The sequence below is a fragment of the Herpetosiphon gulosus genome (assembly GCF_039545135.1).
Taxonomy (GTDB): Bacteria; Chloroflexota; Chloroflexia; order Chloroflexales; family Herpetosiphonaceae; genus Herpetosiphon; species Herpetosiphon gulosus.
In genome coordinates, this window is sequence record NZ_BAABRU010000006.1 from 288357 (window position 1) to 346027 (window position 57671).

Consider the following 57671-nt stretch of genomic DNA (forward strand, 5'->3'; position numbering starts at 1 on the left):
ATATTCTTTCAGCCGAGGGGCAAATGGCCTTCTCGCAAGGTGGCTTAACCGCCTATCGCCCCGATATCGCAGCAACTGCGCCGCTGCATCTTTCGCAAGTGAGCCAAGCGGTTGGAGGCGAGCAAAATATCATCTTCTCGCGGCCCGATAAAGCTCTTGCCGATCCTCAACAACGTAGCCAGTTCCTCAATCAATGGAAACAAGCCCTCGGTCGCAACCAATAAGCCCCACTTAACTTAAATGGTGCTGGGTAGAGCGCTGTAGGCCAGTGAGCCGGCTTACAACGCTCTACCCAGCACCATCCAAGGAGTTTGCAGATGGCAGCAACAGCCCAAACTCGCCCAATTAAGGCGATTGCGAAAGCACCCAGATGGCGGCTCGATCGGGTTATTCAATGGTTGATTGCGCTGACAGTCGTTGGCTTGGTATTGTTTCCAACTTGGCCGATTCTCTATCAAAGCCTCTTAGAAAAACCCTTGTACGAAGCCAGTAACACCCTGAGTTTGCAAAACTTTCCCCGGGTTTTGGGCAATCCCAAAATTTGGCAGGTGATCGGCAATACAGCGGTTTTTATGCTGGGCAGTACCATCGTTGGAACCTTGATTGGGATTCTGTTTGCGGTGCTCTTGATCCGTACCGATCTGCCTGGAGCACAATGGCTGCAAAAATTGATTACGATTCCCTACTATGTTTCAGCGCTGATTTTGGCTTTTGGCTGGGCAGTGATGTATGGCCCCCAAGGTTTTATGACGGTGATGGTGCGCGAATGGGGCTTGCCAACCTGGAATCTGTATACGATGCCAGGCTTGATTGTGGTCAGTGCACTCTATTTTATGCCGTTGACCTTTATGTATTGTAGTTCCTCGCTGAGCATGGCCGACCCCCAACTAGAATCAGCCGCGCGGATTGCGGGAGCAAAACCGTTGCGTATTTTGCTGCGAATTACCATCCCCTTGATTCGGCCAGCCATGCTGTATGCGCTTGTATTGACCATGGTCTCTAGCATCGAATTGCTTTCAATTCCCTTGGTGCTTGGTGAAAGCGCCCAAATTGATGTGCTTTCAACCTTTCTCTATCGCACAGCACTGGTGAGTGGGACAACCGATTATGGCACCTTGGCGGTTGTGGCAATTATGGTGGTGCTGTTTATTTCAGTCTTGGTTATGCTGCAAAACCATCTGATGAAGCAAGAACGCCGCTTTGTGTCAGTCAGCGGCAAAATCTCACGAGCGCGAGTCTTACATTTGGGATGGTTGCGCTGGCCCTTGGGATTCGTCGTCTATCTCTTTGCAGGTTTGACGATTTTGGTGCCACTTGGCGGCATTATTCTGCAAGCCTTCACGCCGTTTCTCAGCGCCCTGATCAATCCATTTTCAATTTTGACCATGGATAATTTCAAACAAGCCTTTGAATTTGAAACCTATCGGGTTGCAATTATCAATAGTTTGTTAATTGCCGGCGTTGGCGGAGTCGTAGCAACCCTCTTTATGGCAGCGGTGGCTTTGTTGACCTATCGCTCGAAATTCCCAATGCGCGGCGCAGTCAAATACATTGCCCAATATCCACGGGCTTTTCCGGGCACGATTATCGGTTTAGGCTTTTTATGGGCCTTGCTCTCGTTTCCAGCCTTGGGTGGCTTGCGCAATACAATTTGGATTTTGATTATTGCCTATACCATGCGCTATTTACCATTAGGATTTAGTGCGATGAGTCCCTCGATTTTACAAATCTCCGATGAGCTTGATCGGGCGGCGCGGGTGAGTGGCACAACCTGGCTGGGTGTGATGCGTCATATTATGCTGCCATTGCTGCGGCCAGCGCTACTTACGACCTTCACCCTCTTATTTATCACCTTTTTAAAAGAATACTCGGTAGCGTTGTTTTTGTTCACTCGTGGCTCGCAAGTGATCGGCACAACCATGCTGGAGGTTTGGGCCCAAGGTGGGCCTGGCCCCGCCGCTGCTTTGGCTGTAATTCAATTATTAATTATTGGGGTTGTGCGCTGGCTAAGTAGCTTTATTCCGACGGTCAAAGTTCGCGAATAATTCGTAAGGAGCAACCGATGAGCAACATTCATCACGATTCAGCCGGATTAACCATCGAACATCTCAGTAAAATGTATAATCGCAGTGCCAAAGCGCTTGATGATCTTAGTTTGTCGATTCAAGCAGGTGAATTGGTGAGCTTTTTGGGGCCATCTGGCTGTGGCAAAACCACCACGCTCAATTGTATTGCCGGGCTAGAACATCCCGACACTGGCACAATTCGGGTTGGCGATTTTGTGCTGACCGATAGCGCCAAAAAGCTCTTTTTGCAACCTGAAGATCGCCAGCTTGGCATGGTGTTTCAATCGTATGCACTTTGGCCGCATATGACGGTCGCCGATAATGTTAGTTTTGGCTTACGGGTCGCCAAAATCGCCAGCAGCGAGATCAAACAGCGGGTGGCAACAATTTTAGAGTTGGTAGGATTAGGCCATGTTGCCGAGCGCTATCCCTTCCAACTTTCGGGCGGGCAGCAGCAACGGGTAGCGCTGGCTCGTGCGGTGGTAACTGAACCACGCCTACTTTTGCTTGACGAGCCATTATCCAACCTTGATGCCAAAGTGCGGGAGCAAGCTCGCACATGGCTGCGCGATATTCAAAAACGCCTTGGCATTACCACCGTTTATGTGACCCATGACCAAGCTGAAGCGTTGGCGATGTCTGATAAAATTGCCGTGATGTCGGCAGGCAAGCTTGAGCAATTTGATACGCCGCAAGCAATTTATGAACAACCAGCAACCCGTTTTGTGGCCGAATTTATCGGGGCAACCACCTTTTTACCAGCAACCGTGGTTCAGCATGCGCCAACGTTGAGCCAAGTCAGCCTGAGCGATGGTACATGCCTTGAGGTGCGCACAGCGCTCAAGCTCCAACAACACCAAACAATTGATTTGGGCATTCGCTCCGAACGGGTTCAAGTGGCTACGAGTGATCATCAGACCAACGTGATTGCGGGTGCAATTCGCAGCTCGGATTATTTGGGCGCAAAATGGCATCATCAAGTTGAAACCTCAATTGGCGCATTGATGGTCGAGACGTTGGATTATACCAGTGGCAATGTACGAATTTATTTGCCGCCTGAGTCGTTGATGGTCTTGAAAGCGGCTTAAAGCATACGAGGTCGGTTATGTGGCAACAACGTTGTTGGCTTCAAGGCTTAGCTTATCTGGTGATCATTGGTTTGTTGGGAGGCTGCGTCAGTACCAGTGCCAACGAACAACCGCTGGAGATCACCTTTGGCGCATCGATCTCGATTACTGGAAAAACTGCCAAAGAAGGCGAATATGTGCGTGATGGGTATCAATTTTTTGTTGATACCCTAAATGCCCAAGGTGGCATTCTGATTGGCGGCCAACGCTATCAATTGCGTTTACGCTACTACGATGATGAATCGAACCTTGAACGCACAGCTGAGCTGTATGAAAAATTAATCAATCACGATCAAGTTGATTTTTTATTGGGGCCATATGGCTCGGATGCTACCAGCGTTGCCGTGGCGATCGCCGAAAAATATCATATTCCGCTGGTGTCGGGCCATGGCTCGGCCAGCAGCATTTACGCCAATAACTATCACTATATCTTCAGCGTGCAAACCCCCGCTCGTCATTACTTAAATGGCGTTATTGATGCCTTATTGGCTGCTGACCCAAGCCTCAAAACGCTGGCCCTGTTGAGCGAAACCGATTCGTTTTCGCAGGATGTTGCCCAAGGCGTGCGCGATTATGCCCAACAGCGTGGCTTAAATGTGATCTATCACGGCGATTATCCCAGCGATGCGCGTGATGTCAGCCATCACTTAAACATCATTAAGCAACTTCAGCCCGATATGTTGCTCGGGGCAGGCCATTTGCAAGAGGCGTTGTTAATCGTCAAGCAAGCCAAAAGTCTTGATGTTACGCCTAAGGCAATTGGATTAAGCGTGGGACCGTTATTGCCGCAATTTCGAGCCAATTTACAACATGATGCTGATTATATTCTTGGCCCAACTCAATGGACTCCAGCACTCGACTATCATGGCGATGATGTCTGGCAAACTCCGGCGGCCTTTGCCCAAGCCTTTCGTCAACAATACCCTCAATATAAATCGGTGCCCTATCAGGTTGCTGAGTCAGCAGCCTCATTGATTGTCTTTCAACGGGCCTTTGAGCGGGCAGGAACGATTGATCGCTTAGCGGTGCGCGATACGATTAAAGGCTTAAAGCTTGCTACTTTCTTCGGGCCGATTCAATTTGACGAGCAGGGCGTGAACAGCGCTAAACCCATGGCGGTTGAACAATTGTATCCCGATGGTCAAAAATATACGGTGTTTCCTCAAGCTGTGGCTGAACAATCACTGTTGTATCCAATGCCCGCCTGGAGTCAACGCTAGATAGCAAAAACTTGATCAAAAAAACCGCCCACTTGCAATGAAGTGAGCGGCAAAACTTGGAAAACCCTTAGCAACTAGTGTTGCCAAAACGTCTCGATCAAGGCTTGTTCGGCTTCAGGATTCCAGACATTGCCCTCGCCGAGTTTGGCGGCAACTTCGGGCAAGTTTTTGTGCAATTCATCAATTCCGGTTAGTGGCAAGCCGCTGAGTTGCGGGAAGATCACGACTTTGCCTGCATAGGTTCCGGCCATCATGGCTTTGACCCCATCAAGCGCGGCTTCGATGCCACCAACCGCCGCCACTGAGCGATTGGGCGAGAGCTCACCTGCCACAGTTTTTTGAATCACGGTGGCTTGATCGATAATTCGCGAGCCAGATGTGCCCGTAAATTGAGCATTTGCTAAGTAGACATTGCTCAAGTTCAATGGCGCAAACGTACCATTGGGCACGCCGGCAAACAACACGAGCATGCCGTTGGGAGCCATCAAAGTTGCTGCATCGCCCATCAAGGGGCCACTGGGCACGCTCACAATTACATCATCAGCACCCAAATCGTCGGTTTCAAGCAGCACCGTGGCATGCAACGAATTTTCAACGGTTGGGTTGATTAACAGCAAGCGTTTACCACGAGCCTCAGCCAAACCACGGAATAAGCGATCTAAGGCGCGTAAGCGATCATCATTCACATCGGTAGCGATAATTGTGCGCGGGCCATTCGGCAATTCAATCGCTCGTTGAACATGCATTTGACCCATCGGACCGCCAGCACCGACAAACACGGCTACGCCATTTGGTTGCAAATCGCAGCGATTGCGCGTCTCGCCATAGGCTGCGCTAATGTCTGAGCTGTTTGTACCAACGTAGGCAATATAATCGTAGTGAATTCGGCCAACATCGATCTCGGACAAACCATCGAGCGCTGTTTGGCCAACCAAATTAAATGTGCCACGGCGGGCAACTAAGCGAGCAGCAGCACTGACTTGGCTAGCTGAGCGTGGATCAAGCATAACCACATCATCAAAACCTTGGTTACTGGTCAAATCATTGCGTAACTCAAGATAGTCATCAACGCTCAAACCATCGCGCACGATAATTTGAGCCTTGCTAGTTTGCTGCAACAGTTCCTGCAATTGTTGCGGCACATCGGTCAAAATAATGCGGGCAGGAGCATCAAAGCCGCTGCTAAAACTGTAGCTGCGTTGATCACCAACTTGCCCAATAATCCATAATGTGCCACCTTCTTTGGGGTTGAGCCGACGACGCTGAGTATACGCACCTTCGACACAGGCCCATGGCTCGGTCAAGGCAGTTTCGGCGTAGCCCATGCCCTCGCCAACTGGCAGTACATAGGCTCCATCATCGGCATTCAACACTTCAGCACCAATCAAGTGGAATTGGGTCAGGCCACCAGGAATCGTATAGCCATAGGCGGTGCTCATGCCATCCTGGTAAATATCGGGCTGAATCGCCAAACGCTGGCCTGGTTGATACTGAGCTTGCAAATCCTTGCCAACTTTGAGCACCGTCAAGGCCGCTTCATGACCCAACCGCGTTGGCTCGGTCGCCAAATCACGATTATACAGCTTGGGATGGCGACCGCCCTGCTGAATCAGTTTTACATCGGAGAAACACATGCCAACTGCATCGACCCGCACCAACAGTTGATCGGCGGCAGGCTCGGTGACGGCAAAGGTTTCTGGTTGGGCATTGCGCCCGATATGTTCGACCCCTGCCCCATACATATTCCAAGCAACCGTGGTTGCCGCAATTGGGGCATCAGGGGATTGATAATCATCAAACGTGGTCATTGGTCGAACGCTCCTTGGCGTACTTCGGCGGCAGTGGCACAGGCCAACGCCCGCCGAGCAGATGTTTGGCACTGAGCAAAATTCAGTGCGCGGATTTGGGCTTTGACGGTTGGAATGGCGGGCACGCTAACGCTGAGTTCATCAACCCCAAGGCCCACCAAAATTGGTACAGCTTGCGGATCAGCGCCCAACTCGCCGCAAACTCCCACCCATTTGCCAGCAGCATGAGCCGCCTCAACCGTCCGCGCAATCAGGCGCAATACCGCTGGATGCAAACCATCAGCTTGGGCCGCCAGCGTCGGATGGGTGCGATCCATGGCTAAGGTGTATTGGGTCAGGTCGTTGGTGCCAATTGAGAAAAAATCAACTTCAGCCGCCAAAATATCGGTCATTAAAGCTGCTGAAGGCACTTCGATCATAATTCCGATTTCAATTGGCGCTAATTGCAATTCATTGCGAATCCGTTCAATTTCAGCTTTGGCAGCGCGTAACTCTCCTGCATCGGCAATCATCGGGAACATAATTCGCAAGCGGCCAAAGCTGGCAGCGCGTAAAATTGCCCGTAATTGAGTTTGCAGCAATTCGGGGTGGGCCAAGCACAAGCGAATGCCGCGCTCGCCCAAAAATGGGTTTTCTTCAGCAGGCAAGGCCAGATAGGGCAGTGGCTTGTCGCCGCCAATATCGAGAGTGCGCACAATCACTGGGGCATCGCCCATGGCTTGAGCAATCTCGCGGTAGGTCACGAACTGCTCATCTTCGGTTGGGGCTTGCGTGCGTTCCAAAAATAAAAATTCGGTACGTAACAGGCCCACCCCATCAGCGCCTAAAGTTGTGGCTTGCTGAGCTTCGCTCAGGCCACCGATGTTGGCAACCACTTCGATATGCTGACCATCAAGGGTTGTGGCTGGCTGATTGGCGCTGCGCATGGCCAATGCTTGATGCTCACGCTCTTGCTGCTGGGCAGTTTTAGCCGCAGCAATGGCTTCAGCCGCTGGGCTAATCAACAAGGTACCAGCCGTACCATCGAGAATAACTTCGGTTCCGGTGGCAAGTTCGAGGACGCTTGGGCCAGCACTAATAACCGCTGGCAAGCCCAAGGCGCGGGCCAAAATCGCGGTATGAGCATTCGGGCCACCCACCGCTGTGCAAAAACCCAGCACTTTGGCTGGATCAAAAGCAGCGGTTTCTGAAGGTGTCAGATCATAAGCCACTACAATCATCGGCTGCTTGACCTTGGCCCAGTGGGCTTCAAGCGTCGAGGCTTCGGCTCCTACCAAGAGGCGCAGCACCCGATCACCCACATCGCGAATATCGCTGGAACGCTCGGCGAGTAAAGCATCGTCAAGTTGGGCAATCGCGTTGGCCTGTTGATTGATCACATTCTGCCAAGCAACCTCGGCTCCTTGACCAGCAGCAATGGCCGAATGAACCGCATCGAGCAAAGCGGGATCAGCCAAAATATCGCGGTGAACATCAAAAATTGCGGCTTCGCTGGCATCAGCCCGTAGCAATACTTGTTCGCGTAGCGCCACCAATTGCTGCTGGGCCGTGGTCAAGGCCGCTTGCAAACGCTGAAGTTCGTTATCCACTCCGCTAAATCGGTGGGTAATTTCGATCCGCGCACGTTCGTAGCGCAAAATTGTGCCAACTGCAATGCCAGGTGCGCCCGCAATCCCTTGGATGGTCGCCCCAGCTTTGAGTGGCTCGGCACGGGTTGGCGCAGGCGGCGGATCGGCCACGGCGACGTTGGTTTCAAGCTTGGCATGGCCATTGAGATTGGCATGGCCATTGCGAGCCGCAGCCAAAGCATCGTTAACGCTATTGGCGGCAGGTGTGCCATGACCTTCGCCCAAGCCTTCGTGGACGGCAGTTACGATCGCTTCGGCAGCGGCGGTTTCATCTTCGCCGTTAATCTCGATTTGGATCGCCTGACCACAGACTACACCGAGGGTCAACAACGCGATCATGCTTTTAGCGTTGACCCGTTTGCTGCCAGCACGAATCGAAATCGTCGATTTGAATTGTTTTGCAAGGTCAACCAAGACTCGGGCAGGCCGCGCATGCAGGCCTGCCGAGTTATGAATCACCAGATCAAGCTCCTGCATGATGCCTTTCCTCGTCGTAGGCTTCTTCCTCACGCACTCGCCCTAATTGCTCAAGAATCTGTAAAGGATCGCTGGTTTGAGCCAATTGCTGCACAATTGCTTCATCTTCGATCACTTCGGCCAAATTTGCTAACACACCCACATGCTCATCGGCGTTGGCGGCAATTCCAATTACCAAATAGGCCAATTCGCCTGGCTCCCACTCAACGCCAGCGGGAAACTGCACCACAGCAATGCCAGTGCGAATCACATCGGCCATATTTTCGTGCTGACCATGGGGAATCGCGACCCCATTGCCTAGATAGGTTGAGATCACTTGTTCGCGCTTCAACATCCCATCAACATAGTTGGCAGCAACACAACCGCTGGAAACTAACAACGCTCCAGCTTGCTGAATCGCCTCTTGTTTGCTAGCAGCGCTGGCTCCTAGCCGAATGGTTTCGCTCGATAAGATTGCCATTTTAGGCCTCCACAAGATCAGTGCCATCCTGCAAGCTTTGAACAACTTGATCAAACACAGGATCATTGAGGAATTGGGTAAAGGCAATCACGACGGCATTTGGTGCTTGCTTCCGCGCAAAATCAGCCAAGCCTTTGTGCACCAATACTAGTTTGGCATCGGTTGGCAACGAGCGCACCGATTTATGCACCACCGTGATGCTCAAATTGGCTTGTTTGAGTTTCTTTTTGAGCGCCGTAACACCCATAAAACTTGAACCAATGCCTGCTTCACAGGCAAACACAATCGTTGTAACATCGGCAGCGGCAATTGATTGAGCCATGACAAACCTCCTTCAGTTGGGTCAAAATCTATTAGTGCGCGGTTGCGGCTGTGCCCGTCATTTCTGAACTGGTTTGCTCATCTTCGACTGCTTCTGTGCCAGGGAAGAGTTTGAGCAACATCGAGCCAACCACAAACGAGCCGACAATCCCGACGAAAACACCGCCCAAGACCGCAAAGTGACCGCCACGTGGAATAACTGCCAAGTAGGCAAAGATCGAGCCAGGTGATGGTGTAGCAACCAAACCTGCATCAAAAATTACAAACCACAGGTCGGCTAAGATCCCGCCAGCCCACATTGCCACAATCATCACAGGGCGAGCCAAAATGTAGGGGAAATAGATTTCGTGAATCCCACCGAGGAAGTGAATTACCGCAGCACCTGGGGCTGATTCTTTGAGGTTGCCTTTGCCAGCAAACCAGAAGGCCAAGAGCAAGCCTAAGCCTGGGCCGGGGTTACTTTCGAGCAAAAAGTGAATCGCTTTGCCACTTTCGCCAACTTCAGCCACACCTAAGGGGCCAAGAATCCCGTGGTTGATGGCGTTATTGAGGAAGAGCACTTTAGCTGGTTCAATAATAATATCGGCCAAAGGCAACAAACGCCAGTCAATCAAGAATTGAACGCCAGCACCCAAACCATCGCTCAAGCCTTCGACGACTGGGCCAATCGCCACATTCGCCAACAGCACCAAGCCCATCACGAGGAAGCCAGCCGAGAAGTTATTGACCAACATTTCAAAGCCAGTTGGCACGCGATCTTCGAGGAACTCGTCGATTTTCTTCATCAGGTAGCCGCCAAGTGGCCCCATGACCATGGCTCCGATAAACATTGGAATATCGGCCCCGACAATCACACCCATGGTTGCGGCGGCCCCAACCACCCCGCCACGGGTATCGTGAATCATCTTACCGCCAGTATAGCCAATCAAGGTTGGCAACAGGTAGGTAATCATTGGGCCAACCAGCTTGGCAAAGGTTTCGTTGGGAATCCAACCAGTTGGGATGAACAGAGCGGTGATTAAGCCCCAAGCGATGAACGCACCGATATTGGGAACAACCATTGCAGCCAAGAAGCTGCCGAAGCGCTGAATATGCTGTCGCATGATGGGCGTTTCTCCTTTGAAGTCATTGTTAATCGTCGTTGATTGCCCCGTGGATTCAGAATGGTGGTTCGTCAGCTAACGCCCGGGTTGTTATCTGCGCAACAGTCAGCCACGGTATCGCACACACCGCTAAGCAGAGGTTCGCCGTGGTGTTTTGGCAGTGCCCTACACCAGCCCGACGATCCTGTCGTAGGTTGTCAATCGAGGGAGATAGCTCCGGATGGACAGAGGTTTCGATGTGTTTGTGTACTATTAACGGTACAGGCGTTTTAGGCCATTGTCAAGCCATAAAACCCATTTTATTGATCTGTTTTTTGGTTGCGCTATTACGACAAAATGCGATGATTTAGCAAGCTAAACCATCCACTGGGTCAGCGCCGCAATATCTTCTGGGTGCAACATCGGATGCACTTGGATCACATCGATTGGTACGCTGGCCAGTGCTAAGGGCGCAGTCGTAATTACCAAGTCGGCATTGGCCAAACGTTCTGCCGAAAGCTCACGCATCGAGAGTACTTCAAAAATACCTAGTTTGGGAAACCGTGCTTTGAGCCGCGCCACCAAAAGTTGAGTTGTGGCCATCCCGCTTGGGCAAACCACCAGAATATTGCGAGTTTGCACAGGCCGTGCCCGCACTACCGCCGCTCGCAGCAACAAAATCAATTCATCCCGCGCATCAATCGGCAAAGCCACACCAATCGTTGCTAGCAGCTTACGATCAATTAAATCGGCTACCCGCCGCTCAGTTGCATAACGTTCGCTCTGGGTTTCACTGGATTGATGGGTTGGAACCCACAGACCAAAGCGCTGGCGATTGCAGGCTGGCGGAATTAAGGCGGCCAAACCATCGCGCAAAAGCTGATCGTTGGCAAGCTCGGCTACATCGTAGCTGGTGGCAATCACATCAATCAACCCATTGATCAAACGAACGGTTACGTGATCGGTCTCATGCTGATTGGGCCATGGCCGTTCGCGGGCAGCACACACCAATTGCAAAGCGACACCAGCAATTTCGGCAAGATTGATCGTGGCACTGGCTTGCAAACCATAATGTTGCTCAAATTGCTTAGCAACTGGCCAAATCAACTGCTGTTCAAGCCAATGTAACGTTTCAGGATGCCAATGCAGATACTGTTGGGCGTTAATACGTTGCTGTTGCAACGCCAAGGCCAAAGCCAACAAACTAATCGCCTGATCGCTAAACCGCGCATTCAAGGCAGCTTCGGCCCAAATCACCTGCTGTTGAGCTTTAGGCAGATCAAGTTCCTGCAAAAAGCTATTAACCCGTTGAATGATCGGCAGCAGGGCTGCATCTTGTTGCAACACAAAATCAAAGCCAAGGCCTGCTTGGACGCTAATAATTGGCAAACTAAAGGGCACATCGCCCCATAACAACGCGGCTAAAGCTTGGCGTTTCGCCAACTCAGCGCCCTCGATCCAGCAACCGCGATGTTGCCGCCGCACCACTTGCAAGCCAAAACTGGCCAGCCAAATCTCCATTACATCGAGATCTTTGAGCACCGTCGTGCGAGCAACTGCGAGATCTTGTTGGAGTTGGTTGAGGGTCAAGGGTTCGGGGGTAATCAACAGCACTAAGGCCAAAAGCTGACCACGTTGTTCGGGCGTGAGAATTAATTGAAATTTAGCATGGGATTCTAATTCAGCGTAGAGCCGTTCACGTTGCTGGGCCGAGCAGATCAGCTGAATGCCAACCCCAGGCACTTGGCGCAAACTGGCATGGCGACGAGCCAGCCATAGCTTAATACTCCGTAAACTATAGGAAACTTGACGTGGTGTGAGATGGAGAGACTGACCGAGCGCCGCAGCCCCAATCGGAGTCTCAGTGGTAAGCAACAGATACAACAGATCACGTTGAGCAGTCGTCAGCGACAGCATACGTTTACCCCATAGTTGTGGAGCGAAATAGGTTCCCTACAATCAGAGAGTTAATGTATGCTAGCTGCGTTTTAGCCCATTGTCAAGCGCTAAATCATGTTTTATTAATACATTTTTTATTACTTTAATTAATACAAAAGTGGATGATTTGACTTAACCAGTTTGAAATTAAAATCCTCATTCGTGTCATTTGTAGCCCCAAAAAACCTGCGCGTTCTGCGGGTCTTGCGTGGTTAAACCTAGTCCCTGAACCCTAGTTGCTCAATATTGCTTGTAATACTTTAGCAGGTTGCGTGTAGTTTAAGTGCGTCAGATAAGTGAGGCCAACGATGATTCAAATTCAACAACCAACACGTGAAGCAAGCACTCAGCAGATTGATTTTGCTGAACTCTATGCCCAACAGTATGCACCAATCTATCGCTATATTGCTTACCGCGTGCGCGATCCTGCTTGTGCCGACGATTTGGTAGCCCATACATTTGAGCGAGCCATGAGCCGCAGCGAAACCTATCGCGCCGACCGTGGCAGCCTTGGAGCATGGATTTTTGGGATTGCCCGCCATTGTGTTGATAGCCATTTTCAACGCCAACGACGACAACGCTGGCTCTCATTAGATTTTATTCGTGAACATGCTGCTGATAATGCCGACCCAATTGCTGACACTCTGCGCAGCGAGACCAATCAACAGCTTTATCAGGCACTGCATAAACTCAAAGCTCATGAGCGCGATGTGATTGCCCTGAAATTTGGAGCAGGTTTGAACAATCGCCAAATTGCCGAAATTACTGGCCATAGCGAAAGCAATGTTGGGGTACTGCTCTACCGCAGCCTGCAACGGCTCCGTCAATGGCTCCCAAATAGAGGATACGAACAATGATCGAGCAACAAATCCAGCAATTTAATGCTGATGTTGACCACTTGCTTGAAACTGGTCAACTACCATCGTCCGCCGATCCGAATCATCAAGCCTTACTGCATCTGGCCCAACAGTTGGAACAATTGCGTTTGCAGCCGAGCAGCATCCAACAGGCAGCTACTGCCCAACGGATTCAACAATTCGGCACTCGCAAACAACATTCTGGAGGTTTTATGTTGAAATCGAACATGCGCATGGCCTTAGCCGTTGTTATGGCCTTAGTTGTCGCAACCGTTGCTGTACCACCATTGCGCAGCTATGCTAGCCAAATTTTGCGCCAAATTGGCTGGTTGAGCGTGACCAACGAGCCAACCAAAGCTGAACAGTTGCTCACCGCAACCGAGGTACCACCAATCCCAGATCAACCAACCGTAACACCACCAGTGCTCAGCGATGCCAGCCCATTCAATCCAACCTATCTACCAGCAGGTTACGTTGCCAAACCAAGCTACAGCGGTCGCTACTATGCCAACGACAGCACGCCTGATTCGATCTATATCTCGGTGCGGAGCATTGAAGAAGGCAGCACCCTTGGGGTTGGGGCAGCTAGCACCACACCAATCACGCTGCGCAATACCCAAGGCTTGTATATCGAACAAGCACCGTTATATATCAAAGCTAAAGAAGGCAAGATGTATCAAGAAGATCTTGAAACCATCGCGGTTAACTTGGTCTTGTGGGAAGAAAACGGCCAAATTATCATCGTTGAAAGCTACGTGCTCGATCAAACAACCCTCATCCAAATTGCCGAAGGCTTAGAAGTCAACGAATAACCCGAGAGGTCACGATTCAGGGGCTAGTTTTTAACCCAGAGGCGCAGATCAGAAGTCAGGGGCTAGGGGCCAGTAATTAACGCAGAGATTGCAAAAAATATGGGATGAAGTATTGTTAGCTGCATGCCAAGGCATATGGGCCTAGAAGAATAATCATCCAAATCTGTGCCAATCTGTGGTTAAACATCGACACTTTGTGATTAAACTGGCTCCTAGCCCCTGACGGCTAATCCCTTCCTAATAGCCTCGTGCCAATAGCCTATAGCCAAGTTTAGCTCGGGCCACAAAAGTTAACACAACGCTGCTAATTATGATCTTGCAATGCAACAATCGCTGCCGTACCATACGTCATAGCAACGTCAGCAATCAAGGCTCCCTTATTATTATTACAACATCAATCGGAATGTGCATTGCCGAAAGGATCGGGCTATGGAATGTTTTGAGTGTGGTGAAACAGTTAATCCCAATTTACGCTATTGTTTGCATTGTGGGGTCTCGCTTGAGGCTATGTATGCAGCACCACCAACCATGCCCGCCGATAAATTGCCACCCTTACCATTATTTATGCAAACAGCACCGCAGTCAGTAACCGTCGCAGCAGCGCGGGTGCAACCCATCAGCCAACCCGAAATGAATTATCAATTGCCAGTGATTGAGCAATTACGCGCCAATATCAAAGACCCCAACTTTTTGATGCAAGTGATTTATTTTTTGGTGATCGGCTTTTGGAGCAGCCAAATGTGGTTGGTCGCAACCTGGGTTTGCGCCTTGCTCGGCTTGAATATTACCCAACCAATGCTTAATTATTTGCCGACGATCACATTTTTGAGCCTGCCCCATACCGATGGTCTCGTGACCAGCCTGCGCAAAGAGCTACCACGCGGCCTCTGCTTGCTGTATGGCATTTGCGTTGGCTGGTATCTGAGCATGCTTTGGATGCAGGTTATCTGGCTAGCCACGGTTAGCGTTGTTGGCTTGCCTTTAGCGCAAAAAATGGGCCGCTTATTGCCCAGCGTGATGTGGCTCAAACCGCTGCCCAAGCTAGATTAAACGATTCGATCGCCAGATTGTGTTAACCACCTCTAGCACACTTCGCTCACGGGGAAAGCTAATTTGCTCAAGTGCATCGGGCAACAAAAACCATTGGGCATCGTCGATTTCTGAAAGCTGTGGCTTGAGACAGCCGCCGGTACAGCGAAACAGAAAAAATTCGACCCATTTATGCACAAAATGGCTCTCAACCCGAAACCAATATTGAATTGCCGAAAGCGAGCAAACGATTTCGCCGCGTAAGCCAGTTTCTTCGTTGATTTCACGGCGGGCTGCTTGGGCAAAGGTTTCGCGGCCTTCACGATGGCCTTTTGGCAAACCCCAGCGTGTACTGTTATGGGTCGCAATCAGCACCACCTCAGGCACTTCATCCATCCAGCGATAGCAAACACCACCGGCTGAATAAGCAATACGACTTTTGCGAATCTGGCTCATTCATGCCTCCATCAGGTATCAAGATGCGAGCCGACCTAGGGCCGCCCGCATCTGGCGTTCAGCAAGATTAACGATGCTGAACAAGTATTCGATTTTGCTTGCTTCATCATATCATGAGACTGAGTGATCTTCGGCAAGCAAGCTCAAATTCTACTTGATACCCTAGCGATTTAGCGGGCTGAACGCCGTTTGAAGAAATAGGCCAAGCCTGCCAATGCCAACGCTGCTAAGGCACTCTTTTTATGTTTAACCATGCTATTACTCCTTTATTAATTGATAATCCTAAACAGCAACTAAGCAGGATATATGCCATGTTTTTGTTACAATGGTAAGCAGTCTATGTTACTGGAGAACAACCATGGCCCGTGATCGTTTGTTAGCTGGTGGCGCGATTTGGACGCTCGACCCAACTGTGGGTGTGGCTGAAGCAATCGCGTTGCGCGATGGCAAGGTTTTGGCGGTTGGCAGCAATGCCGAGGTTCGGGCAGCCATCAGCGCCGATTATGATTTTATTGATTTAGCCGGGCACAGCGTCATTCCTGGCATTTGCGATGCCCATATTCACTTGCTCTGGAGCGCGTTGCTAGCCGATCAGATTGATCTGCAAGCGGTGGCTTCGTTCGAGCAGGCATTAGAAATTATTCGCCGTCACGCTGAACGCTTGCCTGCCGATGCTTGGGTGCTTGGCTCAGGCTGGGATCATAGTTTGTGGCAGCGTGATTGGCCCACCGCCAGCGAGCTTGATCAGGTCACTGGTGGTCGCCCAGCCTTTATTACCCGCAAAGATTTGCACTCGGCTTGGGTTAATAACGCTGCCCTTCAACGCGCCAATATCAGCAAATTCAGCAACGACCCCGATGGTGGGAGCATTGGCCGCGATAGCGCAGGCGAACCCAACGGCATGTTGTTTGAAAATGGTCAATTAGCGGTCAAAGCTTGTATTCCCGAGCCAAGCGCTGCGCAAAAAGAGGCCAGCATTCAAACCTTCATCAAACACATGCATCGACGTGGCATCACCAGTTTGCACGTGCCCGAAGGCCCAGATTGCTTTGCGGCGGTGCAGGCGCTCTACGGGCGGGGCGCACTCGAAATGCGCATTTTGCACCATTTACGCATGGATTTGCTTGATCATGCAGTGGCGATGGGTCTCAAATCGGGCTTGGGCGACACATGGCTGCGCTTTGGTAATTTGAAAATATTTAGCGATGGCTCGCTTGGCTCGGCTACTGCGCATATGCTTACGCCATTTGATAATCTACCAGCCAATGCCCCGCATCCCTATGGCATTCCGATGTTGGATCGCGAAGATCTATTTGCGACAATCGATCGCGCAATCGCCAATGATATTAGTGTGATTGTGCATGCCATCGGCGATGCAGCCAATCGCACAGTGCTCGATGCAATTGAAGCGGCGATCAAGGCCAATCCTGAAACCCTGCAACCAAGCCTTGGTACTGGCCCCGTTGCAGCGCGAATTCCCAACCGCATCGAACATGCCCAAGTTTTGCATTCTGATGATATTCGGCGCTTCGGCCAGCTTGGAGTGATTGCCTCGATGCAGCCAATTCATGCCACCAGCGATATTACCTTGGCTGATCGGCTGTGGGGCCAGCGTTCGCAATATGCCTATGCGTGGCGTAGTTTGCAGGCCAGCGGCGCGATTTTGGCCTTTGGTTCCGATGCGCCAGTTGAATCGTGGGACCCATGGGCTGGGTTGCAAGCAGCGGTCACCCGTCAACGCCCCGATGCCACTCCAGCAGGTGGTTGGTATCCCGAACAATGCTTGAGTTTGAATGAAGCGCTGTGGGCCTACACGGTTGGCCCAGCAATTACCTCGGGCGAACAAGCCATCAAAGGCAGTTTGAGCGTCGGCAAGGTCGCCGATTTGGTAATTCTCGATCAAGATTTAGCCCAAGTTGCCAACGATCAATTAGCCAAAGTCCAGGTTGTCCAAACGATGATTGAGGGACAGACGGTATGCGAAGGTTAATGATGATCATTAGTTTAGGATTGAGTTTGGTTGCCTGTACTGAGCAGCAGACTGCTCCAGCAAGTAATCAAGTAACAACAGCACCAACTATAATCCAAGCCAGCCCAAGCCCTCAAGTTGCGGTGGCACCCTTGGAGCCAACCAGCACGCCCACTACAACCGAGCCAGTTTCGTTGACCTTCACCACCTATCGCGATCCACGTGGAGTATTTGCGATCGATGTGCCCAGCAATTGGCGCACCGAATCGCTGAAAAATGGCATTGGAATCAGCAGTTTTGCCTATAATGCGAGTGTTGTGGTGACAATTTCGTTTAGTTGGCAGGCCGAACAACTTGATTCAACCAAAGCGGCGGAGATTGTCGAAATGGTTAAATCGCAGACCTTCGCCACCTATCTAACCCGCGATGTGCAATTGAATAGTGCTAGCGAAGGCGCGACCTACCGCCTCGAAGGCACGGCAAGTTTGAATGCCCAGCCGATGTATGTACGCTTTGAACTCAGCCAAACCACAGGCGGCAGCATCATGTTGCAATCGTGGCTTGTGCCCCAAGATTTATGGCCCGATGTCGAAACGACGTTTTACACTCCAATGCAAGCCAGCCTCAGCATCGATGATGAAGCGGCAGCGGCATTGGCTCAGGAATAAGGGATCGGCATGAGCAAAATCTGGACTATTGCCCGCCATGAATATTTAACCCATCTACGCCGTCGGGGCTTTTTGATTTCAACCTTTGGCATGCCGCTGATCTTAGTTGGCCTGTTTGTGGTTGTCGTAATCGTGTTGCTGCTCTCATCGCAGGTCAAAGCGATTGGCTATGTTGATCAAAGTGGCTTAACCAACGGCTTGCAGCCCGAAATTGCTTGGAATAGTAATTTGGGCACTGTTCAAATTCGTCAATATGCCAGCTTAGATGCGGCGAAAGCTGCCTTACAAGCTGAAACGATTGATGCGGCATTTGTTGTGCCCGCCGATTTTCTCAGCAACGCGACGATTGAAGGCTACGCACTTGAGGCCTTGCCGCAACTTGCCGAAAGCCAATTTGGCGGGTTTTTACGGGCAGTTTTGGCCGCGCAGTTGCTCGATGAACCAGATGTGGTGTTTCAGCCAATTCGCAAGCTTGATAGCATTGTGCTTGATGCACCGCCCGAAGAGGCTCGCCGTTCGGGGTTATCGATTGCTGTACCAATTTTCTTTGGCATTTTGCTGCTTGGCTCGACCTTCGGCAGTGGCTCGTACTTGATGATGGCCTTGATCGAAGAAAAAGAGCAGCGGATTATGGAGATTTTGGCTAGCTCGCTCTCAACCTACCAAATTATGACTGGCAAAATTTTAGGTTTGGGCGCGTTGGCCTTGACTCAGCTGAGCATCTGGGCCAGCGGTGGCTTAGTATTATTGGGATTTGCAGCAGCTCAATTTGATTTAATCGGCGAGCAAGGCATCAGCATTGGGGTGATTGTGCTGGGGTTTATGCTGTTTTTTCCCAGTTACTTTATTATTGCAGCCACGCTCAGCGCCATCGGTGCAGCCGTAACCAGCGCCCAACAAGGCCAGCAACTGACAGGGATTGTAACCCTGTTGTGTACCATGCCGCTCTGGTTTATCGCGGTTTTGAGCAATAATCCCAATGGCGCATTGGCGATTAGCTTTAATATATTTCCGTATACCGCCCCCGTGACCTTGCTGCAACGAGTGATGAGCGGCAGCGTGCCAGTCTGGCAGCAAACCGCTACGGTGGTTTGGCTGTGGCTTGCCGCAGGTTTAATCACCCGTTTTGCAGGGCGGATTGTCCGAATTGGCTTGTTGCGTTATCGCCAAAGTTTGCGTTTACGCGATTTGTTGCAGCTTGGCAAACTTTAAAGCGTAGCGGCCAGTTGCAAAGCTGCATACGGTGTTGGGGCGGTGCTCACCATGCTCAAATCGATGCGTTGACGCACCAAGGTTGTAGCCAAATCAGGGCTAATGCCACTTAAAATCACTGAACTGCCCAATAAACGAATTGCGCTGGCAAGGCGCAGCAATTGTTGGGCAGTTTGGGCATTAACATCGCTGAGGCTGGTAATATCCAAAATAATCGCATTGGCACGGCGCTGATTCACCGCCGCCAAAATTCGATCAGTCAATTGAGCTGCTCGTTGATCATCAACATAACCAATGATTGGCGCTAGCAGCACTTGCTCGGCAACTTCAACAATCGGCGTTTCCAAGGCGGCGACGGTTGCCAACAAACGTTGTTGCTCCTCGGATTGCGTCTGCAAACTGCTGGCGCGGTCTTCGGCCTCTTGGGCATAGCGTTGAGCCATGCCGCGCTCAGTTTGAGCCAAATCAAGTGCTTCGGTATTGGCGCGTTGAGTTTGCTCCAAAATCAAACGCCCCAACCACAAACAGCCAGCAATAAAGGCATAACAAATCGCATAATCTACTTTAAGATAGGGCGTATCGCCATCAGCCCGCAACCATGTCACCACAATTGCCACCAAAGCCGTGATGATCGTGGTGCGTGAATCAGTGACCACAAAGGCCACCGCCATCGGAGCCAACAACACTGGCGAGAAGTAAATATCTTTGGCGGGATCGATGAGCAATAACACGGTGATTGCAGTTGCCACCACCACGCTGGCAACTGGCACCCAACGCCAATTACGCCACGCCCCATAAGCCAAACCTAGCGTCAAAATTGGCAAGATACCAAGGCCAACTAAAACTTCAGCTGCACCATCATTGAATGCTAAGAAGAGTAAGCCCAAAATGCTCATAACCGATTCAAAAAGCAACAAGCTTAACAAGGCGAAACGTTGACTCAGACGCATGATGGCGGTTCCTTTATCGTGTGCAGGGCGATGCCTTGTCTATTCTAACAGGAATGTAAGCGTTCTCAGGGTGATTTTTCGACCCCCGCAAGGTGAACATTGCTATACCTGTAGGTTAGGATAGGCTGTAAGCCAAATATCTGCCCCAACTTGTTCACTCGCGCTCAATTGCCAAAGCTGAGCTTCGCTCATACGGGCGATGCCAACTCCGCCAACTGGACTTGGTGCAACCCCACCAATAATTTTGGGGGCAATTACCACTTGAACTTTTTGCACCGCTTGGGCCGCCAAAAATGCCGCAATCGTTTCGCCCCCACCCTCAACCATTAACGAACTAATCCCTCGTTGACCAAGCTCGTTCAACAACGCTGGGATGGAAACCCGACCCTCAAGATTACTCGGCAACTCAAGAATTTCAGCATTGTTGAGGCTTGCTCGCCATTCAGCACTAGCTGCGGCAGTTGTGGCAATAATCGTTGAGCCAGGCACAGCTTGCGCCAACATCGCCGCGCTAGCAGGCATGCGCCCACGCGCATCGAGCACCACGCGCACGGGGTGTTGGACTGGTCGCCAATGCTGCTCAAGCCGCGTGGTCAATAATGGATCGTCGGCCAGCACGGTATTGATGCCTACCAAAATCGCATCTGTTTGGTTGCGCAGTTCATGCACTTTTTGGCGTGAAGCTGCCCCGCTAATCCAACGGGCATCACCGGTGCGAGTAGCAATTTTCCCATCAAGGCTCATGGCATATTTGACCGTCACAAACGGCTGTTTGGTGACAATCCAATGGCGAAAAGCCTCGGTTTGGCCAATTGCCGCAGTTTCAAATTCAGGTGCAAAGCTCACCCGAATGCCTGCCGCTTGCAACACTGTCGCTGCATCGTACTCGAAGCGCGGGTTGGGATCACGGGAAGCAATGATCACCTCGGCAATTCCTGCGGCGATAATCGCATCGGTGCAAGGCGGGGTGCGCCCCCAAATCGTACAAGGCTCTAGCGTGACATATAAGCTTGCGCCACGAGCTTGTGCGCCAGCCTCACGCAAGGCCATCACTTCGGCATGGGCTTGGCCTACTGGCTGAGTATGGCCGCGCCCAACAATTTGACCAGCCTGCACAACCACTGCCCCCACCGCCGGATTTGGGCTGGTCCGACCAAGCGCGAGCGCGGCTTGCTCAAGTGCTGACTGCATATATTTCGCATTCATCGATATGCTCATTTCAATTAGCAATTCAGCCGTATAATACAGGCGGTCTGGTGATTGTGCCAAACAGCCTGCATGAGACCGATTTCAAACATTGCACTCATTCATGTCAAAGGAGACCATATGACCACTGTTGAGCAGCATTTTCCTGCTGATTTTATTTGGGGCACAGCCACCTCATCGTACCAAATTGAAGGCGCGGTGCATGAAGATGGCCGTGGCGAATCAATTTGGGATCGATTTAGCCATACGCCAGGCAAGACCAAATTTGGCCAAACTGGCGATATTGCCTGCGATCACTATCATCGTTACCCTGAAGATTTAGATTTGATGCGTGAGCTTGGCTTGGGCAGCTATCGTTTTTCGCTTGCATGGCCACGGCTTTTTCCCGAAGGCAAGGGCAAAATCAACCAAGCTGGGCTAGATTTTTACAAACGGATTATCGAGGGCTTGCATCAGCGCCATCTTACGCCGATGGCTACGCTCTATCACTGGGATTTGCCCCAAGCCTTGCAAGACAAGGGCGGCTGGATGAATCGCGATACAGCCTTGCGCTTTGCTGAATATGCCGAGGCCATGTATCGCCAATTAGGCGAGAGTGTGCCATTTTGGATCACCCATAACGAGCCTTGGGTTGCAGCTTTTGTTGGGCATTTCCAAGGTCGCCACGCTCCAGGCATCAAAGATTTGCCAAGCGCGGTTAAGGCCTCGCACCATCTACTCTACTCGCATGGCTTGGCAACCCAATTGTTCCGCGAGAGCAAATTGGCGGGCCAAATTGGCATCACGCTAAATTTAACCCCAGCCTACCCAACCCATGATACACCCGACGATCAGGCGGCAGCATGGCGCAACGATGGCTATGGCAATCGCTGGTTTCTCGACCCAATTTTCCGTGGCAGCTATCCCGCTGATACGGTTGAGTGGTTCCAACAACACCATCAAATTGAAATGGATTATGTGCAAACTGGCGATTTAGCAGTAATTCAACAACCGATTGATTTCTTAGGCATCAACTATTATTTCCCGAATCGGATTTCGGCTGCTGACGAAAGCAAATTTTTGGCCTGCATCAACAGCCCAGCAATTGGCGAAACTAGTTTTCGCGGCTGGGAAGTTGTGCCAGCGGCGTTTGCCGATTTATTGAAGCGGGTGCAACGCGATTATGGCAATACGCCAATTTATATCACCGAAAATGGCAGTGCCTTCGCCGACCTCAAACGCGCCGCAGATGGTTCGGTCAATGATGGTGATCGCATGAGCTATTTGCACACCCATTTGGAAGCAGTGGCTGATGCGATTGCGGCTGGTGTGCCAGTCAAAGGCTACTATGCTTGGTCGATGCTCGATAACTATGAGTGGGCCGAAGGCTACGACGAGCGCTTTGGGATTATCGAAGTCGATTTTGCCACCCAAAAGCGCACACCCAAACGCACCGCCCGTTGGTATCAGCAAATCGTGGCGAATAATGGCTTGCCAAGCTTGCCCGCTGATGTGCAAGCGCTAGCCGAACGCTACCGTAATTGCCCAATTGGCCCACAAGATTAAGCATGTGCTAGATTATCATGCCCTCACCCCAACCCCTCTCCCACTGCGGCGGGCGCGGGGCGTTCCAATCTTCATGATCGGATGATTTCCCCTCGCTCGCTTTGCGGGAGAGGGGGCTAGGGGGTAAGGGCATGGCAATACGCAAAATCAGCCATATTTGGGCAAACACCGCAACGATATTGGTTGGTAGCAAGGCTAAAATGACTAAAATATCTATATTGCTAGCTAGCCTATTTGCTGCTATATTAGAATAACCTTTAGTTAGCATATACTTCGGGGATTCTTCAAAAAACACCACTCGTTGCACGAATCAAACTAGGTTGCTTGGGCTAATGCAGCGCATGGTGTTTGGTAAATCAGCCATGAATTCTACTTCGTCCATGGTCTGATGGATAGGAAACACTATGCGAGCACGTGTTCGTCGTCGAGTTACGTGGATCATAACACTCTCTGCATTGCTGCCATTGCTTAGTGTTTGGGTATTAGTCTTATTTATCAGTTATCGTGCCGAGGAGCAATCGGCTGAACGGCAACAAGTGGCCTTAACTGATTTGGCCGCCGAAGATTTCCGGCGATTTTTATTCAATACCACAATTGAATTGCAAGATGTTGCCGAGAATATTGCCCGCGAAACCGATCCGCAAACAATTACAGCTCAACAACTATCAACCTTGGGGCTATTTCGTTCAAGTTTTGCCGAGGTAGCGATTTATAGCGCCGATGGTCAGCGCCAAGCTGCTAGCTCACGGTTTGGCGACCCAACCTTACCAATGTCATTAACCGGCGCACAATTATTGGCAGATCTTAGCACGCGCCGCGTTTCATTCGCCGACCCACCCTCATTTACGGGCACAATTTCGCGCAAATTAGCGCCGCAGGAAATTCCCCGTTTTCGGGTTGCCACCCAACTACTTAGCTCGAACAATCAAGCGCTCTTTTTGGTAGCCGATGTTAGCATGCAACGAATTTGGACGAGTACCACGCGGATTGAAACTGCCGCTGAAATGCGTGTATTAATTCTGACCGAGCAAGGCGATCTGATTAGCGCTGCCAAAATTGAATCGTTGCTAGAACACCCTGAGATGCGTGGGATACCACTGCTCGGCGCTGAAGCAACTGTGGCAACTTATAAAAGTGTGTTTGGTGAAGAAGTGTTGGGCGTGCGCACCTCAATCGAGCCAGTCGATTGGATTTTAGTGGTTGAACGACCACTAGAAGTCATTTATGGCAATGTTGGCCGCTTAGCCGTCAGTTTGCTGATGATTATTTTTATTGCAACCCCGATTGTGATTGGCGTTGGTTGGTATGTTGGTCGGCGGATCGCTGGCCCAATTCAAACCTTGTATGCAGGCGTAACCCGATTTAGCGAAAACCCCAATAATTTCGAGCCAGTGTTGCTTGATACTCGCGATGAACTGGCAAGCCTTGCTGGAGCGTTCAATACCATGGCCAGTGGCCTAAATGCCTCACAAAAACGTTTGGCCAACCTCAACGAAGAGCTTGAAGCCCAAGTTGTTGGTCGTACCAGTGAATTACACAGTGCCTTGGCCGAAGTTCAAGCTCAAAATTTAGCGCAAGAACACTTGCTTGATACGGTGCGCCGCCTGAGCATGCCCAGTATTCCGATCACCAAACATATGGTGGTGATGCCGTTGGTCGGCGAATTTAGCGCTGATCGTGCTAACGATATTAGCACTACCTTGCTACTGACGATTGAGCAAGAACGTGCCAAAATTGTAATTTTGGATATTACTGGAGTTCCAGTGGTTGATAATATCGTGGCGCGGGCGATTCTTGATGCGGCTCAGGCTGCCCGTTTGTTGGGTGCACAAGTCATTTTGGCAGGCATTCGCCCCGATATGGCCGAAACCTTGGTCAATTTGCACATTAATTTGGGTATGATCGAAAGTGCTGCAACGTTGGAACAAGCCTTCAAACGAGGTATGGAATATTTGCGTGTAAATCGACTTTCCTAAAAACCACAAGCGGCTCAATTGAGCCGCTTGTAGAAGAGAAAGAGTGTGTGTGAGGAGGAAGGATTTGTTCGTAGTATCCAATCAGTAACTTACGAGTATACTAACGATCATGAGCTTAGTTAGTCCTATTGTTTGGTTAGGCCGAGAATCACTAAGAGCAACAGAGATTAAAACTACGAAGAGCACTAAGAACGCGAAAGTTCTTTTTGCCATAAGTTACACCAACTATCCTTGTATCTACGTTAAATTCTGGCCCCTGACAACTAGCCCCTGAACTCTGCTTCCTCTGTTCTATGCTCGATGCTCGTTGTGCTGTTTCCCTTCCCACTCTGAGCGCAACATACCCATTTGAATCACATCGACATATTCGCCATTGTTATAAAAATGTTGGCGCAACCGCCCTTCGTGGATAAAACCACATTTTTCGTAGGCCGCAACCGCGCGTGGGTTATTGCTGCCAGTCGTCAGCCAAATTCGGCGATAATTTTGAATGCGGAAAGCCCAGCTTAATAACACTTGAATTGCATCACTGCCATAACCTTTGCCAACATAATCGGGATGATAAATACCAATCCCAAATTCGCTGCATTGGGCAACCCGATCTTGATGATGCAACCCAATTGTGCCAATCACCACACCTTCAACTTCAATGATAAACCACGACTTTTCAGGATGCTCAAGGTGTTTCTCGAAGCGCTTTTCGATGCTGGCCAACGGCGTTGGCGACCAGGTACCATCACCAAGCAACACCAATTCAACATTTTTTTCAAGTTCATGCAAGGTTTTGCTATCTTCACGCTCGATTGATCGCAGAGTAACTAATTTGCCCGTTAACACGCTAATCGCTCCTTATCAAACTGAATCTAGCGCTAGTATAGCCCCGATTATTGAGCAACTCATCCATCAGAAGGTTGATTAAACGCTCAGCTGCACTAGTAAATAAATGAGAATCATAAATAAATTTTAATAAATCTCTTGACTTTAGCACTTGCTCTATGCTAGATTCGTTACTAAGTTCATTGGAATAACTTTCCAGCAACTTGGAGGAATTTTAGATGTCTGAACAATCACGCTCTTTTTTTGGTTCGCGTTTAATTCAACGAGTTATTTTGATTTTGGCGATCTGCGCGGTGATTGTGCCGTTATTCGCCAGCAAATCATCATATGCTGTTGCCACGCCACGCCGCCCATTTCCCCAACATACCCAATATGCCAGCGGCACGATCAAGCCCAACCATCGCAGCCAAACCCAACTTGATAGCGATGTTAAGGCGTTTTATGATGTTTGGAAAAGCCGTTATGTGGTTCGAGCTGGCACGAGCAGCACTGGCAACCCCTACTATCGGATTAGTTTTGGTAGTAGCGCACCCAACGTAACGGTTTCCGAAGGCCAAGGCTATGGCATGGTCATTATGGCCTTGATGGCGGGCTATGATCCCGAAGCCCAAACAATTTTTGATGGTTTATGGGAGTTTTCGCGCACTAATCCCAGCAATATCGATTCGCGCCTGATGGGCTGGCGCATTCCCAGCGATGGTTCGGGCAATGATAGTGCTTTTGATGGCGATGCTGATATTGCCTATGGCCTGATTTTAGCTGATGCTCAATGGGGTAGTAGCGGGAGAATCAATTATGCCAGCGCTGCCAATACGGTTTTGGCCGGAGTTTTAGCATCAACGATTGGCCCAAACAGCCGCTTGCCAATGTTGGGCGATTGGGTTTCGCCGAATGGCAGCCCACATAGCCAATACACGCCACGGCCCTCAGATTTCATGCCCAGCCATTTCCGCGATTATCGCGCCTTTACTGGCAATGCCACTTGGGATACCGTGCTGAGCAAAACGCAGGGCGTGGTTGAAAGTATTCAAGCCCAATATAGCCCCAATACTGGTTTGATGCCCGATTTTGTGGTGCAAGCCAACACAACGCCCAAACCATCGCCTGCCAACTTTTTGGAAAGCGAAAACGATGGCAATTATTATTACAATTCAGGCCGCGTGCCATGGCGCTTGGGAGCCGATGCCGTGATTTTCGGCGATGCAGCTTCATTACGTCAAGCTCAAAAAATCTCACGCTGGATTGAGCAAGCTACAGGTGGCACGGCTACCAATATTCGCGCTGGCTATACCTTGAATGGCACAGCTTTACCCGATAGTGGCTATTTCAGCACCTTCTTTGCAGCACCATTTGGGGTTGCGGCCATGACCGTACCAACCAGCCAACAATGGCTCAATCGGGTCTACGATGCGGTTCGCGGCAATCATCAAGATTATTTCGAAGATACCGTGACCTTGCAATGTTTGCTCTTGATGTCGGGCAATTATTGGTCGCCAAGTCGTAGCAACACCAGCCCAACCGCAACTCCGCGGCCAGCCACTGCAACTCCAACGGCAACCCCACGGCCTGCGACGGCGACTACGCAACCAGCCACTGCAACCCCACGGCCAGCCACTGCAACCCCACGGCCTGCGACGGCGACACCGATTGGTATTCCGGCTTGGGATGGCAATATGCGAGCCTATAAAGTGGGCGATCGGGTCAACTATAACGGGCGAATTTATCGCTGTTTACAAGCCCATACTTCGTTAGCGACTTGGACTCCTGAGGCAGTCCCCGCCTTGTGGCAGGCTGAATGATAGTGTAAAGGCTTGTTGGCTGAATTCTGAATGGGACACTAATCCAGTGGCGCTTGGGCGGTAAAGACCAAAGAACTATAAAACCACGTACTGCCACTACCTCAGCAGTACGTGGGAGCGACGATACATCAGCACAACGCTCCCACGGTGAGGATCTGATCATTGACCGTTCGTCAATACGTGTCGCAATCGATAGCGTGGATTGTTAGAAGAAGGTTGGACCTGTATTGGGTGTTCCGACACAGTTATTACCAGTCCATACGTTTCGTTCGGTATACCACGGTGAGGTTGGACCAACATTAAAATCATCAGCACAGCCATGCGTTGATCCAAGGACATTATTGTATTGGAACGTGTTTAGTCGAGGAGCCCAATAGGGTTGGGTCTCATCATTACCAATTGCAAGAATACCATACCAGCCTTGCACCACATTACCCGTGATAACATTTCCGATGGTCACAAAGTTATTGGTATCATTGACCTGACAGAGCCAAATACCCGCTGAATGGCCGCCCGAAGGGCCTCCAATACATTGCGAATGAGCGGTATTCTGCGGAACGGTATCATTGGTGGCAGCATGTGTGATTGTGTTGTTCTCAATATGCCAATAACTAGCCCCAAAGAGTGAAACAGCCGCCCAATGCTGATTACCTGAGACGGTGTTGTTACGGAATGTGCCACCCCATGTGCCATTGATATCAAGCGCAGGCCCACCGTTATCACGAATAACGTTATTTTCAATCAGCGGCGCGTAATTATAGTCGGGATACCCATTTGTCCGCTGGGAATAGATAGCACCGCCAGGAATACCTGTTTCCGTACAGTTTGAGCCATTATAGGCAATAAGGCTGTTGCGAATGGTTACGCCAGGGCCACCGATATCGGCACCATCACAGTGTGCATTGAGAATAGCGACGTTATCAACTGTATACTTGTCACCACTGACCCCATTTGTACTGATATTGGCGGCATCAATGGTAAAGCCGATGGCGGTACCGCCAGCAGCGATCTCGACCAGTGGTTCTCGCCACGAGTACCATGGTTCTTGCCAAGGCGTGGTAGCTCGCACGATGGTGGTGCTGCGTTGCCCAGTTTGGCCGCGTATGGTGTGATTGGTAGGGATCTTGAGTAAGGTGGTGCGTAGATACGTGCCAGGAACGAGTTCAACACATGCGTAGGTGTTGACGATCGTCTGCAGATCGCCGATTCCATTCCACACGTGGCACGAAGGTGTTTGGGCAGTTGCGGCTGGCATTACCAAAGGCACCATACTTAGGAGGCAGGTCGCTAGGACACCGCCAAGTTTTTTTAAGAACATAAAAACTCCATTAAACAAGGATCTTCAAGCGATTCCAACAACATATATTCCAACAGGCTGCATCCTATCAAGTCATCGATAACTCCGTTCTCTCACGAAATATGATCGTCGTACATAGACATACACGGTTGTAAGTGCTGAAATTGCCATTCGCGTGTAAGCCACAATACAACGAATTTTCGCCATTCTGATGAAGTTTAGCGAATGTATTATCAGAAAGAGGGTTGCATGAGGGGATGGATCACACTCGTTATGCCTCAGAATTGCCCAATGGGTACGTTCATCCAAGATACAAGGTTGCAACCAGCCAGCCAAACGGCATGCCGACCTGGGATGGCAATATGCGAGCCTATAAAGTGGGCGATCGGGTCAACTATAACGGGCGAATTTATCGCTGTTTACAAGCCCATACTTCGTTAGCGACTTGGACTCCTGAGGCAGTCCCCGCCTTGTGGCAGGCTGAATAATGTTCCCTCACCTCAACCCCTCTCCCACTGCGGCGGGCGCGGGGCTTTTGGTGTGGAGGTTCCCTCTCGCCTCACGTGCAGGCGAGAGGGGCTAGGGGCTGAGGGCATGCCAATCATTCATAAGATCAGCAGAAAGTTACTCGCTTAGAATCGTTTCAATCGTAGCAAGTTCTTCATCGCTAAACGCCAAATTATTAAGCGCCGTAGTTGCATCGTCGATCTGCGAAATGCGGCTAGCCCCGATTAGCACTGAGGTCATGGTTGGGTGGCGCAGCACCCACGCCAAGGCCATTTGGGCTAAAGTTTGGTCACGAGCTTGAGCCAAATCATTTAATTGAGCAACCTTCGCCAAGGCACTATCAGTAATATGGGCGGGCTTGAGAAAGCCATGCGATTTGGCTGCGCGTGAATCGCCTGGAATGCCTTGCAAATAGCGATCAGTTAACAGGCCTTGGGCTAGTGGCGAAAAGGCAATACAGCCAATGCCTTGCTCGGCCAAGGTTGCCAATAAGCCGCCTTCAACCCAGCGATTAAACATATTGTAGGATGGTTGGTGGATCAAACAGGGTGTGCCAAGTTGGCGCAGAATCGCACTCGCAGCAGCGGTTTGTTCAGCAGAATAATTTGAAAGCCCCACATACAGCGCTTTACCACTACGCACAATCTGATCAAGCGCTTGCATAGTTTCTTCGAGCGGCGTTTCAGGGTCGGGGCGATGATGATAGAAAATATCAACATACTCCAAGCCCATGCGTTTTAAGCTTTGATCGAGGCTCGAAACCAAATACTTGCGCGAACCCCAATCGCCATACGGGCCAGCCCACATATAGTAGCCAGCCTTGGTCGAAATCACCAATTCATCACGGTAGGGCTTGAGATCACGCTGGAGCATACGGGCAAAATTTTCTTCGGCTGAGCCTGGCGGTGGGCCATAGTTATTGGCGAGATCAAAGTGGGTAATGCCATGATCAAAGGCGTGCAGCACCATCGACCGTGCATTTTCATAGACATCAACGCCACCAAAATTGTGCCATAGCCCCAATGAAACCGCTGATAATTTTAGGCCACTTTTGCCACTGCGATTGTAGCGCATGCTGGTATAGCGGCTATCCTTGGCTTGATAACTCATATACATCAACCCCATTAGCCAGCTGGTGCAAGCATCAACAGGCAGGATAATCGTTTCGATTATAGCACGCTGGTTTTAGAAAATTTGATTGAACCATCAGCTAAGCATCATTCATCAAAGCCTAAATTCGGCGACGATTAGGCTATCAATTTTCCACTATTTAATTGGAGAGAATGTTATGCGCCAGCGTCGATGGGTAATCAGTCTGTTCACAATTGTGCTTGTCGGATGCAGTAATGTTCAGGCTAGCAACATTACCCCAAGTGTTATTCCGTTACCAACTGCTACGCCTGAACCAAGCGTTAAACCCTTGCCAAGCGTAACACCAGAGCCATCGGTCAAGCCTTTGCCATTGGAGACTACATTGCCGATTGTGCCAACAGCAGTCCCCTTGGCAACCGCAACCCAAATTGAGCCGCCAACCGTAGTGCTACCAACCCTTGAGTTAGCAACTGCCACAACAGCAATGCCATCGGCAGATCAGCTACCGCTCGAAGCATGCCAACAAGCAGTACAAACCGAGGCGACTCAATACAACATATCAAAATTTTCGCCTGATTTAATGCGGGTAACGCCAATTAATCCAAATACATGGGAGCTTGTCTCGACTGCGACGGTAAGCTTCGATAACCCCAACTCAGCTACCTTCGAATTGCTGTGGTTGTGCGAAGTAATGCTAGATGCCAATCAGCAATGGTCGATTAATAAGGTGTATTACACCAGTCAATGGTAGTTGTTTGACAAATTCAAGACCTTTCTCTATACTTATCGGTATAGAGAAAGGTCGTCATGGCTAATCGGGCTACGCTGTTAGAACAGGCCTTACAATTATTTGCTCAACGCGGCTACGACGCGATTGGCGTGCAAGAAATTGTTGAGCAAGCTGGCGTTACCAAGCCCACACTTTATCACTACTTTGGCAGCAAACGTGGCCTACTAGAGGCATTAATCAACGAGCGGCTTCAACCATTAATCGATCAACTTGCCAATGCCACAATCCATGCCAACGATGTTCCAGCTAGTTTAGCGGCAATTTTTCAGCTCTATTTTGATTTTGCTCAAGCAGAGCCATTGCTTTATCGCATGCAATTAGCAATGTGGTTCAGCCTGCCCGATAACGAGGCTTTTCAAATTGTGGCGGTCGCTGCTGCCCAACAACAAGCCTTGATCGAAAGCTTTTTTGTCCGAGCCAGCAGCTTTCATGGCAATATGCGCGGTCGTCAACGGGTCTATGCTGCTACTTTACTAGGCACAATCAACACCTACATTGGGTTAACCTTGAGTGGCTCAATTCAGGCAACGCCGCAAATCATTCACCAAGCGGTTCAGCAATTTTCATATGGTATTTATTCCTAAATTTTTTTAGTCATCACATTATACCGATCGGTATAAAGGAGAATCTATGCATCCATGGGCTAACGACGCACAATGCTATCAGATCTATCCCTTGGGGCTTTGCGGCGCACCAACGGGCAACGATCAGGCTAGCAAACCGATTGCGCGGCTCAATCAATTGCACGCTTGGATTGAGCACTTACAAGATTTAGGCATCAACCTGCTCTACCTTGGGCCAGTGTTTGAATCGAGCGCCCATGGCTACGACACAATTGATTATTTCACGGTTGATCGGCGGCTGGGCAACAACCGCGATTTACAACAGTTGATCGCGGTGTTGCATGCGGCAGGCATTCGCGTGCTGCTTGATGGGGTGTTTAACCACGTTGGCCGTGATTTTTGGGCCTTCCGCGATCTACAAATCCATGGTCAGGCTTCGGCCTATGTCGATTGGTTCGCAGGCTTGGATTTCAATCAGCGCAGCCCATATGGCGATCAGTTTAGCTATCAAGGTTGGCATGGTCACTACGATTTAGTCAAGTTGAACTTATTCAATCCAGCGGTGCGCGAACATCTTTTTCAAGCGGTCAGCCAATGGATTGAGCAATTTGGCATCGATGGCTTACGCCTCGACGCTGCAGATCAGATCGATCATGGATTTTTGGCGGAACTGGCAAGCCATTGCAAAAGACTACGCAACGATTTTCTGTTGCTTGGCGAAGTGGTGCATGGCGATTATCGCCAGTGGGCCAACCCAACGATGCTCGATAGCGTGACCAACTATGAAGCCTACAAAGGCCTGTATTCTAGCCTAAACGATCGGAATTATTTTGAAATTGCTTACAGTCTGAATCGGCAATTTGGCGCTGGTGGTATCTATCGGGCAACACCATTGTATAACTTTGTTGATAATCATGATGTCGATCGAATTGCCAGCAGCTTGCATAATCCAGCCCATCTCTACCCTTTACATCTATTGCTTTACACCATGCCTGGCATGCCCTCGCTTTATTATGGCAGCGAATGGGGCTTGCTTGGCCAGAAAACCGCCACCAGCGACCAAGCCTTGCGGCCAGCCTTGCCTCAACCCAACCAAATTCAGGCCCAACAACCTGATTTATTGCCAGCGATTCGCCAATTGAGCCAGCTGCGCCACGAATATGCCGCCTTACGCGATGGCGAATATGCGCAACTGTATGTGCAGGCCGAACAGCTTGTGTTTGTGCGCTGGACTAAACAGCAAACAGTTGTAGTAGCGTTGAATGCAGCCTCAAGTACCCAAACCATTCAATGTGTTGTACCATTTGGCGAAGGCTCATTGCTCGAAGATCGCTTGAATGGCGGACAAATCAAGGTGCAGCATGGCCAATTGCAGTTGAATATTCCAGCTACTTGGGGGCAAATCTGGCAATTGACCAATTGAATTTGATCCATGAAGAGCACGAAGGAACACGAAGATGTTTTAGCCACGAATTGCACAAATTCCACGAATGATGCTTCTGCTCCTCGTAGTTTATATCATCACCTCAATACTTGGTCTCAATGTTCTATCTTCATGCTCTTCGTGGTTAAAACGGCATTCCTCACTCCTATGGCCTTTTTGAATTGGCGTGTTTCAGTTAAAATGAAAGCCAGTTTACACAAAGGACTGAGTAATGACCAAGATAAAAAAACAACGTTTGGATGTATTATTAGTTGAATTACAGCTTGCGCCGACTCGTGCCAAGGCCCAAGCATTAATTATGGCTGGCGAGGTGATCGTCAATAGCCAAGCCGAAACCAAAGCTGGCACAATGATTGATCCTGCTGCTCAAATCACGCTAAAATCGAGCTTACCCTATGTTGGACGGGGTGGTCTCAAACTTGCCCATGCCCTTGATAGCTTTAATATCGATCCTCAAGGCTGCGTTGCGCTTGATGTTGGCGCTTGCACTGGTGGGTTTAGCGATGTGCTGTTGCAACGTGATGCCGCCCATGTCTATGCAATTGATGTTGGTTATGGCCAGCTTGATTGGAAAATTCGCCAAGATCCACGAGTGACCGTGCTCGAACGCACCAATATTCGCTATTTAGAGCACTTGCCGCATGCCGAGGAACAACCAGCGCCACTAGCCACCTCTGGGGTTGTTGATGTCTCGTTTATCTCGCTGGGCTTGGTGCTACCAGCCATGTTACGGTTGCTGACTGCCGATGCCTGGATTGTCTGCTTGATCAAGCCCCAATTTGAGGCTGGCTCAGAGCATGTTGGCAAAGGTGGAATCGTGCGCGACTCGGCGGTGCATCGCCGCGTGATCGAGCGGGTTGTGCAGCAGGCCAACGATTTGGGCTTAGGTTTGGCTGGATTGACCCGCTCACCAATTACCGGAGCCGAAGGTAATATTGAATTTTTGGGCTATTTTCAACGTAACGCGGTTGCAACAATTGATCTGCCGCAAGCGTTAATTGGCCTAGGCTTATGAGTAACGATTGGCAACTACAACGTCAACGCATGGTTGACGAACAACTCATGCCACGAGGCATTCATGATCAGCGAGTTTTGGCGGCGATGGCCAATGTACCACGTCATTTATTTGTGCCTGAAAACTTGCAAGCCCAAGCCTATAGCGATCAAGCGCTGCCATTGATGTTGGGCCAGACCATCTCGCAGCCCTATATTGTGGCGTTGATGGCCCAGGAATTGTTGCTGAATCCTCATGAACAACTACTTGAAATTGGCGCTGGTTCAGGCTATGCTGCCGCAGTATTCGCTGAATTGGTGCACAAGGTCGTGACGATCGAGCGCCATCAAGCCTTAGCCGAACAAACTCAGGCTCGGCTCAACAAGCTTGGTTATGTCAATGTTGAGGTAATTTGGGGTGACGGCTCATTGGGCTATCCGACAGCAGCACCCTATCATGCCATCAGCATTCCGGCGGCCACGCCCCAACTAGCTCAAACGCTGCTCGGCCAGTTGCACGCTGGCGGGCGCTTGGTTGCCCCAGTTGGCGACGCGCAGGACCAACAATTGATTCGATTACAACGGCAAGGCCAAAATTGGCAAAAAACCACGATTAGCAATGTTCGCTTTGTGCCGCTGATTGGCGCTGGTGGCTGGGAGCACGCACCAGAAACCACGGCGGAAGGAGAGTAGGCTCAATGTTTAATCCACAGGCTGGCTATCCATTTCGCTCAGATAACAAACCTCGCAATGAACTATTCGAATTTGCCAAGGCTTGGCTGGGCACAACCTTAGCTTTTGCCTTGGTCTATCGACACACTATGCCGTTGATTGATGCCATGATTATTATGGGGATTGCCGCAGGGTTCGGTATTGTCATCCACGAATTGGCCCATCGAGTGGTAGCACGGCGTTTTGGCAGCCAAGCACACTTTTTTGCCAACGATGCCATGTTGGTGATTTCGGTGTTGCTAGCATTAACTGGATTTATTTTTGCTGCACCTGGGGCGGTGCATCATCGTGGCTATCTGACCAAGAAACAGCTTGGGTTGGTGGCAGCGGCTGGCCCAGCCAGCAATATGGTTATTGCGATCATTTCGTTGCTGCTCATTCCAATCGCCAACACCCTCAACATTCAGTTTCTATTTAAGATTGCTGTCTATAGCTATGTGGTCAATTCGCTACTGGGGATTTTTAATATGATCCCCTATGGCCCGTTGGATGGAGCTAAAATTATGGACTGGGACATGCGGGCATTTATTGCCATGGCCTCAGTTGGTGGGCTATTGTTTGTTGTACAATACCTGCCGATTGCCAAAAACTTATTTGTCTTTGGCTTCTAAAGCTTTTTTGGAGGATATATGCGCCGACCATTGTTGGCTGGTAATTGGAAGATGCACTACGGGGTCAGTGAGGGCGTGGCCTTAGTTGAAGCACTCAGCGCCGATTTGACCGATCTCAGCGATCGTGATGTGTTAGTTTGCCCCCCATTCACGTTATTGGGCAGTTTAGCACCATTACTCGATGGCACTGCCATGGCTTTGGGTGCGCAAAATATGCACTACGAAGCCAAGGGAGCCTACACTGGCGAAATTGCGCCCCAAATGCTCAAGGAATTGGGCTGTAGCTATGTGATTTTAGGCCATAGCGAACGCCGTCAATATTTCGGCGAAACCGATGAGTTGATCAATCGCAAAGCCCATGCCGCCTTAGCCATCGGCCTCAAGCCGATCGTGTGTGTGGGCGAAGTCAAAGCTGAACGCGATAGTGGTCAGGCCGAAAGCGTCGTTGTTGGTCAATTACGCGGTAGTTTAGCTGGATTAAGCGCCGAGCAATTGCGCGGTGTCGTCATTGCCTACGAACCAGTTTGGGCGATTGGCACTGGCGATACGGCCACTCCAGCCGATGCCCAAGCCATGCATGCTCGAATTCGCGCCGAATTGGCCGCCTTGAGCGATCAAGCAACCGCCGACGCAGTGATTATTCAGTATGGTGGCTCGGTCAAGCCCGATAACGTCGATGAGTTGATGGCTCAGCCGGATATCGACGGAGCCTTGGTTGGTGGAGCTTCGCTCAAAGCCGCTGATTTCATTCGGATTGTGCGGTTTAAGTAGCAGGGGTCAGGGGCTAGGGATCAGGGGTTAGTTCCTGATCCCTTTTTTGTTTAACTACAAAGAGCACGAAGGACACGAAGGCTTCATTTTAGCCACGAATTGCACGAATTGCACGAACACTGTTGCGCTAACCTAGAGCCTTCAGCCAATAGTCATCGTCCTCTCTGCGCCGCTGTGTTAAATGTTCCCGATCCCCAGTCCCCAACAACTAACTACAACACGTTATTCAAACTGGATAATCGGATCAGTTGTATTGGTCGCAAAATGGAGCAAACTCGCTGCCTCTTGCGCCAAACCTTGGCGATCAGCCTCGGAAATTGGCTCAAACAAGTGTAATTTGAGGCATGGTTCGGGCTGCTGCAATTTCCACATGCCAACAACAAAGCCATCAATCAAGATTGCCCCGGGAATTAAGCCATTGCTCGTAAACAAACGCTGACGATAGATTTCACTCAAAATTCGGCTGCGATCAGCATGCCCAAGCAAAATGTTATCAAATTCGGCCAGCAACCGTGGTGGCGCAGGAGTTTCCTCTAATGGGCGCGGAGCATCAGGCAAATCAAATAATTCACGACCTTGCTCATCGCAGAAGCAAACTAATTCTGAACGTAATTGATTGAAAACACTTGATAAACGCGTTAACCCCGACCACGCCTGCATATCATTGACACTGGCAGGGCCAAAAGCTGCCAAATAGCGTCGCACCAATTGGGCTAAATCTGGCTCGCTTGCTAATGGCCTACCCAACCAATGCTCAGCGGTTGTATGCGCAGCCGCTCCGCTAGTTGCCCATAAACCACGTGGTGGCACTTGAACCAAGGCCAGCCAAGTGCGTAAAGCTTGGGCTAAAGCTGCCGCTGGGTAGCTTGGCCAGCGTTCTTGTAGCAATAAGCCAAGCGCTTGAAAGGTTAGTGGTTGCGCTTCAACCAGTCTGCGTCCATAGTCGATCAAGGCTACTTGATCAATTTCGGGTAGTTGCTTACCAAAATTGGATTGAAAGCCACGCTCTAAAACAGGTTGCAGCAATGGCCGCAAACCTAAACAATCGCGAGCACTCACCAGATGAATGGTCGAGCGCAGCAGCGCGATCCGTACTACTTGGCGAGTTTCAAATAAACCTGATAATTGCTGCTGCTCAAAACCCTCTAAACGCGACCATAACCCAAAATAGGGTGGGTTAGGCGCTTGGGCTTGTAAGCCAACCAGCGCCTCAATCAACCCCAAAACTGGCATATTCACCCGTTGCAACAAGTGTTGACGGGCTAGTAAGGCTCGATTCAAGGCGCGTTGACTCAAAACCGGATGCAACAATCGTTTGACCATCACCACTCCTTTATCCAAACACACTATTTTAGCAATCTACCAGCATCGGTACAAAACAGATTATTCAATTAATCCAATGATCGGGTGGGATGCCAGCAGGCTCAGCTTGATCGGTTTCAATTATCGCCGAAATTTCTTCATTATTTCTTCATTGTTTGCACATAATCTAGCAGCACCGACCAAACCGACCCCATCCAGCAGGAGGTTTGCTGATGCTGAATCGACGTAATTTTTTGAAAATGAGTGGGCTAGCCACAGCCTATAGTTTGCTTCCATTCTGGCTAAGCGCCTGCGATCGGGCAGATCCTAGTGCAATCGCCCAACCAACATGGGAAATTGAACCTGTGGCGAACGGTGATCATACTAGCCTTGCGGCAATTCGCCATTTGCTCAATCGGCTCAGCTACGGCCCACTACCTGGTGAAATCGAGCAAGTTCAAGCCTTGGGTTGGGATGCCTACCTTGAGCAGCAATTAAACCCCAGCCAGCTTGATGATTCAGCTCTTGAGCAACAATTAGCTCAATTTACAACCCTCAATCGCGCTAGTGCCCATTTGATCGAGCAGTATCCCAAAGGTGCAAGCGGCCCACGCCTGATTATGCGCGAGCTTCAAGCCGCCAGCTTGTTACGGGCAGCGAGCAGCAAACGCCAATTGTTCGAGCTGATGGTCGATTTTTGGAGCAATCATTTCAATATTTACATTGGCAAAAATCAGGTCAAATGGCTCAAAACGGCTGATGATCGCGAGGTGATTCGCCAGCATGCGCTCGGCAAATTCCGCGATTTGTTGCTGGATTCGGCCAAAAGTCCAGCTATGTTGGTCTATCTCGATAATGCCGAGAACGTGCGAACTGGAGTCAAAGTTGGCAAGAAAATGCTTGGCTTGAATGAAAATTATGCCCGCGAAGTGCTTGAGTTGCATACAGTTGGCGCTGATGCAGGCTATAGTCAAGCCGATGTCCAAGCAGTTGCCCGCGTTTTGACTGGCTGGACAATCACTCGACCTAACAGTGATCAGCCTGGTTTATTTCAATTTCTGGCCAAATTTCACGATCTTGAGGCCAAGCGGATCGATTTTCTCCAGCTAGATTTGGCTGCTAATGGTGGAATCGAAGAAGGCGAATTGCTATTAAAGCTGCTAGCTGAACATCCCAAAACTGCCCATCGTTTGGCCTATAAACTCTGCCTACGCTTCGTCAGCGATGATCCACCAGCGAGTTTAATCGAACGGGTTGCCCAAGCCTATCTTCAGCACGATACCGATATTCGAGCCATGCTGAATGTTTTAGTCAATTCCAATGAATTTTTGGCTGCTGCTCAGCAAAAAATCAAGCAGCCCATGCATTTACTCATTTCAGCCATTCGCGCTACCAACAGCAGCATCACCAAACAAGCCTTCAAGGGTCAAAACAATCTACTTGAACAATTGACAAACTTAGGTCAAATGTTTTTCAACTGGCCGCCACCCGATGGCTATCCCCAAATCAGCAGCGCTTGGGTCAACACGGGCGCGATGCTCAATCGTTGGAATCTAGCTTTTGCCCTAGCTGAAGGTCGGATCAACGGCCTAAAAACCGATATCTCCAAGTTTGCCAAACAGCAAGGCCAAGCCAGCGAATTGGTCGATTCGCTAGCCAATTATCTCAATTTAAGCCTTGCCGCCGAGTCGCGAGCCAGCTTAATTGATTATTTAAATGATAGCAAAGCGCCAAACCCAACCGTTGATCAAGCCAAAATCGCTGGCTTGCTTGGCCTCTTGCTGACCAGCCCTGAATTTCAATTGTGCTAATAAAAATATCGGGGAACGATTTTTAACCACGAAGGGCATGAAGAACACGAATGTTGATTAAAAGGTGCTAACAGATTGGTTGGCAATTCAGGCAGTTAATCGGCATAGCCTTCGCGATCTTCGCGTCTTTCACGGTTTCAAGCTTCGTAGATCGTACAAAGGAGTTTTATCATGCTTAATCGTCGCCAATTGCTCGGGCTAGCACCAAACATTCAGGTTGTTCAACGCAAAACTATCGCAGTTAGCCCAAGCCAGCGTGATGTTTTGATTTGTGTATTTCAGCGTGGTGGAGCCGATGGATTGAACATGGTTGTACCGCATGGTGAAGCTGCTTATTACCAAGCACGCCCAAATTTGGCGATTGCTCAGCCTAACCAACAATTTGGGGCAATTGATCTTGATGGATTTTTTGGTCTGCACCCCAGCCTTAAGCCATTCCAAGAAATTTGGAATGCCAAACAGCTGGCGATTGTCCATGCGTGCGGCTCACCCGATCCAACTCACTCGCATTTTGATGCCATGGATTATATGGAGCGTGGTACGCCTGGCCAGAAAAGCGACCCGCGCGGTTGGTTAGGGCGGCATCTCGAGGCAACCCAACAAAGCAACGATTCGCCATTTCGCGCAGTGGGATTTGGCTCGTTGCTACAAGCCTCGTTGCGCGGCGGCGCGGCCACAGCACTCACCAGCCTTGAGGCCTTTAATTTGCAAGCCAATCGCCTAGAACTACCCAAACTTCGCGCTGCCCATGGTCAACTCTATCGTGGTTCGGGCATGTTGGTTGGAGCAGCCCAGCAAACCTTTGCTGCGCTTGAAATTATGCAAAAACTCAAGCCAAACCAATATCAACCGAGCGATGGCGCGGTGTACCCTGATAGCCCATATGGCAAGGCTTTAAAGCAAATTGCTCAGTTAATCAAGGCCGATTTAGGCTTAGAGGTTGCCTGTGCCGACATCGGCGATTGGGATACTCATGTCAACCAAGGTGGGGCCGATGGCGGGATGGCTGCCAATTTGGCTGAATTTGCGGCTGGCTTACGGGCATTATATACCGATTTGAGCGCCCATTTAGGCCGAGTAACGATTGTAACCATGAGCGAATTTGGGCGCAGGGCTGCTGAAAATGGTGGCGGCGGGACTGATCATGGCCATGGCAATGTGATGTTCGTGATGGGTGGCAACGTAACTGGCGGCATTTATGGAGCATGGCCGGGCTTGCAACCCGAACAACTCTACGGGCCAGGCGATTTGGCAATTACCAGCGATTTTCGCGACGTGTTGGCTGAAATTTTGCAAAAACGCCTGTACAGCCAACAGATCAATCAGCTATTTCCGGAATATCTGCCGAGCCAAAGCCATAATTTGGTGCGCTAAGCCAGAGCACCAGTTTTTTCTTGAGTGGGCAGCAAGTGATCAGAGAATGTTCGACCAACAAAAAGCCAGTGTTAAGCCTTGTTGCCTAACACTGGCATTCAAGCCTAGAAGGTGGCCTGCTCAACACGACCATCAGCGAAGGTCATGGTCAAGTGTAACGGTTGTTGTGGAATTACAACCACCTCAAGCATATTCCAAACTGAAGTGTAGCGCTGGCGCAGCTCACGCAAGACAAAGAATAGTTGGTAATCAACCTCAAAACCCTGCTCATGGCGCAGTTGATTAGCTGAACTAAATCGTCCATACAATAAGCCATGATCAGCTTCGGTAATTTCGGCAACCACTCGTGCATTAATCCAAGGCTGAGTTAAATGTTGTTCAATCGTGCTGCGGACAACCGCCAACAATTGATCAGTGCTGGCATCACTGAGATCATAGACCGCCCCATTGTGATAATGAAACGCATGATAGAAAGGCAAGCCATCAACCTGATAACGCGCCGCTAGAATAATCGGTCGCTGATCAGCATTGGGCAAATTAATCACTTGCAGATCGAGGTTAACCTCATGGCCAGCTTGGCGCTTAGCATCGAGGGTTTGCTCAAATTGCTGCCAAGCCTGTTGATTGATCTCGGTTGGTTGAAAAAGCTTGGCTGATACAAGCGGAGCCGGATCATCAATTTGCCATTCAACTGTTTGGTACTGGATTGTAGTTTCAATAAAATCTTCAGTCCCATGCAAGTCATCAGAAATTGTGGCAGTCAGCGTCACGCTTGGTGGCACTGATTGATGCCACCTGAATTCATAAATATTGCCATAAATGCTATCAGGATCAGTACGTCCATCAGCAAATTGGGGCAAGGCTGGTTCAATCGCTGAAACTCCCTGAAAAATCAAGCGGGTTTGGCGAAAATCATCGGTACTTTTGGTTGGATCAAACGTAACCGCTAAAGCCAAATTAAGCTCAATTGCGAGAATTAACGTTTGGTCAGCTGAATTATATGTAATAGCTTCTAATAATCCATCATGCAATCGATATTGAGTTGGATCAATCAGCATAGTAACTCCTATTTATTCTACGACGATGTGTGATGGGCCTGAACCATTATTAACTGGATTCCCATCACGATCAAAATATTTATCAACCTTCTTATGGGTTGCATGCGGATTTTCAATATGATAGTGATCAACACCTTCAAAACCAGGTTGGCCAGGCTTGCCTTTATCAAAACGCATCGTTAAGCCGGAAGGATCTTGGAAAGTACGGTGACCATTCGCCGCCGCATTTGGATGGGAAATTTCCTTCCATCCTTGCTTGAGCAAATCGTCGGGGTTTTTAGGCAAATTCGAAGCAATATTCGGAATTCGCTGAGCGGTTTCTTCAAGGGTTTCTTGGGCAACATTTTTAACGACCCGTTCAGCACCCTCTTCGACAACTTCTTCAGCGACTTCCTTGACAACCCGTTCAGCCCCTTCTTCAGCAACCTCTTCAACAATTTCTTTGCCAGCCTTAACGCCCCACTTGCCAAGTTTCCCTAAATCACCAACGATTGGAACCATCGCAGCCGCCGAGATGCCAGCTTCAATATAACGGCCCTCAGCCAGATAAATCAAGGCATTAACCCCATCGGCAATTTCGCCAAAGCCAGGGATAAAGCCTAGAACATCTAGCCCACCATGAACCCACTCGCTAGCTTTATTCCACGCCTTACTCCACCAACTGCCTTCATCTTTCTTCGCTGCTGCTGCCAGCAGATTGCCTTTAAATAACGCGGCAGCTTCTTCCTCAGCCTGGCGAAACACCTTGCTAATTTCGCCTGTCAGGCTTTGTGCAACCTTAAAAGTATGTTCAAGCCGTTTCAAGGTAGGCACGACTTCGCCAGTATATTCACGATCAAAGGCTGCAAACGCAGCGCCTTCCCAACCACCATCAGCTAAGCGCTGATGCTGCTGGTTTAATTGTTGTTGCAAGGTGGCAACTCGGTCAGCTAACTGACCAAATTTTGTAGCAATTTGTTTAAGCTGCTCATACTCAGCTTGAACGATCGGTGCAGTCATTCTGCCTCCCAATAACAATAAAAAGATCATCCTGTCAAACGAGTTACCGGGAGGATTGGATTAGTGTGATTGTAATCGTTAACAGCCACATTCAAAAATGCTTCGCTAGCATAGCATACATGCTCGCGAGCTAGATTAATCAGAGCTTAATCTAGCTATGCGAATAATTGGGTTTTGCAGGCCTGCATAGTAGCCCAATTAAACACAACAAAACGCGGATCAAAGCTTGATCCGCGTTTTTGGATTTTGAGATTAATTTAGCGGCCTGTTTTGGCTTTGACTTCAGCCGTCAAAGCTGGCAATACTTCGTTGATATCGCCAACAATCCCATAGGTTGCGACCTTGAAAATCGGTGCCTCAGGATCTTTGTTGATCGCCACGATGGTGTTTGATGAGCGCATGCCAGCCAGGTGCTGAATTGCGCCCGAAATACCACAGGCAACATACAATTTTGGCGCAACGGTTTTGCCAGTTTGGCCAACTTGGCGCTCGTAAGCAATCCAGCCAGCATCGACAACTGCGCGAGAAGCACCGTGGGTTCCACCCATCACCCGAGCCAACTCAGGGATGAGTTTTTCGTAGTTTTCAGGTGAGCCAAGACCACGGCCACCAGAAACGATCACGGTTGCATCGGCGAGGTTGACCGCGCCAGTGCGTTGCTCAACATTGCGTACTTTGGTGCGAATATTAACCGCAGGCATCGCCACATTAACAACTTCACCAGCGCCAGCGCCAGCAATTGGCTTGCCAACTTGGCGACGAACTGAGGCAATCGCTGGACGGGCAGCCCCAAAGCTCAGGCTGTTGATCACATTCGCGCCGTGTGATGGGCGAATAGCAGTCAATTGACCAGCTTCAACTCCAATGTTGGTCACATCAGGAGCAAGGCCAACACCCAATTCGGCAGCCAAGGCTCCTGTAAAATCGCGCATTTGCAACGACGAACCAGTCAAAAAGACTTCTGGTTGATGGGCTTCGATTGCAGCTTTGGCAGCAGCAACATAGCCATCGGTAGTATAGTGCGCCAAATTGGCATCATCTACTACATAGGCTTTGCTTGCGCCAGCAGCAAATGCTTGCTCAACCAAGCTCGCGGTATTGCTGCCAAGCACCAAGGCAGCCACTGCTTGACCAAGCGCATCGGCAATTTCTTTGCCTTTGCCCAATAATTCCTTGGAAATTGCCCCAACTTCGCCATTTTTATGTTCGATTAAGACCCAAACGCCACTAGCCATGAAAACACCTCATTGTGAAAGTCAAAAGTCAAAAGTCAAAAGTCAACGTCGAGATCATCAATCATGTAGAGCAAGTAGTTCATTGACATGAACTATTTTGCCTTCTGATTTTTGCCTTTTGATTTACTATAGGATTTGATTTTCAACCAATTTTTGCACTAAGCTGCTAACTTGGGTTTGCACGTTGCCACTGATCATCTCGCCAGATGGGCGGGCTGGTGGTGGTACACGATCAGCAACTTGGACATTACCAGCAACATCGCTGCCGCCAAGACCAAGGTCGCCTAAACTCCAGGTTGGGATTGGTTGCTTGCTGACTTTGCGAATCTTCAACAATGATGGGTAACGTGGCTCGTTCAAATCCTTGACGGCTGTCACAACAACAGGCAACGAGGCTTCGACCGTTTCGAGGGTATCTTCTAAGGCGCGATCAACCACAATGCTGCTTTCGGTTAATTCGTGCACTTTGAAAACATAGGTAAGTTGCGACCAACCAAGGAAGCGAGCCAAGGCTGGGCCAAATTGGCCGGTTTCGTCGTCGGTGCTTTGCTTGCCACAAAACACGATGTTAACATTATCGAGTTTCTTGATCGCGGCGGCAACAACTTTGGCAGCGCTTTGTGAATCAACATGTTCCAAAGCTGGGTCATTGATCAACACAGCTTCGTTTGCACCCATAGCCAAGGCTTTTTTGAGTGAATCAGTGGCATCATCGCTGCCAAGGCTGATCACGGTCACCTGGCCATCGTTCTTTTCGGCCCACTGCAAGGCTTCTTCAATCGCATATTCATCAAACAAATTGATAATTGGATTGATTCCGTCGGTGTTAATCTGCTTATCGGCAGTGATTTTCACACTATTTTGTTCAGGAACTTGCTTAACACAAACTACTGCGTGCATTCAAGAAACCTCCGTTGGTTTGCTGAGTGGCTCTTTTGCCACAAGCAGGCGCTGTGGCTTTGGCCATAGTATACCATAGACTCGCCGAACATGACGCACTGCGTTTAACTCCAAAAGCTCACTTATTTTGTACAATTGCTGTGCATTTGGCTGGCGTATACTCATAATAAGCCATGATCCGCCTGCCGCTGCCAGTGCTCCATGCCAGCACTTGGTTGATCGTGGCTGCTGAACGAGGAGTTTTTTGATGGATTTAAATGAGTTTGAATCGGTGCGTAGGCTGCGCAAAACCGCGTTTAAGTATTGTTGTGGCATTTCTTTAGGCGTAAGTATTTTCTTATTATTTATAAATATCATATTCTACGATACATTCATTTGGTATCTCGCATTATTGACGACTGTTTATAGCGCATTAATATTTTTATTTGAAGATAAATTCCTAATAAAAGGCTTGATTGTCAATTTAATGGGATTATTTTATATATTATTCTCAAATTTTCCCGAAACGGCAATAAATGTCGTAGAGAATTACAATGTATTACTATTAATCCCATTATCCATGGTTGGTTTGATATCAGGCTCATTTTATATGTTAGTATTCGGATTTATTGAGGCTACAATTATATTTGTAAATTTATTCATTATCAATTTACCTGATTATCATGTTGTAGCTTCAAATATGTTAATTACGGGAATCGCTTTTTTAGTAATTTGGTTTTTAGTACGATCTTTAGAAAATGCCCTGCGCCAATCATTGCATCTCCAAGCCAATTTGCAAGATTTGGTTGATGAGCGCACGGCTCAATTAGCTACTAGCGTCCAAGAGGCCAAATCGGCTCAGCGCATTGCCGAACAAGCCAACCTGCGCAAATCGCAATTTTTGGCTACCATGAGCCACGAATTACGCACCCCACTCAACGCAATCATCAACATGACCGAGTTTATCGATTGGTTTGGACCACTCAACAGTCAACAAAAAAGCTATCAGGATCAGGTTCGTGGTGCTGGCGAACATCTCTTGCACCTCATCAACGACATTTTAGACCTTTCCAAAATCGAGGCTGGCCGCGTCGAATTGCAATTCGGCCAAGTTGATTGTGGCGATATCGCCCAAGAAGTTTTGGAAACGGTACGACCGTTGGCTGAATCCAAGGGCTTACAGGTTAGCTATCACCACGCTGACGGCACTGGCTTAGCCTGGGCTGATAGTAAAGCAATTAAACAAATCGTCTTAAATCTGCTCTCAAACGCAATCAAATTTACTGAAACTGGCCAGATTCGGGTGGCGCTTGAGTTTTCAGCCACGACCGTCAACATCAGCGTGCACGATACAGGAATTGGCATTGCCCTTGAACAACAGCAATTTATCTGGGAATCGTTTCGCCAAATTCAAAGTGCTGACGACCGCGAATATGAAGGCACTGGTTTAGGAATGAGTATCACCAAACAACTCGTCGATTTGCATGGCGGCGACATTACCGTCGAGAGCGAGCTTGGCCAAGGAACCCAATTTCAGGTGTGTCTGCCCACCAAGACGGCATGGGAGCAACGTCACAAAAGTTATGTCAAATCAACAAGCGATCACACAATCTTGGTAGTTGATGATAATCCCAACACGGTTGCCGAATTTGGCCAGCAACTAGACGCAACCACTTGGAGCATCGTGAGTTGTTTAGATAGTCGCGAAGCGTTGGCGATCTATCAACAACAACACCCAGCGATCGTTGTGTTGGATGCAACCTTAGCCTTTGTCAGCGCTCACAGCTTGATCGCAGCAATCTTAGCCATCAACCCCGATCAAGCGCTATTAATCGTGACACCAACCAATGATTATAACGTGGGCTTGGAAGCATGGCCGAGTATTACCCGCCCATGGCCCCAAGCCTTGGATGCAGTACTGCACCAAACCCTTACACTGACCCAACAGCAGCAACAGCTCGCATCACTGCCCTAGCCGATAGGAGAACCAACGTTTTTAGGAGGAAGCATGCTTACCGCAACAACCCAAATCTCAGCAGGCGTGATTGAAGATAACCCGCAAAATCTAGAAATTGCGCGGGTTTGTCTGATTCATCAATTGCATGCCCACTATCAAGGTGGCTGGCGTTCAGGCCAGAGTTTCATCACCTGGCACAGCGAACATCTCAAAGTTGGCTTCGATCTTTTATTATTGGATATTCACATGCCCAAGGAGAGTGGCATCAAACTCTATCAAGAACTGCGTGAATTGCTGCCAAAAACCAAAATTATTGCTTGGACAGCCGATGTTGTGCCGCAGCGGGTTGTCTTATACCAACAAGTTGGCTTTGATGGTATGATCGGTAAACCAATTAATACCAAACGTTTTCCATTACAAATCCAGCGAATTTTGGCTGGCGAAGCTGTCTGGGAGATTTAACTGCTATGTTGGATAATGCCGAGCCAATTCTGCTGCTGGCTGAGGATGCTCAGACTGATGCCACGATTGTGCAGGTGATTGCCCAACGCTGTGGCTGGCAGGTTGTTTGGCTCAAAAGTCTCTTTGCAATGTGGCAATATTGTGTCAGCATGCTCGATCGTGAGCAGCCGCCGCTCAATTGCGTGATTATGCTTGATATGAAAATGCCTGATCCAGCATATCGCAATTTAGAAGGCTCGGTTTTAGCAACGTGGCTGAGCCATGCCATGCACGAACAACGCTTACAACCAGTGCCAATTTTTGGTATGACGACCGATAAAACTTTGCATCGCGAGTGGGAAGCCAAAATTGCTGGCTGTTATCAATTATTTGAAAAGCCTTTACGACCTGAACATTTTCAGCGTTTACAGCAAAGCTTAAATAATCCCATGCCGCCAACAATCGATGGCGTTGATCAAATTGCTTGTGAGATTATTCGAAAACAACATTTGGATATTATGCACACAGTGATTGCCGCTTATCAAAATCAAGCAGCATCAACTCCCGATGCTGCGTGGTCGTTGGATGAACTACGCGTGCTGTTGAGCCACCTCACCAATTCGATTTATTGCCCACGCCATTTGCAACAACAACGTGAGCACATTTTAGCGCGAGCGGGCGGCTTAATTCAGCTTCAGCGTTCGATCCGCGATTTTCTCACCAATCAACAACTTTCGACCTTTGAGCTAAAAATTCTCAATCGGATTTTGCAAGGCGTTTCGCAAGAGCGCATCGCAGCCCAAGAGGCGATTGGTCGGCGCAAACTTGAGGCAACAATTGAACATATTTTAGTGGCGTTTGGGCTTTTTCTCAGCAATTAATCCCCCCAAATGTACAATCTACATCCATTTGGGGGCTTTATACTGACAATTGAGCGATGAATAGGGGTTCTTTCAACGAAATCAGAAAGAACACACTCCACTGATGTGGAAACATATGGCGTAGTTATCCTAAAGGGTTTAGGGTTGCTACGCCGTTGGTTTTTAGGCTTGTAAGGCTTGTAACTGAGCATAGGCTCCATGTTGCTCGATCAAGGCTTGATGGCTGCCAACCTCAACAATTTGGCCATGCTCAATCACCACAATCCGATCAGCGTTGCGCACGGTCGAAAGCCGATGGGCCACGACAAAGGTGGTACGGCCTTGCATCAAACGTTCTAAGGCTTCTTGAATCAAGCCTTCCGAGATGCTATCCAGCGCCGACGTTGCTTCATCCAAAATCAATACCCGTGGGTTGCGAATCAAAGCTCGGGCAATTGCTAAGCGCTGACGTTGCCCACCGGAAAGCCGTGTGCCGCGCTCGCCAATAAGCGTATCGAGGCCATCAGGCATGTCGAGCACAAATTCCAAGGCATTGGCATCGCGCAAGGCTTGCTCAATTGTCGCTTCGCTCACATCATTCAAACCATAACAAATATTGTCGCGCACCGAGCCATCGAATAGCAAGGTTTCTTGCGAAACGACCGAGATATGGCGGCGATAGCTGCGCAAATCAATCGTTTGCAGATCATGACCATCAAGCAAAATTGTGCCTGCACTAGGCTGCAAAAAGCCAATTACCAAATTAAGCAGGGTTGATTTACCCGAACCCGATGGGCCAACGAAGGCAATCGTCTCGCCTGGCTGCACTTCCAACGTCACGTCGTAGAGCGATGAACGTTGGGTGTCGGGGTAGCTGAAATGCACATTATTAAATTGAAAACGCCCAGCAACTTGATTTAGGCGTTGTTTGCCTTCATTATCTTCAATATCATCGTTATCCAGAATTTCGCTGACCGATTGAACCGATTCCAAGCCTTTGCTAATTTGGGGCGCAAGGTTGGCTAGCTCCATCACCGCACCAGTTAAAATTGAGAAATAGCTGGTCATCAAAACCACATCGCCCACGGCCAAGGGCAAAAATTGGGTATAGCAAGCCCAAGCAGCGACGACTAAACACAAACCATTGAACAAGTTGAAACTGACCCACGAAGCCGCCCCAAATAGTGAATTGACCGCATCGAGGCGTAACCCAGCATGTTGAAACTGCACCAAGCGCCGATCAAGTTTGCGCATTTCTTCTTCTTCGGCGGCGTGCGCACGAGTGATTGGGATCAGTTGGATCATTTCACTCAATCGTGCAGCCAAACGCTCAACTTGATGCCGAAAAGCACTATTACTCGATTGAATTGGATTACGGGTGGTGCGCAACACAATTGCTGCCAGCGGCACGGTTGCCACAAAAAAGACTAAAAACCATGGTGAGCGAAAGGCCACCACAATAATTGCTGCCAGTAAATTTAAAATTGCCGCCGGAAAACTCTGAAACACATTGCGGGTTAATTGCTCGATAATCTCCACATCGCGCAGCACCTTGGCCTGCAACACCCCGCTACTGCGTTGATTGTAAAAACCAATTGAAATTAATTGAAGCTGCTGAGCTAACATCGAACGTAATTTACTTTCCATGCGGCGAATCGCACGGCTCAGCAAGCGAATATACACATACTGGGTTGGAATATTCTGCAATAACACAATTAACAACAAAAATCCATCAAACCATAAACGTCCAAGCCCGATCTGGCCTTGACTAGCAATAATATTAATAATGTCAGCAGTAATCAGCGGCATAATCCAAACTGGACTATGTTTAATAATATAGATCAGACTCGCCAGCGCTAATTTACCCCAATCCTCACGATATAAGATTAATAAAAGGCGCATGGGGTTTTGAGCAGTTGATTTGGCGGTGGCAGATGAACGGCGGGCGGCAAGAGATTGATTGGTCATCGGCATAGCGATACCCTACGTTTGCAAAACAATGATCGGCGCTACATTGCGTAACCCTAGTCTACCGCATATGTAAAAATTCGCATAGCACCCAGCTTGGCAGGCCATGATCAGGTTTTTAGCCACAATCAGCGCGATCAAAATAGGTTAACGTTGGCAGCTTAACCAGCTAAACCCATGATAAATAGCTTAATATTCATGGTTGATCGGTTCAAACAACCACTTTTTAATGCTTTATTTACCAAATTTCCTTAAAGTAGCTAAAAAAAGATTAAAAATCTGCTCTACTATTAGGATATGTCGTTTTTTCGATAAAAAGTTGACATTATTCCAAGTTCTTGTTATGATGCCCCCCATACCGTAGTCCTACCTACTTCCTAGTCCCCTACACGGTAATCCCAACTCAATTGTGGCAAATAAACCATCGTAACCTTGTGGGCACTCCCATAAGTTGCATTTGCTTTGCCAAAAGCGATATTTGGTTGCCACAAGCGAAAACATCACCGGATCGATATATTTAGGAATCAGCCAGCTCTCCCTCATTCACATTCCTAAATCGACCAGTAAACCATTGGCAAATCTTGCCAAATCACACAACCCTTAATCAATAAATCGGATGGATGTTCGGCTAGGTGTCTCGTTAAATTATCTGAATTAGCATTGGTTCAGATGCATTTAATCAAGTCATTACTGATCGTTTAAGGCGTTAATCAAGGCTTGATCAACGCTGGTTGCGGCTATTCATCGCAATAGCTTGAATTGCATGCTCAATGGGTATGCAAGGTAGTTAAGTTCGGCCAAAATTTAGCCTAAGGCTAAATTAAGTTCCAGCAGCTAGCTTAACTAAGCTTTGCTATACCCAAAATACTGCATCCTCTCAAAAATTCATGTGGCGCTACAATTTAGGAAGGAGTCATCAGTGATCTTAATCATCACCAAGCTTTTAACCGATACAACTGTGGTTAGTGTCCGTGAGCTTTTAGAGACCCAAGGTCAAGAGGTTGTGGTCTTAAGTCAAGAGGTTATGGAACAAAACGCCTCATTACGGATCAATCAGACTGCTGATGGTCAAGCTCAGGCAATTTTACGCTTAGATGAGCGTGAAATAAACTTTGCTACCGATGTCAGCGCTGCATGGATTTGGCGCAGCTGGCGACCAGAGCCACTGCTTGAACGCTATCAGCCATTAGTCAAACAAGCCGATGAATGGAATTTCTTTTCCAATGAATGGGGCGCATTATACAAGGGTATCGTTTTAGCGCTCAAATGTCATAATATTTTCTGCGTCAATCCACCACCATTTCACGAAGCATTTGAAGAAAAATGCGGTCAATTATGGACAGCTGCTGATGTTGGCTTTAAAATCCCAGATACATTATTTACAGCACATCTGCCATATGCACAAGATTTCTACGAGCAACACGCCGAATCAATTATTTATAAGCCATTCCGTCCATTCTTCAAAATGATCCCTCAAAAAGATGAAGAACCAAGCAAAATTGCCAAATTGTTGACTAATCGGGTTTCTAAGCAACACTTTACTAATGCACGCAATGCAATTCCTACTCCTGGGATTTTCCAACCCTACGTTGAAAAAGCCTTTGAATTGCGGATTGTCGTGGTTGGTCGTGAAATTTTTAGCTGTGCAATTCACTCGCAAAGTAGCGAACGTGCTCGCGAAGACTGGCGACGCTACGATATTCCCAACACGCCGCATCAAATCTATGCATTGCCCAATGATTTGGCCGCCAAAGTTCGCACCTATATGGATCGGCTGAACTTGGTGTTTGGTAGCATTGATATGATTGTCACCCCCGAAGGCGAGCATATTTTCCTCGAAATCAACCCCAATGGCCAATTCGATTGGATTGATCGCCTGACGGGCATGCCAATTTATGAACATTTTGCAGCAATGTTGCAAGCTGCCAGCATCGATTATCCAATTCCTTTGGCTCAGGAGGCTGTTAATGCTCAGTAAGACGTTAATTTACCGCCGCTTACCATGGATTCGTGCTTCGGAAGGACGCGATTGCGGCCCTTCGGTCTTTGCATCAGTAGCACATTTCTACAAGCATCGAATTACCTTGGAGCAAGCGCGAGCGTTGGTTGGAGCCGATCGAAATGGCACAAGTTTGGCAGGTTTGCGTGATGGTGGTCGGGCAATTGGGCTTGAATCACGGCCTGCTCAAGCGATTTATAGCGCCTTACAACATATACAATTGCCAGCAATTGCCCACCTCAAGGGTGGCGAAGGCCATTATGTCGTGATTCACAAATGGTCACCAACCTCAGTGATTGTGCTTGACCCCAGTCGTGGCTTGCGCACGCTCAGCAAAGCTGAATTTGAGGCCATGTGGAGCGGCTATTTAGTTGAATTTAAGCCCACCGCAGCGCTCAAACCTCGCGATATGGATGTTAAACCGTTCAAAACGCTCTTGCAGCTCGCCCGCCAGCACAAACTCATTTTGGGCATTGTGCTCTTTTTCGCCTTGCTTGCAACCTCGTTAGGCTGGGTAACCTCGTTTTTTATGCAAATCTTGATCGACTCGATTATCCCAAATCAGGATCAAGCGCTGCTTTTCGCCTTAGGTTTAGGGTTGATTCTCGTTAGTGTGTTTCAATCAGCGCTCCAATTTGGCCGTTTATGGCTTAGTGCCAAGGTTGGGCAGCATGTCCATCAAACCTATTCAGCCCAATATATTGATCGTCTGTTACGCCTACCCATGAAAGTATTTGATGTTCGCTGTATCCCTGGCCTCGTGTTGCGGGTTACCCAAGCCGATGGCGTGCAATTAGCGCTTTCTGAAGGATTAATCACCATTTTGGCCGATGTAGCAATGTTTCTGACTGCATTAGGGATTATCGCATTCTACAACCCAATTGCTGCCTTGATTGCTGCTGCTGCCTTACCACTTGTTTGGTTTGTTTTATTCGCATTGAATGATCGGGTTTATAATGCTCAATTAGCCTCGATTATTCGAATGGAAGAATTTACTTCGCAGATGGTCGATGTATTTGATTGTGTTCGAACAATCAAAGTATTTGGCGCTGAGACTGAATATAAAGCCTTACTCAACGAAAAATTAGCTAATTTCACAAAATCTCGCATGGACAGCCGAGTTAATATCGCATTGCCCAGCGCATGGAGCGTCTTAGCAACCTCATTAATTACTGCCTCGATTTTATGGTATGGCAGCAGCCAAGTATTTGCTGGGCGCATGACTCCAGGCGAGTTAGTTGTTTTGTTTGGGATGGTCGCATTTTATCTCCAACCAATCCAACGTTTACCTGCCACAATTCTCAATCTGCGAACCGCTTTATTGGGCATTGAACGGATGGATGAAATTACAACCTTACCAGACGAAGCTTCACGAACAAGCGAACCAATCGCATTGGCAGAAGTCAAGGGCGAAATTAAGTTCAATGATGTGCATTTTGCCTATATGCGCAACAAAATGGTGCTGAAAAAGCTCAATTTTGAAATCAAGCCTGGCGAAACTGTAGCAATTGTTGGGGAAACAGGCTCAGGTAAGACCTCATTAGCCAACTTGATCGCAGGTTTTTATCTCCCAACTCACGGCGATGTATTAATTGATGGCATCAGTACGCGCAATATCGACCCCGATGAATTACGGCGCTCGATTAGCGCTGTCTTTCAAAATACGCGGCTGTTGCAACAATCGATTCGCGAGAACATTACATTGATGCGCGATACCGATTTAGAATTAATTCGCAATGCAGCCAAAATTGCTCAGGCCGATGAATTTATTTCAGGCCAAATGTATGGCTATGAGTCGCAAGTAGCACGTGGTGGCGATAATTTCTCCTCTGGTCAAGGCCAACGCATCACGCTTGCCCGCGCATTGCTCAAAAATGCACCAATTTTAATTCTCGATGAAGCCACTAGCAACTTGGATAGCGCCACCGAGCAAGGGTTTTTACAAGCCCTCGAAGATAATCGAGCTGGCCGCACTACCGTGGTGATCGCCCACCGTCTGAGCACCATTTTACGCGCCGACCGCATTTTGGTGATGGAGAATGGCGAAATCATCGAATCCGGCAGCCATGACCAACTTGTAGCTCAAGCTGGCCATTACTACAACTTGATCAAAGGCCAAATCACCAAGCCAACCCCCGAGCCAATTGCCATGCCCGAAACCCATTTGAATCAACTCGCGGCCTAGGAAGGAACTGCGAAGCCTGCTACCTTGGATTCAAGGTAGCAGGCAGGTTGAACTTGCCTCGCATTACTAGCGGTCAACTATCATCAAGTAAGGAGGGTGTAAATTTTAACATACTATCAATAATTAAGCCTGATAGTGTGTAATTCTAAGAGTATTTTATTAAAAGAACAATTAAATTCTATCACTACCAATAAGTAGCGACAATTAATTAAGCTATTTTTGGATATATTCATTTAATAATACGTATAATTTTATAAAAGTAAATATCATTATATAATCATAAAAATACACAAATTAATCTTGACATATGCGAAAATATTTCTATAATCATGCTCATTGCTGGAATTGAACAAGAATCTATTGTTCAACAATTAATCGAATAAATTTAGAGGAGGATCAACAATGCGTGATCACACAATGCTGGTAGGAAAAACCGAAGATGTAATCATTTTCGGCCTGACCTACCTCGAAGAAGAAGCTGCTGAAATTCAAGATGTCGTTGGCTGTTTGATGCCAATTGGCAGCGAAGGCTATACCGTTACAGGTTGTGATGATTCCGACGGCGGAAATCCAGGCGAAATGATTCCCTAATTACGCTTGAATCGATGCTTGTAGCTAATTTTTCTAAAGGAGTCCTAATTATGGAATTCGAGAACACCAAAATCGAAGAACTGCCAGTCATCTTCGGCCTGACCTATCTTGAAGAAGAAGCTGCTGAAATCGAAGATATCGTTGGCTGTTTGCTGCCAATCGATGGCTATTCGGGCACCAGCTGCGACGACGTTGACGCAATTCCCTAGTTCAATTCCAATTCTTTCCGCTATCAATAATTGTGTGTAAAGGAGTGATCTTAATGGAATTTGAGAATACCAAAACCGAACAACTGCCAGTAATCTTTGGCCTGACCTACCTCGAAGAAGAAGCTGCCGAAATTGATGATGTCGTTGGCTGTATTATGCCAATCGATGGTTATTCAGGCACAAGCTGTGATGACAGCGATCAAGGCTATCAGATTCCTTAATACGTTTCGTTTGCTGTCGGTTTATTTTTAGCTATTGTGTAAAGGAGTCCAATTCATGGAATTCGAGAACACCAAAATCGAAGAGCTGCCAACAATTTTCGGCCTGACCTACCTCGAAGAAGAAGCTGCCGAAATTGAAGATATTGTTGGTTGTATCGTCATTAATGGCTTCTCGGGCACAAGCTGCGACGATAGCGACGATGGATATCTGATTCCCTAATCAATTGAGCTGAAGTGTTATCTAATGTGTGTAAAGGAGTCCTATTCATGGAATTTGCAAACATCAAAACTGAAGAACTGCCAGTAATCTTCGGCCTGACCTACCTTGAAGAAGAAGCTGCTGAAATTGAAGATGTTGTTGGTTGTATTGTGATCAACGGTTATTCAGGTACAAGCTGCGATGATAGCGACGTTCCTCCAGGTACTCAGATTCCCTAAATCCTCATTTAAGTATTAATTGGTACATTCCAGCAATCAAGCGAGCCATGGTTTTCCATGGTTCGTTTTGTTTTAGTATCGATTCAACTTAGCTATAATCATATAATGACCAATATATTTAGTAATTAGGATTAATAAATTATCACAGTCAATAACCATTAAATATATTTCATCCTGAGAATGTTGGCAAGAACCAACTACGGCAGTGCATTTCATAACTTACTGCTAGTTGTTCCATATCCAGCCAGCAAAAAATAATATCACTATACGTTATTGAATCAACTAAGTTAACTGGTTTTTCAGCCCATTTTGATTCCCAAATCGGTTCATCATAATGTTCATGCTTCTGAGCTTTTTTATGCATTTTTGGATCGACAAATCCATGATCTGCCAAATGTACAAATTTATGATAAAGCTGAATAATTGGTTTCCATAGCCGGCAAGTCTGCCAGAAATCATAGTGAATATTGATTCGGGCAAATATGCGTGCTTGGTTGATTAATTCAGTATCTTTCAAAGAATCCAATCGAGCTTTTTGCGCACGAAACGCGGAAAATGCTGCTAATAGTTTAGGGCGTTTGGCATAAAACCCTAAAATGTCGATTGTCAAATCATTATTTCCTAGGCGATTTTTAGCTGGAATAAAGATTGTTGTATAGGTAGCATCATTAAATTGACCATTTTGGGACGGCAAGTTGATTTTATCAATATAATCGTTCAGACAAACCCAAAAGACGTTTTTTGTTTGTTGATCAATTAATAATGCTAAAACTGGCCGACTTGCGCCTAAACTATGAATTATTTTAAGCAAACTAGTAGGGATATTCATAGGAAGCACTTCTAATTGATTTGGTTCCAAGTTACGCATAATTGGATGATGCGGTGGTGGGATTTCCAAGACCTGTGGTTCGATAGGAGTTGTCCAATCAAGATAACACAGCAATTCTTCCCCAATCCAAGGCTGAATTTCGGCTTGATTGATAGCTACACCAGCAATTTCAATGTTTATATGCAAACCGAGTTGCGGCAGATACTCGCTAATCTGCCAAGTATGTGGCAAAGCTTGACGCACCATTGCTACTATTTCTAGCTTCGACTTGGGATAGCTTGGCACAGTACTCCAGTTGATCGGCAATGGCAAAGCTGGGATATTTGCCCGAAATTCAGCCAATGGTTGAAGTTGATCAATACATGTTGGGCACGTTTGAACAATCGTCCGCAGCCAAGCATAAATTGGCTCAAAACTGTTCGAATCTAAGGCCGAACAGTAAACGGGTTGATGTGGCCGTCCATGTGGATCAATTTTGGCCATCAATGGCGCTAGCAGATTAACGCTTGCAAGATCAGCTTTTGTGAGCACCCATAGCTATGGCAACGTATCTTGTCAACGACCCTGCAAATTATTGTAACCCATCCCCAACCTACAACGTCTAAAGCAACGCTGAGTGTTAACGTTTGGAGGTTTGGCATGCAACGCAAACAATTATTTTGGCATTGGGCTGGCGCGGGGCTGGCGGGGGTTTTGTTACTCGTTGGTTGTGGTAGGCTACAAAAAACAAGCTACGCAGCAGGCCAATCGCTTGCCGCAATTACTCCCACTAGTGGCTATAATTTTCTGGCCTGGGATGCTGGGATGCGGGTATTGATAGTTTATGATGGAATCTATGAGAAGGAAGATTGTGAATCAAGCATGGAGATTAATAGCTCAAAAGCGATTAATCGTTGTCGAATCGTCTTCGATGATGGAACAATTGTTGTGTGGCAAATTACAGCTCTTGATAATCAGCCAATCGAGTTAATTATTAACGAAACCAACTATCCCCTTCCCGAGGCAGATAATCTAGTCATCATTCATACTCAAAATGGAGCAATTCAAGTGGAGCAACAACAACGCAAGCTTG

General features: G+C 48.6%; 52 protein-coding genes and 1 pseudogene (2 of these 53 cut by a window edge). 35 read left to right on the forward strand and 18 right to left on the reverse strand.

Annotated features, from left to right (window positions below):
- The 4 genes from ABEB26_RS10115 to ABEB26_RS10130 form a co-directional block, all read left to right on the forward strand.
- On the forward strand, positions 1–224 hold the final stretch of the coding sequence (locus tag ABEB26_RS10115; protein ID WP_345721865.1) for an ABC transporter substrate-binding protein. 919 nt of this gene lie to the left of the window's left edge; 224 of the gene's 1143 nt are visible here — the last part of the coding sequence; its start codon lies off the left edge, out of view; it ends in the stop codon at positions 222–224.
- A gap of 93 nt (positions 225–317) precedes the next feature.
- Entirely contained in the window at positions 318–2045 is a 1728-nt protein-coding gene (locus tag ABEB26_RS10120) for an ABC transporter permease (RefSeq protein WP_345721866.1), read from the forward strand.
- 17 nt (positions 2046–2062) lie between these two features.
- A complete protein-coding gene (locus ABEB26_RS10125; RefSeq protein WP_345721867.1) occupies positions 2063–3154 on the forward strand; it encodes an ABC transporter ATP-binding protein in 1092 nt (363 codons plus the stop codon).
- Positions 3155–3171: 17 nt separating this feature from the next.
- The gene (locus ABEB26_RS10130; RefSeq protein WP_345721868.1) at positions 3172–4413 is read left to right on the forward strand and encodes an amino acid ABC transporter substrate-binding protein; all 1242 of its coding nucleotides are present in this window, start codon (positions 3172–3174) and stop codon (positions 4411–4413) included.
- 74 nt (positions 4414–4487) lie between these two features.
- Here the strand turns inward: ABEB26_RS10130 and ABEB26_RS10135 are convergent, their stop codons facing one another.
- The 5 genes and pseudogenes from ABEB26_RS10135 to ABEB26_RS10155 all read right to left on the reverse strand — a co-directional run bounded on the left by ABEB26_RS10135 (position 4488) and on the right by ABEB26_RS10155 (position 12106).
- Positions 4488–6221: an alcohol dehydrogenase catalytic domain-containing protein gene (locus ABEB26_RS10135; protein ID WP_345721869.1), complete on the reverse strand. Its 1734-nt coding sequence runs from the start codon at positions 6219–6221 to the stop codon at positions 4488–4490.
- On the reverse strand, positions 6218–8326 hold the full coding sequence (ptsP, locus tag ABEB26_RS10140; RefSeq protein WP_345721870.1) for a phosphoenolpyruvate--protein phosphotransferase: 2109 nt from the start codon (positions 8324–8326) through the stop codon (positions 6218–6220). Before ptsP ends, ABEB26_RS10135 begins: the two co-directional genes overlap by 4 nt.
- On the reverse strand, positions 8313–8786 hold the full coding sequence (locus ABEB26_RS10145; protein WP_345721872.1) for a PTS mannitol transporter subunit IIA: 474 nt from the start codon (positions 8784–8786) through the stop codon (positions 8313–8315). The genes ptsP and ABEB26_RS10145 overlap by 14 nt, the downstream gene beginning before the upstream one ends.
- A gap of 1 nt (position 8787) precedes the next feature.
- Positions 8788–10210: pseudogene (locus tag ABEB26_RS10150) on the reverse strand (PTS mannitol transporter subunit IIBC).
- A gap of 354 nt (positions 10211–10564) precedes the next feature.
- Entirely contained in the window at positions 10565–12106 is a 1542-nt protein-coding gene (locus tag ABEB26_RS10155; protein WP_345721873.1) for a BglG family transcription antiterminator, read from the reverse strand.
- A gap of 329 nt (positions 12107–12435) precedes the next feature.
- On the opposite strand from ABEB26_RS10155, the gene ABEB26_RS10160 reads away from it, so the two are divergent.
- The 3 genes from ABEB26_RS10160 to ABEB26_RS10170 all read left to right on the forward strand — a co-directional run bounded on the left by ABEB26_RS10160 (position 12436) and on the right by ABEB26_RS10170 (position 14846).
- Entirely contained in the window at positions 12436–12984 is a 549-nt protein-coding gene (locus ABEB26_RS10160; protein WP_345721874.1) for a sigma-70 family RNA polymerase sigma factor, read from the forward strand.
- Positions 12981–13796: a hypothetical protein gene (locus ABEB26_RS10165; protein WP_345721875.1), complete on the forward strand. Its 816-nt coding sequence runs from the start codon at positions 12981–12983 to the stop codon at positions 13794–13796. Before ABEB26_RS10160 ends, ABEB26_RS10165 begins: the two co-directional genes overlap by 4 nt.
- Positions 13797–14225: 429 nt before the next feature.
- Entirely contained in the window at positions 14226–14846 is a 621-nt protein-coding gene (locus tag ABEB26_RS10170) for a hypothetical protein (RefSeq protein ID WP_345721876.1), read from the forward strand.
- Here the strand turns inward: ABEB26_RS10170 and ABEB26_RS10175 are convergent.
- Positions 14838–15281, reverse strand: a complete 444-nt coding sequence (locus ABEB26_RS10175) for an NUDIX hydrolase (protein WP_012189971.1) — start codon at positions 15279–15281, stop codon at positions 14838–14840. The genes ABEB26_RS10170 and ABEB26_RS10175 overlap by 9 nt on opposite strands.
- 358 nt (positions 15282–15639) lie before the next feature.
- Between ABEB26_RS10175 and ABEB26_RS10180 the strand changes: the two genes are divergently transcribed.
- Genes ABEB26_RS10180 through ABEB26_RS10190 form a run of 3 tightly spaced genes read left to right on the forward strand, consistent with a single transcriptional unit; the run spans position 15640 to position 19130 of the window.
- Positions 15640–17271 carry an amidohydrolase gene (locus ABEB26_RS10180; RefSeq protein WP_345721877.1) on the forward strand — a complete coding sequence of 544 codons (1632 nt, stop codon included), beginning with the start codon at positions 15640–15642 and terminating at the stop codon, positions 17269–17271.
- Complete coding sequence (locus tag ABEB26_RS10185; RefSeq protein WP_345721878.1) at positions 17259–17918, forward strand: hypothetical protein; 660 nt, start codon at positions 17259–17261, stop codon at positions 17916–17918. The genes ABEB26_RS10180 and ABEB26_RS10185 overlap by 13 nt, the downstream gene beginning before the upstream one ends.
- A gap of 9 nt (positions 17919–17927) precedes the next feature.
- Positions 17928–19130, forward strand: coding sequence for an ABC transporter permease (locus ABEB26_RS10190; protein WP_345721879.1), 1203 nt, complete (start codon positions 17928–17930; stop codon positions 19128–19130).
- On the opposite strand, the gene ABEB26_RS10195 is transcribed toward ABEB26_RS10190, so the two are convergent.
- Positions 19127–20080, reverse strand: coding sequence for an STAS domain-containing protein (locus ABEB26_RS10195; protein WP_345721881.1), 954 nt, complete (start codon positions 20078–20080; stop codon positions 19127–19129). The genes ABEB26_RS10190 and ABEB26_RS10195 overlap by 4 nt on opposite strands.
- A gap of 102 nt (positions 20081–20182) precedes the next feature.
- Positions 20183–21286 carry a bifunctional diaminohydroxyphosphoribosylaminopyrimidine deaminase/5-amino-6-(5-phosphoribosylamino)uracil reductase RibD gene (gene ribD, locus ABEB26_RS10200; protein WP_345721882.1) on the reverse strand — a complete coding sequence of 368 codons (1104 nt, stop codon included), beginning with the start codon at positions 21284–21286 and terminating at the stop codon, positions 20183–20185.
- Positions 21287–21406: 120 nt separating this feature from the next.
- Between ribD and ABEB26_RS10205 the strand changes: the two genes are divergently transcribed.
- Both ABEB26_RS10205 and ABEB26_RS10210 read left to right on the forward strand, forming a co-directional pair.
- Positions 21407–22831: a GH1 family beta-glucosidase gene (locus ABEB26_RS10205; protein ID WP_345721883.1), complete on the forward strand. Its 1425-nt coding sequence runs from the start codon at positions 21407–21409 to the stop codon at positions 22829–22831.
- A 404-nt stretch (positions 22832–23235) separates the two neighbouring features.
- The gene (locus ABEB26_RS10210; protein WP_345721884.1) at positions 23236–24807 is read left to right on the forward strand and encodes an STAS domain-containing protein; all 1572 of its coding nucleotides are present in this window, start codon (positions 23236–23238) and stop codon (positions 24805–24807) included.
- A gap of 291 nt (positions 24808–25098) precedes the next feature.
- Here the strand turns inward: ABEB26_RS10210 and ABEB26_RS10215 are convergent, their stop codons facing one another.
- Positions 25099–25644, reverse strand: a complete 546-nt coding sequence (locus tag ABEB26_RS10215) for a GNAT family N-acetyltransferase (RefSeq protein WP_345721885.1) — start codon at positions 25642–25644, stop codon at positions 25099–25101.
- A 218-nt stretch (positions 25645–25862) separates the two neighbouring features.
- Here ABEB26_RS10215 and ABEB26_RS10220 point away from each other — a divergent pair, with 218 nt between their 5' ends.
- Positions 25863–27443, forward strand: a complete 1581-nt coding sequence (locus tag ABEB26_RS10220; protein WP_345721886.1) for a glycosyl hydrolase family 8 — start codon at positions 25863–25865, stop codon at positions 27441–27443.
- 205 nt (positions 27444–27648) lie between these two features.
- Here ABEB26_RS10220 and ABEB26_RS10225 read toward each other — a convergent pair whose 3' ends face one another.
- Positions 27649–28761 carry a right-handed parallel beta-helix repeat-containing protein gene (locus ABEB26_RS10225; protein WP_345721887.1) on the reverse strand — a complete coding sequence of 371 codons (1113 nt, stop codon included), beginning with the start codon at positions 28759–28761 and terminating at the stop codon, positions 27649–27651.
- A 236-nt stretch (positions 28762–28997) separates the two neighbouring features.
- Here ABEB26_RS10225 and ABEB26_RS10230 point away from each other — a divergent pair, with 236 nt between their 5' ends.
- On the forward strand, positions 28998–29228 hold the full coding sequence (locus tag ABEB26_RS10230; protein WP_345721889.1) for a carbohydrate-binding protein: 231 nt from the start codon (positions 28998–29000) through the stop codon (positions 29226–29228).
- A 136-nt stretch (positions 29229–29364) separates the two neighbouring features.
- On the opposite strand, the gene mgrA is transcribed toward ABEB26_RS10230, so the two are convergent.
- A complete protein-coding gene (mgrA, locus tag ABEB26_RS10235) occupies positions 29365–30357 on the reverse strand; it encodes an L-glyceraldehyde 3-phosphate reductase (RefSeq protein WP_345721890.1) in 993 nt (330 codons plus the stop codon).
- A 178-nt stretch (positions 30358–30535) separates the two neighbouring features.
- Here mgrA and ABEB26_RS10240 point away from each other — a divergent pair, with 178 nt between their 5' ends.
- The 7 genes from ABEB26_RS10240 (at position 30536) to tpiA (ending at position 36243) form a co-directional block, all read left to right on the forward strand.
- Positions 30536–31090 carry a hypothetical protein gene (locus tag ABEB26_RS10240; protein WP_345721892.1) on the forward strand — a complete coding sequence of 185 codons (555 nt, stop codon included), beginning with the start codon at positions 30536–30538 and terminating at the stop codon, positions 31088–31090.
- A 56-nt stretch (positions 31091–31146) separates the two neighbouring features.
- Positions 31147–31713 (forward strand): TetR/AcrR family transcriptional regulator, encoded by a 567-nt coding sequence (locus ABEB26_RS10245; protein ID WP_345721893.1) that lies wholly within the window; start codon positions 31147–31149, stop codon positions 31711–31713.
- 46 nt (positions 31714–31759) lie between these two features.
- Positions 31760–33115: an alpha-amylase family glycosyl hydrolase gene (locus tag ABEB26_RS10250; protein ID WP_345721894.1), complete on the forward strand. Its 1356-nt coding sequence runs from the start codon at positions 31760–31762 to the stop codon at positions 33113–33115.
- A 232-nt stretch (positions 33116–33347) separates the two neighbouring features.
- Positions 33348–34151, forward strand: coding sequence for a TlyA family RNA methyltransferase (locus tag ABEB26_RS10255; protein ID WP_345721895.1), 804 nt, complete (start codon positions 33348–33350; stop codon positions 34149–34151).
- On the forward strand, positions 34148–34822 hold the full coding sequence (locus ABEB26_RS10260) for a protein-L-isoaspartate(D-aspartate) O-methyltransferase (protein WP_345721896.1): 675 nt from the start codon (positions 34148–34150) through the stop codon (positions 34820–34822). The genes ABEB26_RS10255 and ABEB26_RS10260 overlap by 4 nt, the downstream gene beginning before the upstream one ends.
- 5 nt (positions 34823–34827) lie before the next feature.
- On the forward strand, positions 34828–35472 hold the full coding sequence (locus ABEB26_RS10265; RefSeq protein ID WP_345721898.1) for a zinc metalloprotease: 645 nt from the start codon (positions 34828–34830) through the stop codon (positions 35470–35472).
- Positions 35473–35490: 18 nt separating this feature from the next.
- Positions 35491–36243 (forward strand): triose-phosphate isomerase, encoded by a 753-nt coding sequence (gene tpiA / locus ABEB26_RS10270; protein ID WP_345721899.1) that lies wholly within the window; start codon positions 35491–35493, stop codon positions 36241–36243.
- A gap of 222 nt (positions 36244–36465) precedes the next feature.
- Here the strand turns inward: tpiA and ABEB26_RS10275 are convergent, their stop codons facing one another.
- Positions 36466–37566 carry a winged helix DNA-binding domain-containing protein gene (locus tag ABEB26_RS10275; RefSeq protein WP_345721901.1) on the reverse strand — a complete coding sequence of 367 codons (1101 nt, stop codon included), beginning with the start codon at positions 37564–37566 and terminating at the stop codon, positions 36466–36468.
- 212 nt (positions 37567–37778) lie between these two features.
- Here ABEB26_RS10275 and ABEB26_RS10280 point away from each other — a divergent pair, with 212 nt between their 5' ends.
- Both ABEB26_RS10280 and ABEB26_RS10285 read left to right on the forward strand, forming a co-directional pair.
- Positions 37779–39356, forward strand: a complete 1578-nt coding sequence (locus ABEB26_RS10280; protein ID WP_345721902.1) for a DUF1800 domain-containing protein — start codon at positions 37779–37781, stop codon at positions 39354–39356.
- A 171-nt stretch (positions 39357–39527) separates the two neighbouring features.
- Positions 39528–40730 (forward strand): DUF1501 domain-containing protein, encoded by a 1203-nt coding sequence (locus ABEB26_RS10285; protein WP_345721903.1) that lies wholly within the window; start codon positions 39528–39530, stop codon positions 40728–40730.
- Between the two features lie 104 nt (positions 40731–40834).
- Here ABEB26_RS10285 and ABEB26_RS10290 read toward each other — a convergent pair whose 3' ends face one another.
- The 4 genes from ABEB26_RS10290 to ABEB26_RS10305 all read right to left on the reverse strand — a co-directional run bounded on the left by ABEB26_RS10290 (position 40835) and on the right by ABEB26_RS10305 (position 44922).
- Positions 40835–41788 carry a hypothetical protein gene (locus ABEB26_RS10290; RefSeq protein ID WP_345721904.1) on the reverse strand — a complete coding sequence of 318 codons (954 nt, stop codon included), beginning with the start codon at positions 41786–41788 and terminating at the stop codon, positions 40835–40837.
- A gap of 12 nt (positions 41789–41800) precedes the next feature.
- Positions 41801–42787 carry a WXG100 family type VII secretion target gene (locus ABEB26_RS10295; protein WP_345721905.1) on the reverse strand — a complete coding sequence of 329 codons (987 nt, stop codon included), beginning with the start codon at positions 42785–42787 and terminating at the stop codon, positions 41801–41803.
- Positions 42788–43044: 257 nt separating this feature from the next.
- Positions 43045–44022 (reverse strand): electron transfer flavoprotein subunit alpha/FixB family protein, encoded by a 978-nt coding sequence (locus ABEB26_RS10300; protein ID WP_345721906.1) that lies wholly within the window; start codon positions 44020–44022, stop codon positions 43045–43047.
- 126 nt (positions 44023–44148) lie between these two features.
- Complete coding sequence (locus tag ABEB26_RS10305) at positions 44149–44922, reverse strand: electron transfer flavoprotein subunit beta/FixA family protein (protein WP_345721907.1); 774 nt, start codon at positions 44920–44922, stop codon at positions 44149–44151.
- Between the two features lie 679 nt (positions 44923–45601).
- Here ABEB26_RS10305 and ABEB26_RS10310 point away from each other — a divergent pair.
- The 3 genes from ABEB26_RS10310 to ABEB26_RS10320 are packed head-to-tail and all read left to right on the forward strand — an operon-like array spanning position 45602 to position 48180.
- Entirely contained in the window at positions 45602–46876 is a 1275-nt protein-coding gene (locus ABEB26_RS10310; protein WP_345721908.1) for a hybrid sensor histidine kinase/response regulator, read from the forward strand.
- Positions 46877–46909: 33 nt separating this feature from the next.
- Positions 46910–47320 (forward strand): response regulator, encoded by a 411-nt coding sequence (locus ABEB26_RS10315; protein ID WP_345721909.1) that lies wholly within the window; start codon positions 46910–46912, stop codon positions 47318–47320.
- 5 nt (positions 47321–47325) lie between these two features.
- On the forward strand, positions 47326–48180 hold the full coding sequence (locus ABEB26_RS10320; protein ID WP_345721910.1) for a response regulator: 855 nt from the start codon (positions 47326–47328) through the stop codon (positions 48178–48180).
- Between the two features lie 162 nt (positions 48181–48342).
- Here the strand turns inward: ABEB26_RS10320 and ABEB26_RS10325 are convergent, their stop codons facing one another.
- The gene (locus tag ABEB26_RS10325) at positions 48343–50127 is read right to left on the reverse strand and encodes an ABC transporter ATP-binding protein (protein ID WP_345721911.1); all 1785 of its coding nucleotides are present in this window, start codon (positions 50125–50127) and stop codon (positions 48343–48345) included.
- A 919-nt stretch (positions 50128–51046) separates the two neighbouring features.
- On the opposite strand from ABEB26_RS10325, the gene ABEB26_RS10330 reads away from it, so the two are divergent.
- From ABEB26_RS10330 to ABEB26_RS10360, 7 genes are all read left to right on the forward strand, one after another.
- Positions 51047–52105, forward strand: a complete 1059-nt coding sequence (locus ABEB26_RS10330) for an MvdC/MvdD family ATP grasp protein (RefSeq protein WP_345721912.1) — start codon at positions 51047–51049, stop codon at positions 52103–52105.
- The gene (locus ABEB26_RS10335) at positions 52095–54311 is read left to right on the forward strand and encodes a peptidase domain-containing ABC transporter (protein WP_345721913.1); all 2217 of its coding nucleotides are present in this window, start codon (positions 52095–52097) and stop codon (positions 54309–54311) included. The genes ABEB26_RS10330 and ABEB26_RS10335 overlap by 11 nt, the downstream gene beginning before the upstream one ends.
- A 402-nt stretch (positions 54312–54713) precedes the next feature.
- Positions 54714–54902 (forward strand): herpeto-tandem family RiPP, encoded by a 189-nt coding sequence (locus tag ABEB26_RS10340; protein WP_345721914.1) that lies wholly within the window; start codon positions 54714–54716, stop codon positions 54900–54902.
- 50 nt (positions 54903–54952) lie between these two features.
- Positions 54953–55111 (forward strand): herpeto-tandem family RiPP, encoded by a 159-nt coding sequence (locus tag ABEB26_RS10345; RefSeq protein WP_345721915.1) that lies wholly within the window; start codon positions 54953–54955, stop codon positions 55109–55111.
- A gap of 53 nt (positions 55112–55164) precedes the next feature.
- The gene (locus ABEB26_RS10350; RefSeq protein ID WP_345721916.1) at positions 55165–55332 is read left to right on the forward strand and encodes a herpeto-tandem family RiPP; all 168 of its coding nucleotides are present in this window, start codon (positions 55165–55167) and stop codon (positions 55330–55332) included.
- 55 nt (positions 55333–55387) lie between these two features.
- Positions 55388–55552 carry a herpeto-tandem family RiPP gene (locus ABEB26_RS10355; RefSeq protein WP_345721917.1) on the forward strand — a complete coding sequence of 55 codons (165 nt, stop codon included), beginning with the start codon at positions 55388–55390 and terminating at the stop codon, positions 55550–55552.
- A 47-nt stretch (positions 55553–55599) separates the two neighbouring features.
- Complete coding sequence (locus tag ABEB26_RS10360; RefSeq protein ID WP_345721918.1) at positions 55600–55770, forward strand: herpeto-tandem family RiPP; 171 nt, start codon at positions 55600–55602, stop codon at positions 55768–55770.
- Positions 55771–55939: 169 nt separating this feature from the next.
- Here the strand turns inward: ABEB26_RS10360 and ABEB26_RS10365 are convergent, their stop codons facing one another.
- A complete protein-coding gene (locus ABEB26_RS10365; protein WP_345721919.1) occupies positions 55940–56884 on the reverse strand; it encodes a hypothetical protein in 945 nt (314 codons plus the stop codon).
- 20 nt (positions 56885–56904) lie between these two features.
- On the opposite strand from ABEB26_RS10365, the gene ABEB26_RS10370 reads away from it, so the two are divergent.
- Positions 56905–57102: a hypothetical protein gene (locus ABEB26_RS10370; RefSeq protein WP_345721921.1), complete on the forward strand. Its 198-nt coding sequence runs from the start codon at positions 56905–56907 to the stop codon at positions 57100–57102.
- Positions 57103–57238: 136 nt separating this feature from the next.
- Positions 57239–57671, forward strand: partial view of a hypothetical protein gene (locus tag ABEB26_RS10375; protein WP_345721922.1) — the 5' portion only. The gene runs 86 nt beyond the window's last position; the window shows 433 of its 519 coding nt (coding positions 1–433); its start codon is at positions 57239–57241; its stop codon lies off the right edge, out of view.

Bases quoted from the DNA above. Each gene is read 5' to 3' on its own strand.
- ABEB26_RS10335 (WP_345721913.1), top strand. From the start codon at position 52,095: ATGCTCAGTAAGACGTTAATTTACCGCCGCTTACCATGGATTCGTGCT.
- ABEB26_RS10205 (WP_345721883.1), top strand. From the start codon at position 21,407: ATGACCACTGTTGAGCAGCATTTTCCTGCTGATTTTATTTGGGGCACA.
- ABEB26_RS10310 (WP_345721908.1), top strand. From the start codon at position 45,602: ATGTTAATTACGGGAATCGCTTTTTTAGTAATTTGGTTTTTAGTACGA.
- ABEB26_RS10265 (WP_345721898.1), top strand. From the start codon at position 34,828: ATGTTTAATCCACAGGCTGGCTATCCATTTCGCTCAGATAACAAACCT.
- ABEB26_RS10255 (WP_345721895.1), top strand. From the start codon at position 33,348: ATGACCAAGATAAAAAAACAACGTTTGGATGTATTATTAGTTGAATTA.
- ABEB26_RS10160 (WP_345721874.1), top strand. From the start codon at position 12,436: ATGATTCAAATTCAACAACCAACACGTGAAGCAAGCACTCAGCAGATT.
- ABEB26_RS10360 (WP_345721918.1), top strand. From the start codon at position 55,600: ATGGAATTTGCAAACATCAAAACTGAAGAACTGCCAGTAATCTTCGGC.
- ABEB26_RS10315 (WP_345721909.1), top strand. From the start codon at position 46,910: ATGCTTACCGCAACAACCCAAATCTCAGCAGGCGTGATTGAAGATAAC.
- ribD (WP_345721882.1), bottom strand. From the start codon at position 21,286: ATGAATGCGAAATATATGCAGTCAGCACTTGAGCAAGCCGCGCTCGCG.
- ABEB26_RS10210 (WP_345721884.1), top strand. From the start codon at position 23,236: ATGCGAGCACGTGTTCGTCGTCGAGTTACGTGGATCATAACACTCTCT.
- ABEB26_RS10180 (WP_345721877.1), top strand. From the start codon at position 15,640: ATGGCCCGTGATCGTTTGTTAGCTGGTGGCGCGATTTGGACGCTCGAC.
- ABEB26_RS10185 (WP_345721878.1), top strand. From the start codon at position 17,259: ATGCGAAGGTTAATGATGATCATTAGTTTAGGATTGAGTTTGGTTGCC.
- ABEB26_RS10190 (WP_345721879.1), top strand. From the start codon at position 17,928: ATGAGCAAAATCTGGACTATTGCCCGCCATGAATATTTAACCCATCTA.
- ABEB26_RS10355 (WP_345721917.1), top strand. From the start codon at position 55,388: ATGGAATTCGAGAACACCAAAATCGAAGAGCTGCCAACAATTTTCGGC.
- ABEB26_RS10295 (WP_345721905.1), bottom strand. From the start codon at position 42,787: ATGACTGCACCGATCGTTCAAGCTGAGTATGAGCAGCTTAAACAAATT.
- mgrA (WP_345721890.1), bottom strand. From the start codon at position 30,357: ATGAGTTATCAAGCCAAGGATAGCCGCTATACCAGCATGCGCTACAAT.
- ABEB26_RS10305 (WP_345721907.1), bottom strand. From the start codon at position 44,922: ATGCACGCAGTAGTTTGTGTTAAGCAAGTTCCTGAACAAAATAGTGTG.
- ABEB26_RS10125 (WP_345721867.1), top strand. From the start codon at position 2,063: ATGAGCAACATTCATCACGATTCAGCCGGATTAACCATCGAACATCTC.
- ABEB26_RS10340 (WP_345721914.1), top strand. From the start codon at position 54,714: ATGCGTGATCACACAATGCTGGTAGGAAAAACCGAAGATGTAATCATT.
- ABEB26_RS10225 (WP_345721887.1), bottom strand. From the start codon at position 28,761: ATGTTCTTAAAAAAACTTGGCGGTGTCCTAGCGACCTGCCTCCTAAGT.
- ABEB26_RS10250 (WP_345721894.1), top strand. From the start codon at position 31,760: ATGCATCCATGGGCTAACGACGCACAATGCTATCAGATCTATCCCTTG.
- ABEB26_RS10155 (WP_345721873.1), bottom strand. From the start codon at position 12,106: ATGCTGTCGCTGACGACTGCTCAACGTGATCTGTTGTATCTGTTGCTT.
- ABEB26_RS10290 (WP_345721904.1), bottom strand. From the start codon at position 41,788: ATGCTGATTGATCCAACTCAATATCGATTGCATGATGGATTATTAGAA.
- ABEB26_RS10245 (WP_345721893.1), top strand. From the start codon at position 31,147: ATGGCTAATCGGGCTACGCTGTTAGAACAGGCCTTACAATTATTTGCT.
- ABEB26_RS10120 (WP_345721866.1), top strand. From the start codon at position 318: ATGGCAGCAACAGCCCAAACTCGCCCAATTAAGGCGATTGCGAAAGCA.
- ABEB26_RS10240 (WP_345721892.1), top strand. From the start codon at position 30,536: ATGCGCCAGCGTCGATGGGTAATCAGTCTGTTCACAATTGTGCTTGTC.
- ABEB26_RS10300 (WP_345721906.1), bottom strand. From the start codon at position 44,022: ATGGCTAGTGGCGTTTGGGTCTTAATCGAACATAAAAATGGCGAAGTT.
- ABEB26_RS10260 (WP_345721896.1), top strand. From the start codon at position 34,148: ATGAGTAACGATTGGCAACTACAACGTCAACGCATGGTTGACGAACAA.
- ABEB26_RS10130 (WP_345721868.1), top strand. From the start codon at position 3,172: ATGTGGCAACAACGTTGTTGGCTTCAAGGCTTAGCTTATCTGGTGATC.
- ABEB26_RS10320 (WP_345721910.1), top strand. From the start codon at position 47,326: ATGTTGGATAATGCCGAGCCAATTCTGCTGCTGGCTGAGGATGCTCAG.
- ABEB26_RS10350 (WP_345721916.1), top strand. From the start codon at position 55,165: ATGGAATTTGAGAATACCAAAACCGAACAACTGCCAGTAATCTTTGGC.
- ABEB26_RS10165 (WP_345721875.1), top strand. From the start codon at position 12,981: ATGATCGAGCAACAAATCCAGCAATTTAATGCTGATGTTGACCACTTG.
- ABEB26_RS10175 (WP_012189971.1), bottom strand. From the start codon at position 15,281: ATGAGCCAGATTCGCAAAAGTCGTATTGCTTATTCAGCCGGTGGTGTT.
- ABEB26_RS10345 (WP_345721915.1), top strand. From the start codon at position 54,953: ATGGAATTCGAGAACACCAAAATCGAAGAACTGCCAGTCATCTTCGGC.
- ABEB26_RS10145 (WP_345721872.1), bottom strand. From the start codon at position 8,786: ATGGCAATCTTATCGAGCGAAACCATTCGGCTAGGAGCCAGCGCTGCT.
- ABEB26_RS10280 (WP_345721902.1), top strand. From the start codon at position 37,779: ATGCTGAATCGACGTAATTTTTTGAAAATGAGTGGGCTAGCCACAGCC.
- ABEB26_RS10220 (WP_345721886.1), top strand. From the start codon at position 25,863: ATGTCTGAACAATCACGCTCTTTTTTTGGTTCGCGTTTAATTCAACGA.
- ptsP (WP_345721870.1), bottom strand. From the start codon at position 8,326: ATGCAGGAGCTTGATCTGGTGATTCATAACTCGGCAGGCCTGCATGCG.
- ABEB26_RS10170 (WP_345721876.1), top strand. From the start codon at position 14,226: ATGGAATGTTTTGAGTGTGGTGAAACAGTTAATCCCAATTTACGCTAT.
- ABEB26_RS10230 (WP_345721889.1), top strand. From the start codon at position 28,998: ATGGATCACACTCGTTATGCCTCAGAATTGCCCAATGGGTACGTTCAT.
- ABEB26_RS10275 (WP_345721901.1), bottom strand. From the start codon at position 37,566: ATGGTCAAACGATTGTTGCATCCGGTTTTGAGTCAACGCGCCTTGAAT.
- tpiA (WP_345721899.1), top strand. From the start codon at position 35,491: ATGCGCCGACCATTGTTGGCTGGTAATTGGAAGATGCACTACGGGGTC.
- ABEB26_RS10370 (WP_345721921.1), top strand. From the start codon at position 56,905: ATGGCAAAGCTGGGATATTTGCCCGAAATTCAGCCAATGGTTGAAGTT.
- ABEB26_RS10325 (WP_345721911.1), bottom strand. From the start codon at position 50,127: ATGACCAATCAATCTCTTGCCGCCCGCCGTTCATCTGCCACCGCCAAA.
- ABEB26_RS10285 (WP_345721903.1), top strand. From the start codon at position 39,528: ATGCTTAATCGTCGCCAATTGCTCGGGCTAGCACCAAACATTCAGGTT.
- ABEB26_RS10195 (WP_345721881.1), bottom strand. From the start codon at position 20,080: ATGCGTCTGAGTCAACGTTTCGCCTTGTTAAGCTTGTTGCTTTTTGAA.
- ABEB26_RS10135 (WP_345721869.1), bottom strand. From the start codon at position 6,221: ATGACCACGTTTGATGATTATCAATCCCCTGATGCCCCAATTGCGGCA.